Annotated in this window: 53 protein-coding genes and 1 riboswitch (2 of these 54 cut by a window edge); of the genes, 42 read left to right on the top strand and 11 right to left on the bottom strand. The window is 39.2% G+C overall.

Annotation, left to right across the window (positions count from 1 at the left end):
• From lpdA to BQ5321_RS08380, 7 genes are all read left to right on the top strand, one after another.
• Positions 1 to 1,351 carry the 3' portion of a dihydrolipoyl dehydrogenase gene (lpdA, locus tag BQ5321_RS08350; protein ID WP_315970095.1) on the top strand. 86 nt of this gene lie to the left of the window's left edge, so 1,351 of the gene's 1,437 nt are visible here — the last part of the coding sequence; its start codon lies beyond the left edge, outside the window; it ends in the stop codon at positions 1,349 to 1,351.
• 196 nt (positions 1,352 to 1,547) lie between these two features.
• Positions 1,548 to 2,096 (top strand): PocR ligand-binding domain-containing protein, encoded by a 549-nt coding sequence (locus BQ5321_RS08355; RefSeq protein WP_071394063.1) that lies wholly within the window; start codon positions 1,548 to 1,550, stop codon positions 2,094 to 2,096.
• Between the two features lie 241 nt (positions 2,097 to 2,337).
• Positions 2,338 to 2,745: a YugN-like family protein gene (locus BQ5321_RS08360; protein WP_071394064.1), complete on the top strand. Its 408-nt coding sequence runs from the start codon at positions 2,338 to 2,340 to the stop codon at positions 2,743 to 2,745.
• A 39-nt stretch (positions 2,746 to 2,784) separates the two neighbouring features.
• On the top strand, positions 2,785 to 3,210 hold the full coding sequence (locus BQ5321_RS08365; RefSeq protein ID WP_071394065.1) for a pyridoxamine 5'-phosphate oxidase family protein: 426 nt from the start codon (positions 2,785 to 2,787) through the stop codon (positions 3,208 to 3,210).
• 263 nt (positions 3,211 to 3,473) lie between these two features.
• The gene (locus tag BQ5321_RS08370; RefSeq protein ID WP_071394066.1) at positions 3,474 to 4,031 is read left to right on the top strand and encodes a copper resistance CopC family protein; all 558 of its coding nucleotides are present in this window, start codon (positions 3,474 to 3,476) and stop codon (positions 4,029 to 4,031) included.
• A 2-nt stretch (positions 4,032 to 4,033) separates the two neighbouring features.
• On the top strand, positions 4,034 to 5,125 hold the full coding sequence (locus tag BQ5321_RS08375) for a copper resistance D family protein (protein WP_071394067.1): 1,092 nt from the start codon (positions 4,034 to 4,036) through the stop codon (positions 5,123 to 5,125).
• A gap of 130 nt (positions 5,126 to 5,255) precedes the next feature.
• Positions 5,256 to 5,840 carry a cupin domain-containing protein gene (locus BQ5321_RS08380; protein WP_071396823.1) on the top strand — a complete coding sequence of 195 codons (585 nt, stop codon included), beginning with the start codon at positions 5,256 to 5,258 and terminating at the stop codon, positions 5,838 to 5,840.
• Positions 5,841 to 5,925: 85 nt separating this feature from the next.
• On the opposite strand, the gene BQ5321_RS08385 is transcribed toward BQ5321_RS08380, so the two are convergent.
• Complete coding sequence (locus BQ5321_RS08385) at positions 5,926 to 6,264, bottom strand: hypothetical protein (protein ID WP_071394068.1); 339 nt, start codon at positions 6,262 to 6,264, stop codon at positions 5,926 to 5,928.
• 155 nt (positions 6,265 to 6,419) lie between these two features.
• On the opposite strand from BQ5321_RS08385, the gene BQ5321_RS24410 reads away from it, so the two are divergent.
• On the top strand, positions 6,420 to 6,560 hold the full coding sequence (locus BQ5321_RS24410; RefSeq protein ID WP_187143729.1) for a hypothetical protein: 141 nt from the start codon (positions 6,420 to 6,422) through the stop codon (positions 6,558 to 6,560).
• 69 nt (positions 6,561 to 6,629) lie between these two features.
• Here the strand turns inward: BQ5321_RS24410 and BQ5321_RS08390 are convergent, their stop codons facing one another.
• A complete protein-coding gene (locus BQ5321_RS08390) occupies positions 6,630 to 6,941 on the bottom strand; it encodes a BC1872 family protein (RefSeq protein ID WP_071394069.1) in 312 nt (103 codons plus the stop codon).
• Positions 6,942 to 7,205: 264 nt separating this feature from the next.
• The gene (locus tag BQ5321_RS08395) at positions 7,206 to 7,676 is read right to left on the bottom strand and encodes an HAD family hydrolase (protein WP_071394070.1); all 471 of its coding nucleotides are present in this window, start codon (positions 7,674 to 7,676) and stop codon (positions 7,206 to 7,208) included.
• Between the two features lie 330 nt (positions 7,677 to 8,006).
• Here BQ5321_RS08395 and BQ5321_RS08400 point away from each other — a divergent pair, with 330 nt between their 5' ends.
• The 14 genes from BQ5321_RS08400 to ald all read left to right on the top strand — a co-directional run bounded on the left by BQ5321_RS08400 (position 8,007) and on the right by ald (position 27,990).
• Positions 8,007 to 10,613, top strand: coding sequence for an EAL domain-containing protein (locus BQ5321_RS08400; protein WP_159433409.1), 2,607 nt, complete (start codon positions 8,007 to 8,009; stop codon positions 10,611 to 10,613).
• A gap of 63 nt (positions 10,614 to 10,676) precedes the next feature.
• Entirely contained in the window at positions 10,677 to 11,654 is a 978-nt protein-coding gene (locus BQ5321_RS08405; RefSeq protein ID WP_071394072.1) for a 2-hydroxyacid dehydrogenase, read from the top strand.
• A gap of 309 nt (positions 11,655 to 11,963) precedes the next feature.
• Positions 11,964 to 13,064, top strand: coding sequence for a DUF6920 family protein (locus BQ5321_RS08410; RefSeq protein ID WP_071394073.1), 1,101 nt, complete (start codon positions 11,964 to 11,966; stop codon positions 13,062 to 13,064).
• A gap of 185 nt (positions 13,065 to 13,249) precedes the next feature.
• Entirely contained in the window at positions 13,250 to 14,845 is a 1,596-nt protein-coding gene (locus BQ5321_RS08415) for a spore germination protein (RefSeq protein ID WP_071394074.1), read from the top strand.
• Positions 14,832 to 15,938 carry a GerAB/ArcD/ProY family transporter gene (locus BQ5321_RS08420; RefSeq protein ID WP_071394075.1) on the top strand — a complete coding sequence of 369 codons (1,107 nt, stop codon included), beginning with the start codon at positions 14,832 to 14,834 and terminating at the stop codon, positions 15,936 to 15,938. Before BQ5321_RS08415 ends, BQ5321_RS08420 begins: the two co-directional genes overlap by 14 nt.
• The gene (locus tag BQ5321_RS08425) at positions 15,935 to 17,143 is read left to right on the top strand and encodes a Ger(x)C family spore germination protein (RefSeq protein WP_071394076.1); all 1,209 of its coding nucleotides are present in this window, start codon (positions 15,935 to 15,937) and stop codon (positions 17,141 to 17,143) included. The genes BQ5321_RS08420 and BQ5321_RS08425 overlap by 4 nt, the downstream gene beginning before the upstream one ends.
• Positions 17,144 to 17,310: 167 nt before the next feature.
• Positions 17,311 to 17,949 (top strand): GAF domain-containing protein, encoded by a 639-nt coding sequence (locus BQ5321_RS08430; RefSeq protein ID WP_071394077.1) that lies wholly within the window; start codon positions 17,311 to 17,313, stop codon positions 17,947 to 17,949.
• 32 nt (positions 17,950 to 17,981) lie between these two features.
• Positions 17,982 to 18,347, top strand: coding sequence for a helix-turn-helix domain-containing protein (locus tag BQ5321_RS08435; RefSeq protein ID WP_071394078.1), 366 nt, complete (start codon positions 17,982 to 17,984; stop codon positions 18,345 to 18,347).
• 192 nt (positions 18,348 to 18,539) lie between these two features.
• The gene (locus BQ5321_RS08440; RefSeq protein ID WP_071396824.1) at positions 18,540 to 18,896 is read left to right on the top strand and encodes a response regulator; all 357 of its coding nucleotides are present in this window, start codon (positions 18,540 to 18,542) and stop codon (positions 18,894 to 18,896) included.
• 146 nt (positions 18,897 to 19,042) lie between these two features.
• The gene (locus tag BQ5321_RS08445) at positions 19,043 to 21,163 is read left to right on the top strand and encodes an EAL domain-containing protein (RefSeq protein WP_071394079.1); all 2,121 of its coding nucleotides are present in this window, start codon (positions 19,043 to 19,045) and stop codon (positions 21,161 to 21,163) included.
• Positions 21,164 to 21,165: 2 nt separating this feature from the next.
• Positions 21,166 to 24,411, top strand: a complete 3,246-nt coding sequence (locus BQ5321_RS08450; protein ID WP_071394080.1) for a response regulator — start codon at positions 21,166 to 21,168, stop codon at positions 24,409 to 24,411.
• Positions 24,412 to 24,434: 23 nt separating this feature from the next.
• Complete coding sequence (locus BQ5321_RS08455) at positions 24,435 to 25,301, top strand: CheR family methyltransferase (RefSeq protein WP_234978371.1); 867 nt, start codon at positions 24,435 to 24,437, stop codon at positions 25,299 to 25,301.
• A gap of 57 nt (positions 25,302 to 25,358) precedes the next feature.
• A riboswitch (cobalamin riboswitch) is annotated at positions 25,359 to 25,537 on the top strand.
• 78 nt (positions 25,538 to 25,615) lie between these two features.
• Positions 25,616 to 26,665, top strand: coding sequence for a nicotinate-nucleotide--dimethylbenzimidazole phosphoribosyltransferase (cobT, locus tag BQ5321_RS08460; protein ID WP_071394081.1), 1,050 nt, complete (start codon positions 25,616 to 25,618; stop codon positions 26,663 to 26,665).
• Positions 26,666 to 26,862: 197 nt separating this feature from the next.
• On the top strand, positions 26,863 to 27,990 hold the full coding sequence (gene ald, locus BQ5321_RS08465) for an alanine dehydrogenase (RefSeq protein ID WP_071394082.1): 1,128 nt from the start codon (positions 26,863 to 26,865) through the stop codon (positions 27,988 to 27,990).
• A gap of 82 nt (positions 27,991 to 28,072) precedes the next feature.
• Here ald and BQ5321_RS08470 read toward each other — a convergent pair whose 3' ends face one another.
• Positions 28,073 to 28,534 carry a RidA family protein gene (locus tag BQ5321_RS08470; protein ID WP_071394083.1) on the bottom strand — a complete coding sequence of 154 codons (462 nt, stop codon included), beginning with the start codon at positions 28,532 to 28,534 and terminating at the stop codon, positions 28,073 to 28,075.
• A 200-nt stretch (positions 28,535 to 28,734) separates the two neighbouring features.
• Entirely contained in the window at positions 28,735 to 31,821 is a 3,087-nt protein-coding gene (locus BQ5321_RS08475) for an efflux RND transporter permease subunit (protein ID WP_071394084.1), read from the bottom strand.
• 94 nt (positions 31,822 to 31,915) lie between these two features.
• Here BQ5321_RS08475 and BQ5321_RS08480 point away from each other — a divergent pair, with 94 nt between their 5' ends.
• The 5 genes from BQ5321_RS08480 (at position 31,916) to BQ5321_RS08500 (ending at position 37,959) form a co-directional block, all read left to right on the top strand.
• Positions 31,916 to 32,740, top strand: a complete 825-nt coding sequence (locus BQ5321_RS08480; RefSeq protein ID WP_071394085.1) for a TetR/AcrR family transcriptional regulator — start codon at positions 31,916 to 31,918, stop codon at positions 32,738 to 32,740.
• Between the two features lie 292 nt (positions 32,741 to 33,032).
• Entirely contained in the window at positions 33,033 to 34,553 is a 1,521-nt protein-coding gene (locus BQ5321_RS08485) for a potassium/proton antiporter (RefSeq protein ID WP_139187770.1), read from the top strand.
• A gap of 160 nt (positions 34,554 to 34,713) precedes the next feature.
• Positions 34,714 to 35,424 (top strand): response regulator transcription factor, encoded by a 711-nt coding sequence (locus BQ5321_RS08490; RefSeq protein ID WP_390622148.1) that lies wholly within the window; start codon positions 34,714 to 34,716, stop codon positions 35,422 to 35,424.
• Complete coding sequence (locus BQ5321_RS08495; protein WP_071394087.1) at positions 35,421 to 36,899, top strand: HAMP domain-containing sensor histidine kinase; 1,479 nt, start codon at positions 35,421 to 35,423, stop codon at positions 36,897 to 36,899. Before BQ5321_RS08490 ends, BQ5321_RS08495 begins: the two co-directional genes overlap by 4 nt.
• The gene (locus tag BQ5321_RS08500) at positions 36,889 to 37,959 is read left to right on the top strand and encodes a LolA family protein (protein ID WP_071394088.1); all 1,071 of its coding nucleotides are present in this window, start codon (positions 36,889 to 36,891) and stop codon (positions 37,957 to 37,959) included. The genes BQ5321_RS08495 and BQ5321_RS08500 overlap by 11 nt, the downstream gene beginning before the upstream one ends.
• A 52-nt stretch (positions 37,960 to 38,011) precedes the next feature.
• Here the strand turns inward: BQ5321_RS08500 and BQ5321_RS08505 are convergent, their stop codons facing one another.
• Positions 38,012 to 38,578 (bottom strand): FAD-binding protein, encoded by a 567-nt coding sequence (locus BQ5321_RS08505; RefSeq protein ID WP_071394089.1) that lies wholly within the window; start codon positions 38,576 to 38,578, stop codon positions 38,012 to 38,014.
• A 334-nt stretch (positions 38,579 to 38,912) separates the two neighbouring features.
• On the opposite strand from BQ5321_RS08505, the gene BQ5321_RS08510 reads away from it, so the two are divergent.
• The 8 genes from BQ5321_RS08510 (at position 38,913) to tatA (ending at position 46,464) form a co-directional block, all read left to right on the top strand.
• A complete protein-coding gene (locus BQ5321_RS08510) occupies positions 38,913 to 39,158 on the top strand; it encodes a heavy-metal-associated domain-containing protein (RefSeq protein WP_071394090.1) in 246 nt (81 codons plus the stop codon).
• A 209-nt stretch (positions 39,159 to 39,367) separates the two neighbouring features.
• Positions 39,368 to 39,502: a protein YhfH gene (gene yhfH / locus BQ5321_RS23700; protein ID WP_084786696.1), complete on the top strand. Its 135-nt coding sequence runs from the start codon at positions 39,368 to 39,370 to the stop codon at positions 39,500 to 39,502.
• Between the two features lie 287 nt (positions 39,503 to 39,789).
• On the top strand, positions 39,790 to 40,500 hold the full coding sequence (locus tag BQ5321_RS08515; RefSeq protein ID WP_071394091.1) for a class I SAM-dependent methyltransferase: 711 nt from the start codon (positions 39,790 to 39,792) through the stop codon (positions 40,498 to 40,500).
• 154 nt (positions 40,501 to 40,654) lie between these two features.
• Entirely contained in the window at positions 40,655 to 41,878 is a 1,224-nt protein-coding gene (locus BQ5321_RS08520; RefSeq protein WP_071394092.1) for a serpin family protein, read from the top strand.
• 268 nt (positions 41,879 to 42,146) lie between these two features.
• The gene (treP, locus tag BQ5321_RS08525) at positions 42,147 to 43,574 is read left to right on the top strand and encodes a PTS system trehalose-specific EIIBC component (RefSeq protein WP_071394093.1); all 1,428 of its coding nucleotides are present in this window, start codon (positions 42,147 to 42,149) and stop codon (positions 43,572 to 43,574) included.
• A 121-nt stretch (positions 43,575 to 43,695) separates the two neighbouring features.
• Complete coding sequence (gene treC, locus BQ5321_RS08530; RefSeq protein WP_071394094.1) at positions 43,696 to 45,378, top strand: alpha,alpha-phosphotrehalase; 1,683 nt, start codon at positions 43,696 to 43,698, stop codon at positions 45,376 to 45,378.
• 15 nt (positions 45,379 to 45,393) lie between these two features.
• Positions 45,394 to 46,107: a trehalose operon repressor gene (treR, locus tag BQ5321_RS08535; RefSeq protein WP_071394095.1), complete on the top strand. Its 714-nt coding sequence runs from the start codon at positions 45,394 to 45,396 to the stop codon at positions 46,105 to 46,107.
• Positions 46,108 to 46,251: 144 nt separating this feature from the next.
• Positions 46,252 to 46,464 carry a twin-arginine translocase TatA/TatE family subunit gene (gene tatA / locus BQ5321_RS08540; RefSeq protein WP_071394096.1) on the top strand — a complete coding sequence of 71 codons (213 nt, stop codon included), beginning with the start codon at positions 46,252 to 46,254 and terminating at the stop codon, positions 46,462 to 46,464.
• Between the two features lie 94 nt (positions 46,465 to 46,558).
• Here tatA and BQ5321_RS08545 read toward each other — a convergent pair whose 3' ends face one another.
• Positions 46,559 to 47,356 carry a Cof-type HAD-IIB family hydrolase gene (locus BQ5321_RS08545; protein WP_071394097.1) on the bottom strand — a complete coding sequence of 266 codons (798 nt, stop codon included), beginning with the start codon at positions 47,354 to 47,356 and terminating at the stop codon, positions 46,559 to 46,561.
• A 555-nt stretch (positions 47,357 to 47,911) separates the two neighbouring features.
• On the opposite strand from BQ5321_RS08545, the gene yhfH (BQ5321_RS23705) reads away from it, so the two are divergent.
• Positions 47,912 to 48,046, top strand: a complete 135-nt coding sequence (yhfH, locus tag BQ5321_RS23705; RefSeq protein ID WP_084786697.1) for a protein YhfH — start codon at positions 47,912 to 47,914, stop codon at positions 48,044 to 48,046.
• A 432-nt stretch (positions 48,047 to 48,478) separates the two neighbouring features.
• A complete protein-coding gene (locus BQ5321_RS08555) occupies positions 48,479 to 49,153 on the top strand; it encodes a hypothetical protein (protein ID WP_071394099.1) in 675 nt (224 codons plus the stop codon).
• Between the two features lie 67 nt (positions 49,154 to 49,220).
• On the opposite strand, the gene BQ5321_RS08560 is transcribed toward BQ5321_RS08555, so the two are convergent.
• The gene (locus BQ5321_RS08560; RefSeq protein WP_071394100.1) at positions 49,221 to 49,916 is read right to left on the bottom strand and encodes a hypothetical protein; all 696 of its coding nucleotides are present in this window, start codon (positions 49,914 to 49,916) and stop codon (positions 49,221 to 49,223) included.
• A 321-nt stretch (positions 49,917 to 50,237) separates the two neighbouring features.
• Positions 50,238 to 50,975, bottom strand: coding sequence for a CsxC family protein (locus BQ5321_RS08565; protein ID WP_071394101.1), 738 nt, complete (start codon positions 50,973 to 50,975; stop codon positions 50,238 to 50,240).
• A gap of 221 nt (positions 50,976 to 51,196) precedes the next feature.
• On the opposite strand from BQ5321_RS08565, the gene yhfH (BQ5321_RS23710) reads away from it, so the two are divergent.
• Together yhfH (BQ5321_RS23710) and yppF are read left to right on the top strand one after the other, a co-directional pair.
• Positions 51,197 to 51,331, top strand: coding sequence for a protein YhfH (yhfH, locus tag BQ5321_RS23710; RefSeq protein ID WP_084786698.1), 135 nt, complete (start codon positions 51,197 to 51,199; stop codon positions 51,329 to 51,331).
• Positions 51,332 to 51,546: 215 nt separating this feature from the next.
• Positions 51,547 to 51,726, top strand: coding sequence for a YppF family protein (gene yppF, locus BQ5321_RS08570; RefSeq protein ID WP_071394102.1), 180 nt, complete (start codon positions 51,547 to 51,549; stop codon positions 51,724 to 51,726).
• Between the two features lie 266 nt (positions 51,727 to 51,992).
• Here the strand turns inward: yppF and BQ5321_RS08575 are convergent, their stop codons facing one another.
• Both BQ5321_RS08575 and BQ5321_RS08580 read right to left on the bottom strand, forming a co-directional pair.
• Positions 51,993 to 52,613: an RraA family protein gene (locus tag BQ5321_RS08575; protein WP_071394103.1), complete on the bottom strand. Its 621-nt coding sequence runs from the start codon at positions 52,611 to 52,613 to the stop codon at positions 51,993 to 51,995.
• A 244-nt stretch (positions 52,614 to 52,857) separates the two neighbouring features.
• On the bottom strand, positions 52,858 to 53,664 hold the full coding sequence (locus tag BQ5321_RS08580) for a histidinol-phosphatase (protein ID WP_071396827.1): 807 nt from the start codon (positions 53,662 to 53,664) through the stop codon (positions 52,858 to 52,860).
• A gap of 160 nt (positions 53,665 to 53,824) precedes the next feature.
• Here BQ5321_RS08580 and BQ5321_RS08585 point away from each other — a divergent pair, with 160 nt between their 5' ends.
• The 3 genes from BQ5321_RS08585 to BQ5321_RS08595 form a co-directional block, all read left to right on the top strand.
• A complete protein-coding gene (locus BQ5321_RS08585) occupies positions 53,825 to 54,175 on the top strand; it encodes a hypothetical protein (protein WP_071394104.1) in 351 nt (116 codons plus the stop codon).
• Positions 54,176 to 54,386: 211 nt separating this feature from the next.
• Entirely contained in the window at positions 54,387 to 56,627 is a 2,241-nt protein-coding gene (locus BQ5321_RS08590) for an EAL domain-containing protein (RefSeq protein ID WP_071394105.1), read from the top strand.
• 36 nt (positions 56,628 to 56,663) lie between these two features.
• Positions 56,664 to 57,671, top strand: partial view of a thiamine pyrophosphate-binding protein gene (locus tag BQ5321_RS08595; RefSeq protein ID WP_234978372.1) — the 5' portion only. It continues 684 nt past the right edge of the window; only the first 1,008 of its 1,692 coding nucleotides appear in the window; the start codon lies at positions 56,664 to 56,666; its stop codon lies beyond the right edge, outside the window.

Consider the following 57,671-nt stretch of genomic DNA (forward strand, 5'->3'; position numbering starts at 1 on the left):
TGTAGCGGCAATTAGGGCAGCCCAGAAGGGGGCAGATGTTACCCTGATTGAAAAGAAGCATATTGGTGGTACCTGTCTAAATGTCGGCTGTATTCCAACTAAAGTATTGTTACATACGGCCGAGCTATATCATACTCTGAAAGGTGATGCCGAACAGCTCGGTATTTTAGTTGGGACTCTAGGATTTGATTGGAGCAAAATTCAAGCAAGAAAAAAAGCTATCGTGCAGCAGTTGAGTGGCGGGGTAAAGAGCTTATTAGCGGCAAATGGTGTCAATGTCATCATGGGGGAAGCAGCCTTTTTAAGTGTAAATCAACTAGCCGTTCATTATCCTAGCGGGCAAAATGAAACCATTGATTTTGATCAGGCCATTATTGCGACAGGCTCAAAACCGTTTATGGCTCCAATAAAAGGGAATGAATTAGAAGGAGTTATGACAAGTGACGCCGCACTTTCCTTAGAAAGAATCCCCAAAACATTGTTGATTATCGGTGGTGGTGTGATCGGAAGTGAATTTGCTAGTATCTATAGCAGTCTGGGAACAAAAGTGACAATCGTAGAGGCCCTGCCTAATATAGTAGCCAATATGGATCAAGAGCTGACAGATTATCTTAAATATGAATTAGAGAAAGCGGCTGTTTCTATCTATACGAATACAAAAGTAGAGCACATCGAAAGGACTCTATCGGGGTTAAAGGTTCAGGTGTTCACAGAATCGGGACTGTCTTCCTTCGAAGTAGAAAAAGTCCTGTTAGCCGTTGGCAGAAAGCCGGCAACAAAGGCGCTTAATCTTGAAAAAGCTGGAATCAGGGTAAACGGTGATAAAATTGTAACCAATAACCATTTTCAAACGAATATCCCGAATATTTATGCGATTGGGGATTGCAGGGGCGAGGTACAGCTAGCACATGTTGCTTCAGCAGAAGGAATGGCTGCTGTTGAATTTATCATGGGTTCCCGTTCAAATATTGATTTTAATACAATACCGTATTGCGTATATACGAAGCCTGAGCTTGCTGCTGTCGGTCTGACAGAGGAAAAAGCAAAGGAACAGGGCTATAAGGTGAGAATTGGAAGGTTTCCATTACATGCAAATGGAAAATCGCTTATTATGGGTGAAACAAATGGGGTTGTGAAGTTTGTGGTTGATGCGAAGACAGATGAAATTCTTGGACTTCATCTAGCTGGACCGCGGGCAACAGAGCTTATCGTCGAGGGAGCACTCGCCTTAAGACTCGAAGCGACTGTTGCTGAAATTGTTACGACGATTCATGCACACCCAACTGTAGGTGAATCGCTTTATGAAGCAGCCCATGCAGTCCATAAACAAGCCATTCATCTACCTAATTAAATAGCAGGAAGAACTTTATCTCTGTAGGAAAGTGGGTCGGGATGAAGTTCTTTTTATTTTGGGAAAAGGATGAATCGTACAGAGGGTTTTTTATCTATTATATTGCGAATATTGAGATATTACTCACATCCATAATATGTAATTTATAGTAAAATAATAAATTAGGAAGGTTAATAGATGGAGGGGATATTTCAGTATGGAATATACATTGAATGACCTTGTTGAGACGAATAGAATTAAGGAATTAATCAATCTTTTTTACGAAGCAACAGGAATGGGGATAACTATTCTTGACCTTGAGGGAAATACTATAGTAGCTTCTGAATGGAAACCTTACTTTACGCGATTTCATCACCTTGATGTTAATTCTAAGAAGGTTTGTTTTGAGAAAAATACACTTGATATTAGCAACGTGTTAGTTGATGGTAAAAAAATAACTATTTATCAGCACTTGGATGGGTTAATTGATGCAACCACTCCGATTACCGTTCACGGGAAACCAATAGCTGTACTACTGATGAGTCAGCTGTATTTGGAAGAGCCCTTAGGAGAAAATCAAAAATTAACCTATATGTTAGCTTTCTTAAACGGCTTTACATCTTTGTTAGCTGAGATAGGACTGAAGGCATATAGACAAAAGAGAGCACAACAGGAATTACAATCAACAAAGGAAGAGCTTGGTATCTCGCAAAAAATACTAATGGCTGCCTTTGAAGAATTAAGGGAACAGTATGCTAGAGTGTAGAAATAGGGTATTTGCATTATTAACCTAATTATAGGCTGCGTAATGGTGAATAGTTAGGGGCGCGACAAACTATTGCACTAGTTGAGATTTTTCCGAAGTGCAAAAAGACAGTCACGATTTATTAATCATTCGTGGCTGTCTTTTTGTGTCTTCTGCGATAAGAGACTGATGGAAAATGATTGCTTTGATTATTAGAGGAAATTAAGGAAAAGCTAAGGAAAAGTTCGAAAGGAGTATGAAGATGATTGAGCTATCTTCTAGGTTAGAAGGTAAGGTGTTTGATATGTATGAGCTGGAGCTTGCATTAAAGCCTTATGGTTTTTCGGTTGGGGGCAATTGGGAGTATGATCATGGATATTTTGACTGTAAGATTGGTGAAAAGGCTGGCTATCAGTTTATAAGAGTACCCTTTAAGGCTATTGATGGACAATTAGATGCAAGGGGCTGCAGGGTTAAGATCGGCAGACCGTTTTTATTGTCGCATAAATATCAAATCGGAATGGATGATCACGCACATAATGGAAATGCATCGGCTGCCTTCAATCAATTCAGTGAGCCTGCTGATAAGGATGCTGAGCTTTCTGATCCTCCAATCGATTTAGGGATGACAATGATTCAAAAAATAGAATCAGTCTTGTTTAAGGATTAATAACTACAATTAGTGTTTACCTAAAAAGGAGTGACAATATTGAGCCAGGAAGAATTAAAAAGGCAGGCTATGGAGATTATATCCAGCCACCGAACAGGTATATTAGCGAATGTTGAGAATAATAGACCGCATGCAAGATATATGACTTTTTACAATAAAGATTTAAATCTGTATACTCCTACAAAATTAGATACTGAAAAAACAGATGAGATAGAAAAAAATCCCGCTGCTTCCGTTTTGTTAGGCTATGAGGATAAGGGGTTAAGCGATCGTTATATAGAAGTTTCGGGTACAAGTCGAATAAATCAATCACAGACGTTAAAGGAGGAGTTCTGGGATGATTCCTTTACTAAGTGGTTTACTGGACCGGATGATCCGAATTATGTGTTTCTAGAAATAGAGCCGGCGATTATTCGTATTTTAAATAATGAAGGCGGACCGCCACAGGAGTTTCAAGTATTCTAACTATTAGCTTCGGTATAGAAAAATAGAAAATGCTTGGTTAGAGAAGGGAAGCAGGCAACACTAATATATATGCTCACGAGAAAAAACAGACTAAAAATACACTAAAAGGGACGGTTGTGATGCTTTCAAATGGAGGAAGCATCACAACCGTCCCTCTGTTTTATTAGATGGGTAGATATAAAGTAAAGGCTTATATATTCTTTGAGCATAATAAACTCCTCTGCTACAATAGAATAATTAATAATATTTGGAGGTTATTTATAGTGAAAAAGATATCGATTTTGACATTCGTATTTTTTCTGTTATTTATTGAAAATGCTTTAGCACATACGGGGTTAGGCAGTTCCTTTCCTGAAGATGGTGCTGTAATAAAGGAGGAGCTGCAAACCATTACACTGACTTTTGAAACAAAAATTGAGCAAGGTAGTTTATTTAAGCTGGAAAACTCCGTAGGGGAGTCTTTGCCTGTTGAAAATATTACTTTATCAGAAAATCAACTTACTGGTAATCTATTGGATTCATTGGAAAATGGGGAATATCGAATAATCTGGAATATTATTGGTGCTGACGGTCACCCCGTTGATGGTGCCCTATCATTTTCAGTAGATAAAGTAGCGGAAGAGCCATCTGTGGACGATGATCCTGCAATCAGTGAGCAGACAGAAACAAAAACAGAGAAAGCTGAGTCTCAGGAGAAGGCTGAAGAGAGTAATGAAACTGAACAAAACGACGGTTCTTCCTATACGGTCCCTATCTTGGTTGGCGTACTAGCTGTGATTATTGCAGCATGTATTTTCTGGGTTGTGAAAAGGAAAAAATAAAAATGATTCTATTCGGTACTTTCACTCAAGCTCTTTTGTATTTATGTTTAGCCATTATGGTCGGTACATTTATCCTTTCATTAGTATCAAGTAGAAATAAACCAGCTCTTCATGTACCAAAATGGCTGTTGCTGTCGGCAATAGGTGGAGTCGGAATATTATCCTTTTACCCAGTATGGGAATTAATCTTATATTTAAAACAAAATATCGGTTTATCCATAACCCTTCTTCAGTCTGTATTATTCACATTTGAAGTGGGGAAGGCATGGGTAGTGACCTATCTGCTGTCAACTCTGTTATTTTTATGGGTGATATGGGTTGACTATCGAAGAAAAGCTGTCTATGCATCTTTTGGATTGGTTTTAGCTTTGTTTATTATTCTTGCCCTTGGCTGGACTAGCCATGCAAGTAGCTACGACAGGGTTATCGGTTTTATTAGTCATTCTTTACACCTAACGATGGTCAGTGTATGGGTGGGAATTCTGTTTATTGTTAGCTGGTGTTCAACCAACCATGAAAATTGGTCTCGTTTTCTGAAGTGGTTTACACCAGTAGCCATCCTTTGCTTTGCTAGCACCATCCTAAGTGGTCTGATTCTTATGACGTTTGCGATTGACCCTAATCAATATCTAAATTCCTGGATGCTTCCATATGGTCAGACATTATTGATTAAACATTTATTGATCATTCCTTTGTTTGGATATGCCATTATTAATAGTATCTTTGTAAAAAAGAGACTGCGAAGCGATGATCAATATAATCCAAAACCATGGACAAAATTAGAAAGTGTTATTATTTTACTTATTTTTTCGGCAACCGCTGCTATGGGCCAGCAGGCTCCGCCTCATGAAACGATTGTTACGGCTGAAGGTGCATCAACACTTTTTACGTTATTTTATCAAGACTTTCAACCAAGCATGACTGTACAGCTTGGTATGAATCCGATCAGTCTTTTGTTCCTTGGCTTTGCCCTCCTATTTTTAGTTCTGTTTATCCTGGCTTATTGGAAAAAGGCATCTAGTATTGTTTCATTTCTAATGAGTGGTTTATTGTTTGTTTGTGTTTATTTAACTGTCATTTTTAGTGTGCAATAAGAGATATTTCTATAATCAAATTCGCCCTTTCGGTACAAAAAGCATTTGCTGAATGAAGTTAAATTTAAGTACTTTCTTTGTAGTGAAACCATAGGATAACATGACAATTGATGAGGGGATTGATGAAAACATGTACTATGGTCCTTATATATATCCGTATCAATATCCATATGATGCGAATGCTTTTATGTATTACTACGGAAGACAGCTTCCTTATTGGCCTTATCCAAACGAGATAGAGGCTGGAAACCGATTTGATTCCTTTCGTTCCTACAATGGGAATGATAGAAATTCTCGGGAAGACTACGGCCCAAAGCCATTTACAATCAATATTAATCAAGCAACGAAGCAAAACAATACGTTCCGTACCGCATTATGGACTGGAACACAACTTCAAATTACTTTAATGAGTCTTAAGAGAGGTGAAGATATCGGTTTAGAGATGCATCCTGATGTTGATCAATTCCTACGGGTTGAGCAAGGTCAGGGGTTGGTTCAAATGGGGAAGAGCAGGGATCAGTTAACCTTTAGAAGGAGAGTCTATGATGATTCGGCTATTGTGATACCTGCTGGTACATGGCATAATTTAATAAATACAGGAAATGGACCGCTTAAGCTTTACTCGATATATGCACCGCCAAATCATCCATTTGGCACGGTTCATGAAACGAAGTCAGAAGCAGAGGCGGCAGAAGAAGGTCATCATTCTAGCTAAAGAAATAAAGCTATAATGATGGATTTTGATGAAAAAGCTTGAAAAGGGATTGTCTTAATGGGCAATCTCTCTTTTTCATAATAACTCAATGGTTTTTTCCTATGACCTGCTCGCGAATGTTTTCCAGTTCTTCTAGCGACAAATCACCAAGTGATTTCTTGATCTCATCCTCAAGCTGCTTTCTGTTTCTTTCTCGATATTGATTCCACCATTCTCGAAGACCCTCAGTATTTTCTAAAAGATATTCAATATCAATTTCTTCGACTTCATCATCGGAAAGATATTGCAGCACTGCACCTAGCATACGATTTAGACCTTCGATTTCATCTTCATTCTTTTTATTATTTTTCACCTCTTCATGCTCTTCCTGCACAGCTTTATCGTCAATGTTCTCTAAGCTATTAGTATTGGGCTTACGTGGCATTATGAAACACCCTCCATTCCAAGTCTTTCATTATGAATGATAGTATTCCCATTAAAAAGCTACTGAATAACATTTACTCAGCAGAATAAAAATGTCTATTTAGCAAATACTTTGGTTATGACCCTCAGGGTTTGATCTTAAAAAAGGTGATGAACATGAAAAAAAAGGACCAATACGAATTTGCTAACCTGTCTAATAAAGAGCTAAAACAAGTCAATTCCCTTCAAAAAGAACTCAGCAAGGAATCGGGGGAAGAGGTTGTCTTAATTGCCTATGAGGAACAGAATAAAGAATAGGTTTTGTAGGGATTCATCCCTAAAAGCACACATAGCGCTGCCATGTGTGCTTTTGGAGATTAGTTATGATTATAGCCAGTTGTCATCAATGGAATGAACCTCTGCAATGGAGTAGGCTGCATTGGTAATGGCCTGCGGCAGTGATTCACCAGATGAACAAATGTCATTAAAACAAATCTGATTAGTACTAGAGTCTTTCACTTGATAGGTAAATCCAAGTTGCTTTAGTCGTTCTACAATCATCATTGCGTGTTCTAAATTTTGCTCTGGTATAAATTCGTGATTATGAATGAAGACGCCCCTTTCAAAATCATACCAGCGGTCCCACCGATTCAATTTCCATCCCATAATTCTCCGCGCGATAATATCAATTTTATTCATTACCTGTTGCTCTCCTATATCTTAATTTTTATTATTTTACCATTTTAAAGAATGTCAGCCTATTAATTTGATTAGGATTTGCGATAGGTATAAATATAAGGTAATAGTAGTCAGCATCATTAGTATATAACAAGCCTATTTGCTTCGAGATACTTCATAAAATGGGTGTACGGTGAATCCACTTCTACAAAATAATGCTAAAAGAACTATCCAAACATGATACCTCTTTTAGCATTTGTGGCTTCTTCAACCTATTTATGTTTGTTAATATCGAAGTGTTGCCTTCAATCGATTAGGGTATAGAAATAATTCAAGTGCATGTTGAATATGATGGACAGCAACGTCAGCGCTTTGCAGGGCCTTTAATGAGCACCCCTCCTGACCAATAATCCCTATTCCAATTCTCGATTCCTTCAGCATCCATTCATCATTACTGCCATTTCCAATGGAAGCTGTTTCATAGGAGCCTAATTCTTTGATTAGCGTTAGCTTGCTGTATCTCTCATCCTCTCGGTCAATTGTAGTTATTTTTACAGGGAGATCTTTCATTTCAACAGCGACGCTGCCAAAGGTATCGGCCGTTATCACGTAAATCTCGACTACTTCAGCCAGTTTGACAAGTAAATCAGAGACGCCTGTAAGCAGTGTGCCATCCTTTGCCAACGTCCCATTATAATCCAAAACGAGATATTTAATATTCAAATCTCCAAATCCGGGAATCGCAACCTCTATCATATATACCTCCGTCAAGTAAACTCTTTCACATATATTATAGCAGAGGGCCGTTCCTCATGCTCTCGAATGGAATGAATCCTTCTGTAAAATATTTTTTCAAAAAAGTAAACTAGTATATTATATACATCTATATGTAAATCACTAGTTATGGTCTTATCGAGGAATGCTAAATCCTTGTATGGACATAATAATCATTACAATTTGGCTGTTACGGGACAGGAGGCGATTGCTATAAGTCGGGTAAGGTCGTGGGCTCCTTTTTTTATTTTGGGGTATCTTATCTTACATTATCTCTGGATTTATTTTTGGAGAAATCAAGGTGAAAGAGATTTGCTTGTTTGGGGAAGCAATCTTTTTCAGTTGCTTGCTCCACTCATTGCTTTTATCATTTTACTTAACCGTACTTCTCAGAAAGTAAAAACGGCTCAATACTTCTGGTTATTATTATCAATCGGTTGTCTATGTTTCACTATTGGACAATGCATTTGGAATTATTATGAGTTAATCCTAAAAATGGATCATCCTGTTCCGGGCTACGCTGACCTTTTTTGGCTGTTAAAGGATGTGACTTTTTTCTTCGCTTTTTTGTTGGGGTTATATTCCATAAGACATGCGTTTTCAAAAGTGCAGTTTTTTCTCGACATTCTGGTCATTATGGTGGTGGCAATTTCATTTAGCGCAGAATTCATCATTGAACCCATATTGCGCACAGAAAAAACAGAGTCGTTGCTGCTCACTCTTGCCTATATTGCTAATCCATTGGCTGATTATGGAATCTTGTTTGCAGCTTTAAGTATTTTTATGATACGTGACAGCAGAGTATCAAGAAAAGCGTTTTATCCGATCATTTTAGGATTTAGTATCAATTTAATTGCAAATACAGCCTATAGCTATCTTGTGATTCATAAAAGCTATGAAACAGGAAGCTTTCTGGATCCACTATGGCCATTTTCATTTCTGCTGATTGGGTTAGCCGGGTTGTATGCTAGTGAAGTTATAAATGATGAAACAAAACCGATTATACCTGTTAATCTATTCAAGTATCGCTACTTATTTCCTTATTTTGCTTTTATCGTTTTATTGGCTGTAGCTTTTTATAGAATGATGCCATTTTTGAATATTCTGACATGTGGAGTAAGTATTGCGATGGTTTTAGTTATCACAAGACTTTATATGACATTAATCATGAACGAGAACCTTTTACTTAATAGTAAAAGGTTGACGGCAGATTTAGCGAAGAAAAATCTCGAACTAAAGACAACGAATCAAACCTTATTTGAAAAAGAGCAGCATCTACAGGATATCTTCAATAATTTGAATGCCGTCATTTGGTCGGTTGATTATCAGACAAATAAGATTATGATTTCCTCGGGTGTAGAAGAAATCTTTGGGTATCAACGGAAAGATATATTAGAAAATCCCTCGTTATGGAAAACGGCTGTTCACCCGGAGGATCAAGAAATCATTGCAGAATTTGACCCGAAGGCAACAAATATCAATCCTTTAGTGGAGTTTCGTATCCTTCAGCCTAATGGGGAACAAAGATGGATTCAAGTGGTGAGAACGAGAATCTATAATGAGCGAAAGCAATTATTGAAAACACATTCGGTGATTACGGATATTACGGAGCATAAGGAAGCAGAGGAAAAAATAGAATACATGGCCTTCCATGACGAACTTACCGGGTTAGCGAACCGGAGTTTATTTTATAGAAGCTTGAAGCTGGAAATGGAAAAGGCTGTTACAGGTCACAAGCAAGTAGCTGTAATGTTCATTGACCTAGACCGGTTCAAATCCATTAATGATACATTAGGACATTATATTGGGGACCAGCTGATTAAGCATGTAGCAATACGCTTGAGAGATTGTGTAATGGAAATGGGAACAGTCTGCAGGCTTGGCGGTGACGAATTCACTATCATTCTTCCTTCGGAGTCAAAGGAGGATAGCGAAATACTTGCTAAAAGAATTATGATGCTTCTTGGTGAAGCCTATTCCATACAAGGAAACGAGCTTTTTATCACGCCTACTATTGGCATCAGTCTATATCCAGATCACGGAGAAACAGAGGAAGAGCTGATTAAAAAAGCCGATATGGCCATGTACCATGCAAAAGAGCGCGGTAAGAATAATTATTATGTCTATACCTCTGATTTAGAAAAGAAGAATGCAAGAAAAATGAAGCTGGAAAATGCGTTAAGAAAAGCCATTGATCATAACGAGCTAGCTCTTCATTACCAGCCAAAGGTAGAGCTAGCTACGGAACTAATTGTTGGAGCAGAGGCACTGTTGCGATGGAAAAACCCGGAGCTTGGGAATATTTCACCGGTGGAGTTTATTCCGGTAGCGGAGGAAACCGGTCTCATTCACAGAATTGGTGAATGGGTATTACAAACTGCCTGTAGACAGCATCTACAATGGCAGGAAAGGGGAGTGCCACCGCTAACGATATCGATCAATGTTTCGGCAGAGCAACTCCGCAAGGATTTCATCCAAAGGGTGTCTGAAATTATAGAAACAACGAAGGTAGACCCTAGTAAAATCGAACTAGAAATTACGGAAAGTGTGATGCAAAATATGGAAGAGACATCGATTATTTTGCATGAGCTAAAGAAATTGGGCGTTCATCTTGCAATCGATGATTTTGGTAAAGGCTACTCCTCCTTAAGCTACTTGAAAAATCTTCCGGTTGATTGTGTGAAAATTGATAAATCGTTCATTGATGATATAGGCGAAACCTCGAATGGCGGTGAAATGGTAAAGACCATCATCGATATGGGTAGAAATCTTAATTTCAATGTTGTAGCAGAAGGTATTGAAACAGAGCACCAAAAGGATTTCCTCCGACAGCATCACTGTGCATTAGGGCAAGGATATTTATTCTGTCCTCCTTTGCCGCCAGACCAGATGATTCCGTTATTGAAGAAAAAGAAATAGCAATCTAGAACATTCGGCTGTTACACTTGAATGGTGTGGAAATTACAGGCAGGGGGCTGAATAATGAAAGCAAGGATATACATAACGAGAAAACTTCCGGATGAAGTGGTTCGAGGCTTGCAGGAGCAATTCCATGTTACCATGTGGGAAAAAGTGGATATACCCGTCCCATATGAGATATTGGAAAAAGAAATACAACATGTCGATGGTTTATTTTCCATGTTAACCGAAACCATTGATGAAAAGCTCCTACAAAAGGCGAAAAAACTGAAAGTTATCAGTACGATGGCGGTAGGCTATAACAATATTGATATAGCAGCTGCATCAAAGCAAAGGATCATGGTTACGCATACACCGGGCGTATTAACAGAAACAACGGCGGATTTAACATTTGCTTTGCTAATGGCAGCTGCAAGACGGGTAATCGAGGCTTCAGACTATGTACGTAAGGGCTCTTGGAAGACGTGGTCACCGATGCTGTTGACTGGGCAGGATATATATGGCTCGACCTTAGGGATTATTGGCTTTGGCCAAATTGGTCAGGCATTGGCAAGAAGAGCAGCGGGCTTTAATATGAAGGTGCTGTATTATAGCCGGAGTCGCAAGGAACATGCTGAAAAGGAGACAGGTGCGATTTACACAGATTTGGAATCCTTATTAAAGGAGTCCGATTTTGTAAGTGTTTTAACGCCATTAACCGCTGAAACAAAACATATCATTGATGAGAAGGAATTAGCTCTCATGAAGAAAACGGCCATCCTTATTAACACGGCTCGGGGTGAAGTAGTGAATGAGACGGCACTCTATCAGGCCTTGCAAAATGGAGAGATTTTGGCAGCGGGTTTAGATGTTTTTCAGGAAGAGCCGATTTCAATGGATCATCCTTTACTGACACTTCCAAACGTTGTGGCCTTACCGCATATTGGAAGCGCCAGTGTAAAGACAAGATTAGCAATGGCCCACCTCGCTGCACAGCAGCTCATCGATGGGCTACATGGGAAAAGACCAGAAAATACGGTTAATCCCATCGTATTTGAATAATGAATCTATTAAAACGCATTTCTTCACAAGAATTGCGTTTTTTTGTAAGTCTCTTTAAAACTCGATTATTGAGGTATAAAATGGAAGTAGATATTATGTTGCTTTTAACTTCATTCAGCAGAAGTCCTCCACTTCTATAAGTGGGGGATGAATGCAAGTGGTCCTTCGATTCAGCGTGGGTACAAACCCAAGCTGAATGAAGTTAAGCCTCCGGCGAGTCTTGCGATTTTTTAAAGGTAGTTTACCCGAGCGAGCTCAGGTAATCCGGACGCAAATTCGACGGGCGAATTTGATAAGGGGTGAGAGTTTATGAGATTTGTATTTTTTCTTGTCCTTATTGTTCATGGATTTATCCATTCGATTGGGTTTATAAAGGCATTTCAGCTTGCGGAAATGAATGTGCTGAAAACACCGATTTCGAAGTCTGTTGGGCTGCTTTGGTTTGTAACGGCCTGTTTGTTTATTATCGGTGCGTTGCTTTTCATCTTCAATCAAATGTGGTGGTGGATGCCGTCGTTGATAGCTGTTCTGCTTTCTCAAACGGTCATTATCCTCTCCTGGCAGGACGCTAAATTTGGCACGATCCTTAACATCCTTATTCTAATCTTCTCCATTGTTGGAGCGGGAATGTGGCAATTTAGTATGCAGGCCAATAAAGATATTCAGCAGTTTTTGTCAGAGGTTCATACAAAAGAAACGAGGAGAATTTCTGAGGCTAGTCTGGACACGCTGCCTATTGTCGTTCAAAAATGGCTAAAACAGACGGGTGTAGTAGGACAAGAAGAGATCAAAACCGTTTTTTTTAAGCAAAAGGGTAGGATGAAATTAAAGCCAGACCAGAAGGATTGGTACCATGCCGACGCAGAACAGTTTGTCAGAATAGCAGAACCGGGCTTTATTTGGAAAGTTGATATGAAGATGATGCCTTTTGTTCATGTTGCAGGAAGGGACTCCTTTCAGGATGGAAGGGCAAAAATGATGATGAAAATTAGCTCTATCATTCCGGTTGTTGATGAAGCTGGTAATAGGAAAGTGGATGAATCCTCCTTACAGCGTTATTTGCTTGAATTGCCTTTATATCCATCTGCAGCCCTCCAACCCTATATCGTCTGGGAGGAGATCGATGAAACGACAGCTAAAGCGACGATGTCATATAAAGGAACCTCCGGCTCAGTTTTATTTTATTTTAATGAAAAAGCTGAATTATCCAAAGTAAGTGCAATGCGATACAAGGACTCTGACGAAAAGGCTGAACGGATTGAATGCATTGGTGAAATAAAAAACTCTAAGATAATGGAAGGTGTCAAGATTCCAGAAAGAATTGATATTTCTTGGATGCTGAAGGAAGGGAAGTTTACTTGGTATACGCTGGAGATATATGATTATCAATCAAATGATTTAACTATTTGATACCGAATAACATACCGGATTCTCTCGAGAAACTTATAGATACATCTATGCAGCGTTTCTATTATGAGGAAGGAAAGATACCTTTTAAGGGTATCTTTTTTTTGTTTGGTACGAATGTAAAAAATGGTATTTGAGATACTAACATTATTGTACGCTTTCCGTGAACTTGAAAGGAGGAGGATGAGATGTCGTTTTGGAAAAAAGGAAAGAAATATGTTCAAAAAGAAGGTCCAATGAGTGAAGCGAAGCAGAGAATAAAAGCAAGTCTTGAGGAAAATATCCATTACGCGAAAAAGGTGTTTAAAAGCGACTTTGATTTTTCCATAAGAAGTTTTCATGTTGGGAGAGTTAGAACAGCAGCGGCCATTTATATCAACAGTTTGATTGATCAAGAGATGATTAATCAGGATATCATCCGCCCCTTGCAGGAGCTAGACAAAATAAATGACAGCAGGTTGGAACAGAAAAAACTGCAATGGTTGCTTCAAGATGTTTTATACCATTGCAGCGGAGAAATCGTGGATGATTGGAATAAACTCCTTGAAGGGCTTCTACATGGAAAAACAGTCATTATGTTAGAAGGCGGAATGGAGGCTCTGCTTCTTGATACCTATAAGCCTGAAAAGCGAGGGATTCAGCAGCCAGAGACTGAAAGGGTAATTCGTGGACCGAGAGATGGGTTCATTGAACAGCTGTCAGTTAATATATCACTTTTACGTTACCGCCTCCCAGTCCCCGAATTCCGAATAGAACCAATGGAAGTGGGAGAACGAACGAAAACGAAAATTGCCCTCTGTTATTTAGAAAATATAGCCAATGAACAGCTTATAGGGGAGGTAAAAAGAAGAATTAAAAACATCAAGATTGATCGAATATTAGATGCCGGTTATATTGAACAGTTTATCGAGGATAATCCCCGTTCTCCTTTTCCACAGGTGCAAAATACAGAACGACCTGATAAAGCAGCAGGGAATATTTTAGAGGGAAGGATTACTATTTTAGTAGATGGCTCACCATCTAGTTTAATTGTACCATCGATTTTTAATCAATTTTATCATACGAGTGAAGATTATAATGAACGCTGGCTGATTACTTCCATTACACGTGTCATTCGTTTTATGGCCCTTGTTTTTTCATTAACATTTTCGTCTTTTTATATAACGGTTCTTTCGTATCATCCGGAAATGATACCAGCAAAGTTTGTGGTAGCAGCCTCAAGTGGCAGGGCAGGAGTTCCTTTTCCTGTTGTGATAGAGGTATTCATAATGGAAGTGGCGATGGAGATATTACGTGAAGCTACGGTTCGAATGCCGCAACAGGTTGGCGGGGCTTTGTCCATTGTTGGAGTATTAGTCATCGGGCAGGCTGCAGTTATGGCTGGTTTTGTCAGTCCAATCACAGTTGTTATTATCGCTTTATCCACGATTGGATCCTTTGTTACCCCTTCCTATAATGCTGCCACTTCATTTCGTATGCTGCGATTTCCATTGATTATCCTATCAGGGGCTTTCGGATTACTAGGTCTTGCCACAGGACTGATGTTGATCATTAACCATATGCTGTCACTACGCTCCTTTGGTGTACCCTATTTAGCACCTGTAACGCCTTGGAATTATCAAGGGTTTAAAGATTCCCTCATCAGGGCACCGCTGCGCTGGTTAATGCATCGCCCCGCTCAACTGCATACTCAAAATGCTGTGAGGGCTAAAACTAGCATGAAGATGGAGAAGACAAACGCTTTACAAGGCGATAAAGGAGAAAATCCAAATGAACAAACATAGGGAATTTAGCATAACTCCTGTTCAATTAGCAACGATTGTGATTAGCTCCACTTTGGGGGTGGAAATCCTAGCACTTCCCCGTTTTGTTGTAAAAGGGGCGGGGCTAGGCGCTCCTATTGCAAGTATAGTCGGAGTAACGATTGCCTTTTTCGGTTTGCTTGCAGTTGTTCTGTTGGGTAGAAAATTCCCAAGGCAAACATTTATTGGGTACAGTGAAGATATTATAGGTAAGCCATTAGGAAGTTTTGTCAGTGCCTTGATGATTATTTTTTTTGTCATCATGACTGGATTGGAAACGAGACAATATGCCGAAATCGTGGCAGGTTCCTTATTACCTAATACACCGGTTCATATCGCGATCTTTTTAATGCTTTTATTATGTGCAACAATAGGATTTCAACATGTGGCAACGTTTGCCTATATTCATTTTTTCTATATGCCACTCATTCTGTTTCCTATCATTATGGTATTAATCCCAGGCTTTCAAGATATTGAAATTTATCATCTTACACCTATATTGGGAAACGATCCTACCTTCAAGGGGTTTTTGAGCGGAGGGATAGTTGTGACACAATCAGTGCTTAATTTTTTTGTTATTGCCATGGTCATTCCATTTATGAAGGAGCCGAATAAATGTGTTAAAAGCGGAATATGGGGATTTTGGATTGCATGTTTTTTCGTGGTATTTATTATTTCAATGTCGTTAGCTGTTTTTGGAGAAGAGGAAATACAGCAATCATTTTGGCCCGTCTTGGTGCTTGGAAGAATGATTCATATTCCTTCACAAATATTATCACGTATTGATGCAGTCTTGCTTATATCATGGATATATGGAACTTTCACAACATTGTTGTCCTTTTACTTTGTCGTGGTCCGAGGGATGAGCGAATTAATTCACTCTGAGCGGTATCGCCTCATTTCATTCATCGGCTTCCCGATCATGTTCTTTATTGCTTTGCTACCACAGAATATTTATCAAATGTACAACTATATTCTACATGTGACTCGGTACGGCATCGTCATAACCATCATGTATCCTATTCTCCTATTATTTATTGCCTTTCTGCGAAAAAAAGGCGGTGAATCGGTATGAGGAGAGTATTATCAATCATGGGGGCAATTGGATTTACGATTCTTTTAACAGGCTGCTGGGACCGCTATGAACTTGAGGACAGGGCAAATATATTAGGGATTGCAGTAGACCTGGCAGAAGAAAAGGATTTAAGTAATGAACCTGAGGTCACCCATCGTATAGGTCATTTTCCAATTAAAAAAAGAGAGACCTTATATAAAGTCACAGCCCAAATTGCTGTTCCGGGAAAAATTAAGCTTGGTCCTGAAGGTGGTGGAGGACAGGGTTCTGAAAAAACAGCTTGGATCCTTGAAACATCTGGACATACGATGAAGGATGCCATGGCCAATTTACAGCAGCAATTAGCGGAAAAACTCTATTTAGGTCATTTACAGATTGTCGTCGTTTCAGATGAAATTGCTAAAAGAGGCTTGTCAGAAATAAATGATTTTTTAAGGCGTGATTATGAGGTGAGAAGGACCGCCTGGATGATTGTAAATGAAAAAGACGCATCGAAGGTGATTAAAACAGCTCCGCCGCTTGAAACCGTTCCATCGCTTTATCTATCAGATACATTAAATCATGCTGTACAATTTGGAAAATTACCAAGAGAATATCTAGGGAAATTCTGGGTGGATATATCGGATGATGGTGTGAACGCGATTCTCCCAGCAGTAAAGGTTATTGAAAAGGATCGTATACTTGTAGACGGCTTGGCATTTTTTCAAAATGCTAAAATGGTTGGACGTACGACATCGGTTGAAATTGGTGCCTTTATGGGTATGAAAGAAAAAAGTAATGGAGGGTATTCAATTGCTGTTTCTATGAAGGATGATAACGGAGTGTATTTTATTCGATCCTTAAAACGGAAGCCGAAATTGGATGTGAGTGTGAAAAATGGAAAACCAAGTGCGAAGATCCATATACAGGTGGATGCGGTGATAGATGAAGAAGTAAATGTCAATCAATTAAATGGAAGAAGTTTAAAACAGCTCGAAAAGGCAGCAAATAAAAAGCGTGAAGAAATATGTTATGAACTACTAAAGAAGATTCAGAAAGAGGGTTCTGATATCTTAGGGCTTGGAGCAAGAATCAGAGCGAAGCATAGAGAGTATTGGAATCGTGAAATAAAAACTGAAGAAAAATGGTGTGAGGTCTATAAGGAAATGGATATCAAGGTAACCGTTGATTATCGTATTCTTAGGGCGGGAATGGAGTGGAATTAGTTAAGCTATCAATAACCAAATATTCAAGTGTAATAGGACAGGGTGAGAGCCTGTTCCTTTTTGATTCGCGGGTAATTTTTCATATGAATTACCTGCTTAGTCGTATGTGTCTGATTCTTTATGCCTATAATGGATGGTGCAGATGCTGAACTTTTAGGAGGGATCCTATGCATAAAAAGGATATGGTTGTGGAATTAAGACAATATGCAGCGAATAAGCGAATTAAAAATCTGCTACAGAAAATTAACCCTATGTTGACTAAGAAGGACGAAAATATTCGTATCCATTTAGAAGCACTTGCTAACGATGTGATTACGAAAAAAGAGTATCAGGTTATTCGAACAAAGATGGAATTAGGAAAGTTTTGTCTAGATTTAGAGCATGCTATTCCAGATAGCCATGTGACGATGTTGTTTTACTGTAAGAATCAAAACAAAATCTATCATGGTGCAGCTCCCAATTTTCCAGTTGAGTTTTTTGATTTTTTTTATGAAATCAACGATACGGGGGCATTTGGAGAAAACTGTGGATCATGCGGAGCAGCCGTACATAATCGAAAGGTTGTCGTGACGGATATTCAAACTAGTCCTCTATGGGAGCCATTTCGTGAGCATTTTACGCAGTACGGTCTTTATACTGGATGGTCAATTCCATTTTTTAAGGAAAATGATGTAATGGGAACCTTTGCGATTTATCATTCCTATCCAAAGGAGGTCACAAAGGAAGAAATACTGCTTGGTCAACAAAAAGTTAAAGAGTATCAAAATTCTATCAATCAGATGGTTAACCGACTAATAGCCAATTAAGCAATCAATCAGAAAGGAAAACAGTATAAAACATGTTTCATAATCGATTAAGGCAATTAAGGTTGGAAAGAGGCTATACAATGGAGGAAGTGGGAAGGAAAATCGGAATCAAAAAATCCAGCTATGCTTCCTATGAATCACACTACCGTCAGCCACCGCTAGAGAAGTTAAAAAGCCTTTCAAAATTATACGGTGTGTCGGTCGATTACATCCTCGGATTATCAGATGAACGCAACACCGAAGAATCCATCCAAATCCGGTTAAGAGAATATTGCGGCAAAAGAGGGCTTCATTGGGATGGAATGGAAATCCCTGATGAGGTATTATCCTTGCTTGAGAAGGTATTGGAGGAGGCGGTTAAAAAGGTGTCAGAGCATCCATATCGAAAAGAAAGTTAAAAGATACTTAAATAGGGTATCTTTTTTTGTTTTTACTATAAAGAAATTAGTAATAGGAATAACCTCCTATCTAGAATAAGAATACAAGGTGATATACTTTCTATTCTATTTGAAAGAAAATAAAGACAAGCCTTACAATTGGGGAGTTTATTATTAAAAGAGAAAATTGTTAACGAGAAAGGAATGATGATGATGCCCAAAACAGTATTAATAGCAGATGATTCTGCATTTATGAGAAGGTGGCTGAAGGATATGCTCCAGGAAAGCAGATATAACGTGATTAGTGAAGCAAAGGACGGCTATGAAGCTGTACAAAAATATAAACAGCATCTTCCAGATATTGTTATCATGGATCTTGTCATGCCAAAGCTAGACGGAATTGGAGCATTGAAGGAAATCAAAGCGTTTCATCCATCAGCGGTTGTTATTATGTGCACAGCTACGGGTCAGAAAGCAACGATTGTGGAAGCGATACAAAACGGTGCAAGTGAATTTATCATCAAACCTAATTTTCAACACTTAATACCTATTCTGCAAAAGGTAGGTTAAATGCGATTGTTTTATAGAAATAATTTATAAATAATGCGTTTAACTATTGCAAACCCCATAAATTAACTCTGACCAATGGACTATAATATGCTATCCTAATATATAGTTATGACTATATACGTAGTAGGGAATGGGGTAATTATGTAATGAAAATAGATGAACCTATTAATATACTCCTAGTAGATGATCGTCCTGAAAACTTATTGGCCTTGGAAGCTATTATCGAAAAAGAGGAATATAACTTAATCAAGGCTTATTCCGGAGAGGAAGCCTTAAAATATTTATTAAAATATGATTTTGCGGCCATTCTATTAGACGTGCAAATGCCGGGAATGGATGGCTTTGGAACGGCTAAAATTATCAAGACAAGGGAAAAAACCAAAAATATTCCAATACTCTTTATAACGGCTAATCATATGGATTCCGAGCATATTTTTATGGGCTACTCAGTAGGAGCGATTGACTATCTTCTAAAACCATTTGATCCATTTATATTAAAATCTAAGGTTGAAGGCTTTGTTGAACTCTACAAAATGAAGCGGAAATTAATCCAGCAGGCCCAGGCACTCGAAGAAAAGAATATCATGATTGAGCATATGGCCTATCATGATGTGCTGACAGACCTTCCTAATAGACGAAAGTTCAATGAGCAATTAATTCACCATATTACAGACGCTCGAAGAAAGAATCAGTCCTTAGGAATTTTATACCTCGATATGGACCGATTCAAGTTTGTAAACGATTCCCTTGGTCATATCATTGGGGATAGACTGCTACAGGAAATTGCGAAACGGTTAACAGAGTTGCTAAGACCTGGTGATGTTTTGGCACGTGTCGATGGGGATGAATTTAACATGATCCTGCCGGACATAGACCGAGAGAATTCACTAGTGGTGGCGGAATCGGTTATTGAAGCATTTAAAGAGCCCTTTTATATCGATCAATACGAGCTATTTATCACCACATCCATTGGATTATGTGTTTTTCCTTATGATGGAGAGGATTCGCTTTCGTTAATAAAAAATGCAGATGCAGCCTTACGGCGTGCAAAGGAGCAAGGCAAGAATAAATATAAGGTCTTTCATTCGGGGTTAAACTTTAATTCTTATCGAAGCTTTCAAATGCGAAATGATTTACGAAAAGCCATTGATAGAAAAGAACTTGAATTAGTTTATCAGCCTAGAAAAGCGATTGATTCAGGAATCATACAGGGTGCAGAGGCTATAATGCGCTGGAATCATCCAAGCTGGGGAACGATTAATGCCGAGGAGATCATCCCTATTGCAGAAGAGAATGGACAAATTTTTGAAATTAGTGATTGGGTACTGAAGGAGGTTTGCAATCAGTTTGCCATCTGGGAACAAAAGGGTATAATTCCAATACGAATTGCGTTCAAGGTGACTCCCCATGCATTTCTACAAAACCATTTAACGGAGCATATCCAGAGTGTTTTATATGAAAAAAATGTAAATCCCAAGCTAATAGAAGTGGAAATTACAGAAGCGGTTATTTTGAAAAATGAAAATGCAATCATAAAAAAGCTTCAGCAGCTCCGAAAAATGGGAGTGCGCATTATCCTTGATGACTTTGGGACCGGTTATTCTTCATTAAATTATGTAAGGCGTTTTCCTGTCGATATGGTTAAGGTTGACAAATCCTTTATTGCAGACCTTTCCACTAATCAACATCATAGTAAGGTTATTATGGAATCCATTTCTTCCTTGGCAAAAAACTTTCAATTGGCTGTGATGGCAGAAGGAGTAGATACTCTTGAACAATTGAATTTACTGCGGAATTATCATTGCCAGCAGTATCAAGGTAATTTATGCAGTCCTCCTCTATTATCAACGGACCTTGAGGAATTTTTGGTTGCTGATCATCAATATATGAAACAAGAACTAGAAACTCAGCATGAAGCAACAAGGCAAGAGACAAGTTCAAATCCCCTCTACTCTAACCAGGATAAAGATTTTAAACAAGAAATCATTGAGGCTGCTGTTCTGCAAATGAAGGATCGCTATCAAATTTCCTTACGGGAAATGGATGTCTTTAAATGTATCATCAGTGGTCAAAGCAATAAGGAAATTTCCGAGCAGTTGTATATCAGTGAACATACAGTTAAAAATCATATTACAAAAATCCTCCAAAAGCTTCATGTAGCGGATCGAGTGCAGGCTATCTCAATGGTTTATGAAACCTGCATCAAAGAAGGAGAGAGTCTCTATTCTAGAATGAATCAAGCAAATGGAACTTCAGAAAGGGCATAGGGATGAAAATCAAAACAAAGCTATTACTAGTATTATGTACTTTACCAGCTCTCCTTTTTATTCTGATCGGTATAGGTTGGGTTCAACAGGCAGATCTGAATTCTACGAGTCGTGCATTACAAACAAACTACCAGTTATCTTCAGTGGCCGGGCAAATTCATACAGACGTGAAGGACGTGGGTATTCGTCTCAGGAACCTGGTGATCTTTACGGATGAAACTGCGTTGCAAAAGGAATTACTGACGATAGAATCGATTCGGGATAATATAAAGCAAAATATCAGCTTTCTAGAGTCGAATACGATGACGGAAGAACAAAGGGAGCTAATTGTTAGCTTAAAACAGACTAACCAGGAATTTAATCTATATCAGGATGAGGTGCTTGCAGCTATTTCTCAGGGTAAGAAAGAGGATGCACTCGTCTTAATAGATGAAAGCTCTGTTTCAATCCATGAGGATTTTTTTACGGTCATATCAACGATCACCTCAACCCTTCATACGAATGTTGAAGCTTCCATGTCAACGATGTTAAAGGATTTTCAACACGAAATACTAATCGGCGGAGTGGTCTTAGCGATTGGCATTCTTTTGATTATCGTTCTGCTTTACAGAAACATCCAATCGATTACGGTCCGCATGAATTCGATGTCGGAAATTATGAGCGATGTAGCAAACGGAAAGGCAGAGCTAAGTACAAAGGTTGAGATCCGCTCGAATGATGAAATGGATGAAATGGCAATTTCTTTTAATCAAATGACGGAATCACTAGAAATACAAAAGACAAAAGAACAAGAATTAACCTGGATTAAATCAAATATGGCAGATATTACAACCAGCTTGAATGGATCACAGGATGTGAAAGACTTGGGAAATATATTGCTGTCAAAGGTGGTACCATTGCTGGAATCCTGTCATGCAGTCTTATATGTAAAGGAGGCTGAGGAGGAAGCAAAGCAAGAGCCGGTCTACCGGCTTGTTTCTTCCTATGCTTTCAAGGAAAGGAAGCAGGTTTCGAACACGATACGATTAGGTGAAGGTCTGGCTGGTCAAGTGGTTTTGGAAAAAACTCCGATTATTTTGACGGATGTGCCAGCAGATTATGTGCGGATTTCGTCAGGACTGGGACATGCGACTCCCCTCCAATTATATGTACTGCCAATCTTATTTGAGGGAGACGTGAAAGCAGTTCTGGAAATGGCTTCCTTTAAGTCCTATAGCGAAACACAGCAAAGCTTTCTGGAGGAGCTAATAAACGGAGTTGGAATTATTCTAGATAGTGTGATGGGGAGAATTCAATTAGCTCAATCACTCGAAAAGTCGCAGCAGCTAATGGAAGAGATTCAGGCACAGTCTGAGGAACTGCAAAGCCAGCAAGAGGAATTAAGAGCAACAAATGAAGAGCTCGAGGAACAAACGCAGGCATTGCGTCAGTCAGAGGAAAAGCTTCAGCTGCAGCAGGAGGAGCTTGAACAAACGAATACTGATTTAGAAGAAAAGGCGAAAAGCCTGGAAGAACAGAACACAAGGTTTGAACGAACGAATCGGGAAGTCGAAAAGGCAAGGGCAGAGCTGGAAATGAAAGCCCAGGAACTGGCCTTGAGCTCGAAATATAAAACAGAGTTTCTAGCAAATATGTCACATGAGCTTCGTACACCATTAAATAGTTTATTAATTCTATCAAAGCTACTAGCGGACAACTCTGAAGGAAATCTTACAGCGAAACAGGTCGAATTTTCTAAAACAATCTATTCCTCTGGTAATGATTTATTAATCCTGATTAATGATATTTTGGACTTGGCTAAAATTGAATCAGGAAAAACCCAGCTTCAATTGAGTGATGTAAAGCTGACAGATATTGTGAGTTTTGTAGAATCTAGTTTTAGACCGATTGCTAATGATAAGAATTTAAATTTTTCTATTTTCATTCAGGAAGGACTGCCGGACTCCATCTATAGCGACGGAGTCCGAATTCAACAGGTTCTTAAAAACCTGCTGTCAAATGCTTTTAAGTTTACTATGGAAGGCGAAATAAAGCTCGACATTATGGCAGATAGAAGCACGGGTAAACAAAATAAGCTGATTTTCTCTGTTAGTGATACAGGAATTGGGATTTCAAAGGATAAGCAGGACTTAATATTTGAAGCCTTTCAGCAGGCGGATGGTACAACGAGCCGTAAATATGGCGGAACAGGCTTAGGTTTGTCGATTAGCAGAGAGCTCGCAGCACTCTTAGGCGGGAAGATTGCAGTAGAAAGTGAAGAGGGGAAAGGCAGTAGCTTTATGCTCTATATGGGTGACTACGATGGGAATGAAGCTGAGGCTCAAGCACAAATAGTTAGGCAGGAAGTGGCGGCAGCTGTAATCGAAGAGAATGATTCCGTGGATACGGGAGTAGGTAGTGGAACGGTAGATACAGTGGTCGATCTGATAGAAAGAGAAGATAACCAAATAAAAAGACTTTTGATTGTTGATGATGATATGAATCAACGCAGCAGCTTAATGGAGCTGATTGGAGAAATGAATTTTATCATCAAGGCTGTTTCTTCAGGCAGTGAGGCAATGGAAGAACTAAAGGTGAATGGCTTTGATTGTGTGATTCTTGATTTAGGGTTAGGTGATACAAGCGGGTTTGAGTTATTGGAAAAAATAAAGGAGAATGACCAATCGAATAAAGTAAAAGTCATCATTTATACTGGACGTGATGTCACCTCAAAGGAAGAAATACAATTAAGTAAATACGCCTACAGTATTATTATTAAAAACGAGCTATCACCACAGCGCTTAAAGGAAGAGCTGGCATTGTTTCTACAGGAAAGCGACCAACATAATATCAGTCAGGAAGTAGCTGTAAGTAAAGCTATTAGTATTCCTTCCGGTCTACAAGGGAAAAAAATTCTCCTTGTCGATGATGATGTTCGAAATGTATTTGCACTCTCTAGTATTCTTGAATTGAACGGGATGCATGTCAGCTTTGCTGAAAATGGTATCGAGGGTCTAGAAATGATAGAGAGAATCCCGGAAATTGATTTAGTATTAATGGATATTATGATGCCTGAGATGGATGGTTATGAGGCGATTGGTAGAATCCGACAGATACAGCGATTTCAGGAGCTGCCGATTATTGCGCTGACAGCGAAGGCAATGAAAAATGACCGGGAGAAGTGCTTGGAAGCCGGGGCCTCGGATTATATTGTAAAGCCAATTGACCCTGAGAAGCTTATTTCCTTGATAAAGGTCTGGCTATATTAAAGAAGAAGGGATACTGTATGTGAATGATCAATTCAATGGATACTAGTATATTATCAATTGATGAGGGTTCCGAAGGTGAATTAGAAAAAATCGAAATTGAATTGTTATTAAAGGGTGTCTATGATTGGTGCGGATATGATTTCCGTGATTATGCCTATCCTTCGATTCGAAGGAGAGTCTGGCATCGGGTTCATGCTGAAAAATTGACCAGTATCACAGGGCTGCTTGAAAAGATCCTTCATGATGCTGCCTGTTTACAACGATTTATTGCTGATTTTTCCATCAATGTCACAGAGATGTTTCGAGACCCTCTCTTTTTTAGAGCATTTAGAGAAAAGGTTGTACCATTATTACGCACGTATCCATCGATTAGAATTTGGCATGCAGGCTGTTCGACAGGGGAAGAAGTGTATTCAATGGCCATGTTGCTGCATGAGGAAGGTCTCTATGAAAATGCCAAGCTTTATGCAACTGATATCAATCCGAACGTACTGAAAACTGCTAAGAGTGGATTATTTCCAATCGAAAATATGAAGAAATATACGAATAATTATATCCAGGCTGGAGGCAAGCAAGCCTTCTCAGATTATTACTGTGTAACAACGAATGGGGTAAAATTTGATCCGTTTTTAACCAAAAATGTCGTATTCGCTCAGCATAATCTTGTCTCAGACCGGTCCTTTAATACCTTTCATGTGATTCTGTGCAGGAATGTCCTAATTTATTTTAATAAAGGCTTGCAAAAAAAAGTGCATAAGCTTTTTTACGAAAGCCTAGGCATGTTTGGTATTCTTGGTCTTGGTGATAAGGAATCACTCTACTATTTGGAAATAAGTGATTCATATGAAGAGCTAAGTGTAAGTCAGAAGCTGTATAAAAAAATTAAATAGACCAGTTCATCTGCATCTTGACGATAGCAGAAATCCTTGTTATGTTATTGGATGAAAAAGTGCATAAAAGCATTGGGTGCCCTTTTAGGGAGAATAGGGAATGGAGTGAGAGTCTCCAGCGGTCCCGCCACTGTAATGGGGAGTTTCATTGGAAATGCCACTGGAGTATACCTCTGGGAAGGGCTGATGAAGTGATGATCCTAAGCCAGGAGACCTGCCTGTTTGCTTTGATGGATATAGATGATGGAAAAGTCTGTAGTTTATTTGGTATTCAAATAAGCTGCAGGCTTTTTTATTTAAGGAGGATGAAGAGAATGTCATTATTACAGAAAACACTTGAGAAGATTGAGTGCTTGGACCATGGAATCACAACCTTAGCGAGGGAAAGAGTAGATAATCTGATTAAGCCGGCGAAGAGCTTAGGGAAGCTGGAGGATTTGGCCGTGCAGCTAGCGGGTATTACAAAAAATTTGGAACCCTCATTTGACGAGAAGGCAATTATTGTTATGGCGGGTGACCATGGGGTTTATGAGGAAGGCGTAACGAATAATCCGCAGGAGGTTACCGTTGCACAGACTCTAAATTTTGCCAAGGGACTTACAGGTGTTTGTGTCATTGGACAGGTATCAGGTGCGCGCATTGTCCCGGTTGATATAGGTATAAAAAGTGAGCTGCCGCCTGATGTGGGGATTATTCTGAGAAAGGTAAAAAACGGGACAGAGAATATGGCAAAAGGCCCTGCCATGACAAGGGAAGAGGCAGTAAAAGCGATTGAAGTAGGCATTGAAATCGCCAATGACGAAATGGCTAAAGGTGCTCAAATCCTTGGAACAGGTGAAATGGGGATTGCTAACACGACACCAAGTACGGCGATATTGTCTGTATTACTAAATTGTGATCCAATAGGGATCACTGGGAGAGGGGCAGGATTAGGCAAGGGGGGGATTGAGCACAAAGCGGAGGTAATTAGGAGAGCTATACTTATTAACGAGCCAAACCCCCATGATGCTATTGATGTATTAGCAAAGGTGGGTGGTTTGGAAATTGGCGGTATGGCAGGTGTGATGCTAGGAGCGGCCGCTAACCGTGTTCCTGTTGTAGTCGATGGCTATATTTCCACAATCGCAGCTATCATTGCTACAGGGATTGAACCACGGGTAAAGGACTATTTAATTGCTTCACATGCTTCACAGGAGCCAGGAGCTAAAAGGGCCAGTGAACTATTAGGAGTGAAACCAATGCTAGCAATGGATATGTGCTTAGGTGAAGGGTCCGGAGCTGCATTAGCCTTTCCGATTATAGAAGCTGCCTGTCAGATGCTGAAAAGGATGCCGACCTTTGCAGAAATTGGTATGGATATCTGATGGGTACGTTTAGAATTCTCCATAAATTTGGAGAATTCTAGTGCTTTCGCCCTTGTGAAAACGTTAACATTTTGTGTGATTGAACAAAAAACTCTATCTATCTTTTCTTTTTAAAACAATGAAAAAAACTATCAATTAGATTATGATTACCTTGTAAGCAAAATAACAATACATCAACGACTCAAGGAGGCATTACAATGATTATTGGAGTACCTAAGGAAATTAAGAATAACGAAAACCGTGTAGCATTAACACCTGCTGGGGTTGTATCTTATATAAATGCCGGACATAAGGTTATAATCGAAACTAACGCTGGAATTGGAAGCCTTTTCACCGATGAAGATTACAAAAATGCAGGGGCAGAAATCATTGATAATGCTGCAGACGTTTGGGCACAATCAGAAATGATTATGAAAGTTAAGGAGCCTCTTGAAAGCGAATACAAATACTTCCGTCAAGGCTTAATCCTATTCACATATTTACATCTTGCAGCAGAGGCTCCATTAGCAAAAGCGCTTAAGGAGTCTGGCGTAACAGCTATTGCATATGAATCAGTAGAATTAAATCGTACTCTTCCACTATTAGCACCAATGAGTGAAGTAGCAGGAAGAATGGCAACACAAATCGGTGCACAGTTCCTACAAAAAACAAACGGCGGTATGGGCATCCTATTAGCTGGTGTACCAGGAGTAGCTCGTGGAAAGGTGACAATCATCGGCGGTGGTGTTGTTGGAACAAACGCTGCGAAAATGGCCATTGGACTTGGTGCAGATGTAACAATTCTTGATATGAGCGCAGAACGTCTTCGTCAATTAGATGATATTTTCGGAAATTCTATTAAAACATTAATGTCAAATCCATTTAATATTGCTGAAGCAGTTCGTGAAGCAGATTTATTAATCGGTGCGGTATTAATTCCAGGTGCAAAAGCTCCTAAACTAGTAACAGAAGAAATGGTTCAATCAATGAAGCCTGGTTCTGTTATCGTTGACGTTGCGATTGACCAAGGCGGTATCGTAGCAACAAATGATCGCGTAACAACTCATGATAATCCTACATTTGTTAAGCACGGTGTTGTACATTATGCAGTTGCTAACATGCCGGGAGCCGTTCCAAGAACTTCAACAATCGCTCTTACAAACGTAACCGTTCCTTACGGATTACAAATTGCTAATAAAGGTGTTCGTCGTGCAATCGAGGAAAATCCTAGCTTAAAACTTGGTGTAAACGTTGTGAATGGTGAGATTACTTCCTTACCAGTAGCAAAAGATCTTGGCTATGAGTATGTACCAGTTGATAAAGCGGTTGAAAAGGCATTAGTTTAATCCTTTGATCATAGGATATTGATAAGAATAAAGATGCACCCTTTCAATTATGGAAGGGTGCATTTTTGTGTACCTTAAATATTTAATCTTCAACCTCAACAATAATTTCAAGCTCAACGGCGGCGCTTTTAGGAAGCTGTGCAAACCCAACTGCTGAGCGGGCGTGTATTCCCTTTTCACCGAATACTTCTACAAATAGGTCAGAGGCACCGTTGATCACCTTTGGATGATCAGTAAAATCTAGGGCAGAATGGACCATTCCAAATACTTTTACAACTCGTTTTACCCGCGATAATTCACCTAGTTCACTTTTCAATATGCGTAAAACGTTAAGACCCGCTTGACGAGCAGCTTGGTAGCCATCTTCTATCGTTAAGTCCTGTCCTAATGTTCCGATGTGTTGGTCTGAGATCTGTCCGGAAGTAAAAATGAGATTACCAGTACGAACACAGCCGATATAATTGCCTAACGGTTGTCGTGCTGGCTCTAGAGTAATCCCTAATTCTGATAAAGCTTCTTCTGGAGTCTTAATTTGATTTGTCATGTCGCAATCCCTCTTTTTTAATAATTTTACTACAATGAAAATAGAGTTTTCGATTCCTTTAGATAAACAATTCGACATAAAACTCGAATTTCCTTTTTTGGTACACCAAATATTATATTTTTTCAGACAATTTTTTATTAGTGGCAGATTACATAAGAAAAAAAGTCGGGTATCTGCTTAATAGTAGATACCCAACTTTTCTAGTTCTCTTCAATCTCTTTTCGATTTTTCTTGAATAGCTTTGAAAGGACTTCATATACGATTGGTACGATGATTAAGGTTAACAAGGTTGAGCTTGTTAACCCACCGATGACGGTGATGCCCAGTCCTTTGGAAATAAGACCGCCGCCACCTGTACCAATCGCTAATGGGATTAAGGCACCGATTGTTGCAATGGCTGTCATCAGGATAGGGCGAAGTCGTGTTGATCCAGCTTCGAGAATCGCTTCACGCATACCCATTCCATCACGCTCCATATGAATGATTCGGTCTACCAGTACGATAGCGTTTGTTACAACGATACCGATTAACATCAAGAGACCCATCATAACAGATACAGAGATAGTTTCGCCTGCAATCAATAAGCCGACAAATGAACCGATAACAGCAAAAGGCAGGGAGAACAGGATAGCAAATGGCGCAAGTCCTTCTCCGAATGTTACCACTAGGATAAAGTAAACAATCGCAATCGCTGCTAGCATGGCCACACCAAGCTGCGTGAAGGTTTCGTTCATATCGGCCTGCACTCCTGCAACGCCCATTGTAACACCCTTTGGCAGGTCTAATTCATCAATCTCTTTATCTACAGCAGATGTTGCTTTGGACAAATCTTTACCAATGACGGTTCCGGATATGGATGCGTAATACTCACCTTGGCTACGCGCTAATGTATTAAGTGTTGTACCCTCTTTGACGGTTACAAGCTCTGAAAGAGGCATGGTCGTACCAAGTGCTGTCGGTACTTGTTTAGCTAATAGCTCATCGATTGTTTTAGGGTCTTTCGTTTGTTCTTGTTGAACAATCACTTCAAGGTTATTGCCGTCTTTTTCAATCGTTGTTAGAACATCCTTCGTTTCCATAGGGTTTAACATCATGATAATTTGACCAGCAGTTAACCCGTATTGCAGTAATTCATCCTGCTCCACATGGAAGGTATATTCAACGTATGGATTTTCTGCACTTGACGTAACATCTTCTAAGCGGTCACTTTTCTTCATAACACCTTCAACCATCTCAACTGCTTTGTATAATTTATCTAAATCCTCACTATAGAAGGTGTAGCTGACTTCATTTGTAGCCATGGATGACATAGAAGAGAAGTTTTGGCTCTTCCATTCACCGGATTGACTGATATTAAAGATATATTCTTCGATTTCTTCACGAGCTTCAGGGAAGTTTTCCATTTCTGGGTCGAAGATAAGGTACATAAGGGCACCATCACTTCCGCCTCCCATCATAGCCGCCATTGGATCGCCGCTTTCCGTTACCGAGACTTGAACAATATCAATATCACTGCGTTTTAACAGCTTTTCTTCTACTACATGGACATTTTTTAATGTATCCTCTTTTAATTCACCTGTCCCAGGGGTGTACGTTAAGTACATGACTTTTTCTTCCTCACTACCCATGAAGCTGAAGCCGATTAATGGCGTCAACGCTAAGCTTCCAGCTAATAAAGCTACGGCAAGCAAAGAGGTAATAATTTTGTGGTTCAATGCTTTATTAAGAACACCCTTGTACCAATTAGCTAATTTACCTGCCTCTTTATGAATGCTTTCTGTTTTTATGTCATATAGCTTCTTTTTAAATAAGAAGTGTGAAAGGGCAGGGACTATCGTAATGGCGACTAGTAACGAGGCACCAAGCGCAAATGTCATCGTTAAAGCAAACGGAGTGAATAGCTCTCCTACCATACCACCGACGAAGATAAGTGGTGCAAATACTGCGACAGTAACTAATGTCGAGGATAAAATGGGTTTGAACATTTCAATTGTCGCTTCACGAATAAGGGCTCGACCGGTTAATTTTTCTTCTCTTAGATGAAGACGACGATAAATATTTTCTACCACAACAATGGAGTCATCGATCACTCGACCGATGGCAACTGTAATGGCTCCTAATGTCATGATATTCAATGTAATATCGAGCCAGTGTAGGAGCAGAAGTGCCATAAAAATCGACACTGGAATCGAAACGATTGAAATAATCGTTGATTTCACATCACGAAGGAACAGCAGGATTATTAAAACAGCAATTAATCCACCAAATACCGCCTTCTCAACCATTGTGGTGACAGATTCTTCAATAGGGGCACCTTGGTCAAGAGATACGTCAATGACAAGACCTTCGATTTTTTCTTCCTGTTCTTTAATTAAATCCTTCACCCCGTTTACAACGTGAACGGTGTTAGCTGTTTGTTCCTTGACGATTTGAATGGTAATGGAATTCTTACCATTTGTCCGTGACACGGATTGTTCTTTCCCAATCAGTTCTACCTTTGCAATATTACTAAGCTTTACAAATGGAGAAGGCTGAGCAGCAGATGGGGTAACAGGAATCAGCATTTCCTTTAAGTCATCAACCGTCATGAATTTGCCGTCCACTGAAATGGCTTGTTCGCCTTCTTCAAATTCAAATAGTCCTAATGAAACAGCCAAGTCGCTGGCTTGTATCATTTCCTTTACCTTTTCTTCTGTTAAGCCAAGTTCAGCCATGTTTGCTTGATCGTATGTAAGCTGTACTTCTTCGATGTGTTGACCGGCAATTGATACAGACGCTACACCCTCGACTTTTTCAATCTTTGGAACCAGGATTTCTTCAACAGTTGTCGTTAATTCAACAATATCCTCTGATTTACTGCTGACACTTAAGGCCACAACGGGCATCATGTTCATGCTGATCGCAGTGACCGTCGGATCTTGTGCCCCTTCCGGCAGGTTAACATTATCTAACGCAGCCTCTAATGCCCGTTTGGCCTCATCCATATCGACTCCATATTCATATTCCACCTGAAGATTGGCCATATTGGAATAGGAATTAGAAAAGACATTTTTCACATCCTCGAGTCCTTCAACGGCCTGCTCAAGGGGAATGGAAACATCCTTCATCACTTGTTCGGGCGTGGCTCCCGGATATACATCCATAACCATTAGGTATGGTATGGAGATATCAGGTATTGTTTCCATTTTCATTCTGGCTGCTGAATAAATACCGGAAACGGTAATAATAATCGTTAGAAGCCATACTGCCAATTTATTTCTAATCACAAAATTTACTAAGCCCTTCACTTTTTCACCTACCCTAAATTGACTTGCTAAGCTCAAGTATTTATACTAATGACTAGTCGGTCATTTGTCAATGATTAGGGGAGTTGAAATCAATATGGTAAAGAAGCAATTAATAATGGAAAAGGCCCTAGAACTTTTTGCTAAACAGGGCTTTGAGGCTACTTCAATTAAGCAAATTACGGATTATTGTGGGATTTCGAAAGGGGCTTTTTACTTATCATTCAAATCAAAGGATGAGTTAATACTAACATTGATTGACTATTTTATGATCCAAATTATTTCAGATATTGACTACATAGTCAAAAATACAAACACAAATGATAACTTACTATATGGATTCTATTACACGATATTTCATACGTTTCAGAAGCATTCTGATTTTGCCAAAATCCTGATAAAGGAGCAATCACACACGTTAAACGAGGAATTAATTGGTAAAATGCATTCCTATGATCAATTAATAGAATCATTAATTCTTTCCATGATTGAACGACTGTATGGGGATGTAGTTCGGGAAATAAAATATGATTTGATGTATTGTGTTAAAAGCTTTATGAGTATTTACTCAAAATTGCTATTGTTTCAGGATACTCCACTTGATTTAAAGCAGTTGTCGATGTCGCTTGTGGAAAAAACTATGATTCTTGCGAAGCATACTACCATTTCGTTTCTATCTGGAGAGCTGATTCAAATAATGAAGCAGCCGTCACATGACCGCTTCACAAAGGAACAAATTATTGAATTAATGGAGCAAAAAATAACTGAAATGGAGGATTCAATCGAGAAAGAATCATTGATCCTGCTAAAACAGCATGTCCTTGAATCGAATCTCAATCCTGCGATTGTCAAAGGTCTGCTTGAAAATATACGTCATCATCCACATTGTAAATGGATTGCTTATTTACTGCGTAATCATTGAACGGCATGGCTTGAACTTCATTCAGTAGATGTCCTCCACTTCTACAAGAGGGGGATGAATGCTAATGGTTCTTCGATTCAAGAAATGCTAGTGGTAAATGATTAGGAGACCCATTTTTTAAATGAGTGAGCGAGAAAAACAATTCGAATCTAAATTCGATGGATGACATTGCTAACCTAGCTGAAGGAATGATGAAATCTCAGTAGTTTACGTTATATATTGAACATATTTGTATGATAATATATTAATGATAGAAAAAATATATAACTTTGGAAAGAAGGTGAACATATCATTGGATGCATATGTTTGGAATACGGATGCGATTATTCTGCTTATCTCCGTTTTACTTCTAGCGGGTGTTATCACGACCAAATTATCGGCACGTCTTGGCGTACCGTCCCTCGTTCTATTTATTCTTGTTGGGATGCTGCTGGGGAATTTTGTTTATTTTGATAGTGCCCATGTTGCCCAAATGATTGGTGTACTAGCTCTTATAATTATTCTTTTTGAGGGCGGCCTCCAGACGAATATGAATACCATTCGTTCCGTCATCACCCCCTCCATCTCTCTCGCTACTATCGGTGTTTTCATCACCACAGCACTCGTTGCCATTCCAGTCAAGTTTATCATGGGCGTAGATTGGCTGACCGCCTTTTTATTAGGCTCTATTATTGGATCAACCGATGCAGCTGCCGTTTTTGCTGTCTTAAAGGGACAGAATATTAAACCGAAAATCGGCGCTACCTTGGAAGCAGAATCAGGGTCTAATGATCCGATGGCTGTTTTTTTAACATTGGCCATTATTCAACTGATAACGGTTCCTGACTCTAATTTCTTCACGTTGATGGGATCGTTCCTTTTACAAATGGGCTTAGGTGCATTGCTAGGGGTATTATTTGGAAAGCTGGCGATTTGGGGTCTTAACCGAATACGTTTAGATTCCAGTGGACTTTATCCTGTCTTTGCTTCAGCGTTCGTCATTCTAACCTATGGAATTACGGCATCCTTAAAAGGCAGCGGCTTGCTTGCCGTCTATATTGCGGGGATATTAATTGGAAATGCTGATATTACCTATAAACATTCTATTGTAAGGTTTTCCGAAGGTTTTGCCTGGATGATGCAAATTTCTATGTTTGTAATTTTGGGACTTTTGGTCTTTCCGGCAGAGGTATTTACAGGAGAAATTATGTTGAAAGGGGTTATTATTTCCGCAATTCTCATGCTGGTGGCAAGACCTGTAGCTGTTTACCTTTCAACGCTAAAGATGGGATTCACTCATAATGAGAAGCTCTTTTTATCATGGGCTGGGTTAAAGGGAGCTGTACCAATTGTACTGGCGACCTATCCTCTTTTAGCAAATGTTGACGGGGGTCAGGAAATATTTAATATTGTATTTTTTGTTGTCCTGATTAGCTGTCTTGTCCAGGGTTCAACCATTACTCCGTTAGCACATAGATTAAAGCTTATCGGACCTCAAAAAGCAACACCTATCTATTCTATCGAGTTGCTTTCATTAGGAAAAGCAGATGCAGAGATGCTTGCTTATGAAATGGAGGGGAATGCTGAGATTCTTGGCCAAAATTTAAATCAGATTCCATTCCCTAAGGGTGCACTGGTTAATGCGGTGATTCGTGACGACAAACTAATAACACCAAGTGGAAATACAGTTTTAAAAGAAGGTGACTTTCTCTATATCTTAACAAAAAGAAAAGACCTTCAAAAGGTAAAGCAATTGTTGAAAAAGGAAAAGCAGCCCACTGAAGAAAAGATTCCAGCGAGCGAAGAAGATATTCTAAAAAAGGCGATTGAGTAGAAATATGAAGGATGCATGGGTACGGTTCTCCTGCTTTCGAATTCGGAAGCGAGAGAACCGTACCCATGCTTGTTTGTGTTATCATTTATTAAGTATTTATAAATTTATAAGAATCAGAAATGTTAGTGTTTATAATAGATCTTGTGAAAGGGTTCTGGTGATGGTTGTGAATGAACGTATTTTGCTTGTAGAGGATGATCGTGAGATTGCGAGAATTGTATGTGACTTCCTGCGGAAGGCAGGGTATTTTGTGACTTGGGCCTCGACCGGGAAGGAGGGCTGGGAGGATTTCAGGCAGGAGGAGTACGATTTGGTGCTGGTGGATTTAATGTTGCCGGAGATGGATGGATTCACACTTTGCAAAAGGATTCGTCTCGAAAGTGAGATACCTGTTCTGATTATTAGTGCGAGAAATGAACAGGAGAGTCTTGTTCACGGCTTAGATATTGGGGCTGATGATTATGTAACAAAGCCGTTTCGTCTTGAGGAGCTTCAGGCCAGGATCAGTTCACATTTGCGTAGATACCGCCGCTATTTAAAGAAAGACCAAGAGGAGAATCAAACCAGCTATCTTGATGGTTTAAAAATTGATTTTGTAAAAGAAGCGGTTTACCACTACGATGAGCCGTTGTTATTAACAGCGAAGGAAAAGGATTTGCTTTTTCTTTTAGCTAAAAATCCCTTTCAAACGTTCTCTAAAGCCGAGCTTTTTCAGCATCTTTGGCAGCAGGATGACCAGAACGGGAATCATACGGTAACCGTTCATATCAAAAGCCTTCGAACAAAGCTGAAGGATGAAATGAAGTCAGCTAAATATATCCAAACCGTATGGGGTGTCGGCTATCGTTTTATAGGTGAACCCAATCCATGAAAATCAAATATTGGTTAATGCTGAGTTATTTTATCGTTATGCTTCTTCCGGTAGCGGCCCTCTTTACGTTATACTTCATGATTAGCGAATATGATAAAAAGCAGGATTTAATTGAGTTCATGGAGGTTAGAAATACACTGACAGGCCTAGAACCAATATTAGAGGATATTCAGCTCTATGAAATTCAAAATGAGGAGTCCTACGAGCATATAGAGAAACAGGTAAATGAGTCCATAAAAATTTCCTTGTACCGCCAAGATGGTGTGACGTTATATTCATCCATTCAAGAGCCATTTTCAGATTTATTTTACCAAACGAACCTCGAGAAGCTCTATGAAAATTTAAATGAAGTGCAAAAGAATTTACGCACCTATTCATATAAAAAGCCCGTTTTTGATAAAGGCGTGCTCGTTGGTATTTATGAAGTGACGATTGGCCGAGAGAAATGGATTGAAATGGTGCAGAAGCGCTCCCTAGTTCTTGGGATCCTTTTTCTGATCTTTTTCACGATAACCTACACTGTAGTTGTTATTCTCCTGAATCGTAAGCTGAATCGACCGCTGCAGCAGCTACGCACACAAATGACAGCCTTCGCAAATGGACAAACAATACAGGAGCCCGTCCGTCATAGCAAGGATGAAATTGGAGAGGTCTTGCAGCATTTTTATCAAATGAAGGATCAAATTGAACAAGCACGTAAAGAACTAGCTAATCAGCAGAAGGAAAAGGAATTTATTGTCGCTTCCTTAACGCATGATTTGAAAACTCCGCTAACGGTCATTCAAGCCTATGCTGAGGCATTAGAAAATCAAGAACAACTGTCAGCACAGGAGAGACAGGAGTATCAAACGATCCTTTTTGAAAAGCTATCTTATATGAAGCAAATGCTCGATGACTTAGGCGTCTATACGGCGCTTCAATCTTCAAGAGAAGAGGTGGAGCTGGTTATAGTAGACGGGGATGAGTTTTTTGATATGCTATTGGCTGGCTATGAGGAGCCCTGTCGTAGAAAAGGTATTGTTTTACAGGTTGAACAGGCTGTAGAGTCTTATTATGAAGTGAGTGTCAAACACATGGTACGAATTGTGGATAATTTGATGACAAATGGAATCCGTCATACAAAGGAAGGCAGGCATATTTGGCTTGGAGCTATTTCAAGTTCAGAGACTTTGCCTAATTGGATATTTCCTCCCTTTTATCAGGAAGTGGAAGGATGGCGACAGGATGGGACACTTATCATCATTCAAAATGAAGGAATCGGAATCCCTAAAGACCTGCAGGATAGAATGTTTCAGCCTTTTGTTCAAGGAGAGGATGCCAGGGGACAAGGCGGTAGCTCTGGTCTCGGTCTAAGTGTGGCGAAAATTCTGATTGAAAAACATAGCGGGAAAATAAAACTATGGTCAGCAGAGGGATATGGAACATTGGTTGCCTGCTGGCTGCAAGAAAGAGAGTCGTTGATGAATGAAAATTAAAAAACTAATATATGGAGTACTTGTCAGTATGACCTTATTAGCGGGGTGTTCAGGGGAAATGGCAGCTTCTTCTGAGGATATTATTGCAAATGTGTTGGATAGCGAGAATAAATTTGAAGCTTATTATGGGAAGGCCGTCATGAAGCATTATGAGGGTAAGGAATTAATGGGTGAAATGGAATTGGAGGAGTTTGCCGGAAAGGATGGAAAACGAAAGATTATTACAACTGACAAGCTAAAGGGTGATGCGACTGCCTATTCGGTCAATGATGGAAAGGAAATCCTGTCATACGAGGAAGGCAGTGATGTTGCACATAGATTGGATTTAGTTATGGATGAAAATACAGCAACGATGACACAAAAGGAACAATTAACGATGTTGTTTGATGGAATCAAGGAAACTCATACCATTGAAATAGCGGAAGAGAAAAAAATTCTGGATTTTGATACGTATCATTTAAAGGCAACAGCAAAATCAAAGGATGCTATTTTAGGAGATATGGAGTTTTGGGTCGACCAAAAAACTTGGTTTGTCCTGAAGTCGATCACGATTGCAGGGGATATCCGTTCGGAAATAGAATATACCGAAATACAATTTTCGCCTAATTTTACAGAAGAAACCTTTACTTTGGACCTTCCTGAAAACGTTGAAGTAAAAGATTTGGAGTCCGAATTCCAATCGCAGACTGGGTCTGTGGAGGAGGCAGCAAAGGCACTGGGTGAACCCTTTCTCCTTTTTCATGACAGTGCTGCTGAGCTTGAGAGTGTAGAATGGTATGAACTAAAGGGAGAAATCAATCGAACCGAAGTAAATATTCTATATAAAAAGGAAAATATCCCGTCCTTTATGTTAACGGTGTTCCCAACTCCAGAAGAACCTGGTATGGAAATTCAAGAGGGTGACTATAAAGTTCGCGGACAAAATGCAGAATATATGAAGGAAATCAAATCAATCAGTTGGGATGAAAACGGCTTACGGTACTCCATTATGATTCAGCATCCTGACCTGACAATAGAAGAGGTTGTTCAATTAGCAGAAAACATGGAATTAAGTAAGTAATAGTAGATGAAAAGAAAGTGGCCCTTGGGCTTACTTTCTTTTCATTGTTTGATTATTGATCGTGCCACATGTATTTGTCACCAGTAGCCTTCTGGGCTATTTGAATACCGACTGCTGCGCCTTGACCGGCTGCAACCATGACTTGACTAGGAATTCCGGCTAGTAACCCGGCAATGTAAAGATTCGGAATATGGGTGGTGCCGTCTTGAGTCACTCCGACAATTTTTTTAATTTTTCCGCTCTTAATGTTTTCATTTACACCGATGTCAAAGTTGAGGGCTTCCAATAGACTTGTATCTAGGTTTGTTGCCACCACAACATAGTCACAGTCATAGGCTTCTCCGTCAGCTATTAAAGAAAATCCAGACTCATCTTGCTTCAATGTTTCTACGGCAATGTGCTTGATTTCGGCAAAATCGATTAACTGACTTTGATAGATCGACAATAAATCATCCCCTGATAGCCCCGGTGCTCCAAGGTTATTTCTGATGGAGGATACCTTTTTAATCTGGGATTGGCCGCTATCAAACACTACCGTTCTTAAACCAGCATGTCCTGTAAAAAGAGCGGCAGCAAGCCCGCTAATCCCGCCACCGATAACCGCAACATCATACTTCACTACAACCACTCCTATTCTACTAAAATAATCTCCAGTTTCAGTATATACCACCAATTCTAAGTAAACCGACCAAATATTTACAACCTTGTGAATTGTTAGGTGGAAGAAAGAGGTGCTTCAAGTGTTGATCTATTAATCTAGTTATTCACCTCTTATAGTGGTTAGAAGGATTGCGAATAAAAATATAAAAATTGATCTTAATCAATTAATAATGAGAATCATTATCATATAATGACATTAGAAGAACAGTAAGCTACATGTTTTAAAACATACATGACAGATTGTAACAGTGCTTTTAAAAATACAAATCATTAACAATGGAAGAGGGATAAAGATGACACAGTTAACTTTATATGTACAAGGAATCAGTTATGTTGATCATTTACATGCGATTGAACAGTGCATCCAAAATTTGCGCGGAATCGAGTCAGTAAAGGGGACGCTGCCAAAAGGAAAGATTACGGTGAAATTCAAGCAAAGCTTTGTTAGCACAAGGGATATCGTAGGCAGAATTGAAGCGCATGGCTTTGAAGTTGTAAAAAAAATACAAAGGGAACATCGTTTTAGTGCTTTTAATTAAGGCTCTGTTAAACGTGACATGATGAGTGTTGATTTTCGTTCCGTCCACTTCGCGCACCTTAAGGCGTCTTAATAAAAATACATCTTTTTTTGGTTGATTTTAATTTTCTAAGGAATTCATCCACATCCTTTGGAGTAATCTGCATATGCTGTATTATAACAGTTTGAACTGATGTGTTCTGTGTATAACAAAAAAGGGGGGACAGTTAGATGTTACAAAATCCGATTGAATTTTTTAGAGAATTACCGAATAAAACTTGTGCCGAGTGTGGACAGCCGATTGAGGAACAGGCAGAATCCTATTTGATGGAATGTGACCGCTGCTTGTCAAAGAGGATGGAATAATCATAACAAATCGATACTGATATGATCGTTTTAACCTCCTTGTAATTGGAGGTTTTTTGCGTTGAAGCCGCTTGCTTGAAAATGTAACATGGAGGAGTGAAGAACGCGTCTATTCTCTCTAGTTTAGGGCGATGTATGGAAATAAACTAGCTATATTTTCCTTATCGTTCACCATTCAGTTTGGTTCTTACATATGGTTATGAATTGATGGTAGTTTTTTGGAGAAAAATAAACAGGAAGAAGCAATCGAAATATCTCGACGCTTCTAGTTGAAAGGAGTTATTCTGATGGCGTTTTACAAGAGCTTGGCACCATTTTATGATGAGATTTTCCCTGTAAATGAGACCGCTTGTTCCTTTTTATTGTCCTATTTTGAACAGGCTGATGCCGTATTAGATGTTGGGGCTGGTACGGGAAATATGGCAGTGGCGCTCACTGAAAGGGGGCTACAGGTTATTGCGGCAGAGCCTGATGAAACAATGGCAGATTATATTGGTCAAAAGGCGGCTAAAAATAATGTATCCGTCCCTGTTCATATCAAATCTATGCTGGAAATCAATCAAATACAAGATAAGGTGGAAGGAATCTATTGTATTGGCAATACTGTTCCACATCTACAGAATCAAGAGGAACTGAAGCTATTTATACAGAAATGCTACGATAGCCTGAAGAGCGATGAGAGATTTATTCTTCAGCTTGTTAATTATGAAAAAGTATTGGCTTCCGTTGAAGAATTTTCATTTCCGGTTATTCAAAAGGATTCCTTAATCTTCAAGAGGGTTTATGAAAAAGTGGACGATAAAATCATGTTTACGACTCATTTAACCGTAAATGATGATACGTTCTCTAACTCAATTCCATTGATTCCTGTTACGGCACAGCTGTTATTACCCGTTCTTGAAGAGATTGGTTTTACAGTGGAACAGGTATACGGAAATTTTGCTCGACAGGAATATTCAAAGCATTCGCCTGCTCTTGTTGTAGTAGCGAGAAAATAGAATATACAGAAAACGATTAATGATTCCTATTTAGCTGCTAGATACTCATATTGCTAGCAAACCAATTCCATTCATTTTTCATAAAAAACCTATTATTTTGTAACCTTTCCTCGGATAGCTAGTCTAATATAGTAAAGAGGAAAGAGTGGTGAGTATGGTGAAAAAAATGGTACTGGGATTCATATTCATATTCATGATTGTGGCAGCAGGCTGTTCTAGTAAGAATCAGGTAGTGTTTAGCAAGGATGATTATAAAAAAATAGCACCTGCTAATAATCAATTAGGTTTTACACTGCTGTCCGAGATTGAAAAAGATGAAGCAGGCAATACCTTTATATCACCAACTAGTTTATTTATGGCTTTGTCAATGATTTATAACGGTACAAATGGGGAAACAAGGGAGGAGTTGGCGAAGCTCTTACAGGCAGAAGGAATCAGTGATGATGAGCTGAATCAAGCCAATGCATCTTTGATGTCAATTCTTCAAAAGGATTCAAAGAGTATGGAAGTGAATATAGCCAATTCTATCTGGTTAAATGAGAGATTTCACTTTCAAGAAGATTTTTCTAATGCTACGTTTGATTATTATCATGCTGCGACAGAAGCAATGGATCTAACGGATAGCCGTTCAGCAGACAAAATTAATAAATGGGTGAAGGAAAAGACGAAAGGTACGATTGAAAAAATGGTACAAAAGCCTTTGAAGTCTGATTTAGTAGCGATTCTTATTAACGCTATTTACTTTAAGGGAAATTGGAAAAATGAATTTGATCCAAAGCTAACAGAGGAACGACCTTTTTATCTGGAGGATGGAACAGTAAAGGATTGGCCACTTATGACAATCAGTGAAAATATGGCATATACAGAAAATGATTCTTTTCAGGCAGTTTCCCTTCCTTACGGGGAGGGTGAAATGAGTATGAAGATATTTCTGCCAAAGGCAGGCTCTAGTTTAGCCGAATTTGAGTCAATGCTTTCGAGTGCTAATTGGGGTAAGTGGAATCAGGAATTTCATCATCAGGAGGGAACCATCTGGCTGCCGAAGTTTCAGCTAGAATACGAGGTATCGTTAAATGAGTCCTTAAAGACGCTTGGTATGACTACTGCCTTTGATAAAGGGGCAAATTTCACAAAAATGATTCAGGAGGATAATCCTGTTTGGATAAGTCAGGTGAAACAAAAAACCTTTATTGATGTCAATGAGGAAGGGACTGAAGCATCTGCTGCAACCTCTGTTGAAATGAAAACAACCTCTGCACCTGCAGACGGTCCATTCTATATGGAAATAAACCGGCCGTTTTTCTTTGTCATTACGGATGATTCAAACACCATTCTATTTATGGGAGCTATGAAGAATCCACAAATGGAAAGTAAATGAGACCATGATTATGAAAAAAGAGTATGAAATAGTCTAGTTGATAGACTCTCATACTCTTTTTGTGTTGTATAGCCTTTTTCACGACAGTTTAAGATTATATTAATATACTTAAAAAGGTGATTGACAGATATGTATATACAAGTTACAATGAAAACGTTCACAAGAAACTTGTATATACATGTTAGATGAGGATGAAGGCGGATTCATAATCCATTGTTGTTCATGAAACACTATTATAGAATTCTTCGATTGAAGAGGAGGAAATAGGATGAGTAACTTTACTCAAACAGCAAAAGAACTGCTAGAGTATGTTGGAGGCAGTGATAATATTTCAGTTGTCACACACTGTGCAACAAGAATGCGGTTTGTGTTAAATGATCCGAAAAAGGCGGATGTTGAAAAAATAGAGGCTCTTAAGCTTGTAAAAGGTACATTTACCCAAGCGGGGCAATTCCAGGTCATTATTGGAAACGAAGTGGCTTCTTTCTATAATGAATTTATCAAGATTGCTGGTGTAGGTGATACCTCAAAGGATGAGGTGAAGCAGGCAGCCAAGCAGAATATGAATGTTTTACAACGAATGATTGCCCATCTTGCGGACATCTTTACACCATTAATTCCAGCGATTGTTGTTGGGGGTCTTATCCTCGGTTTCCGTAATATTATTGGAGACATTAAAATGTTTGAGGATGGAACAAAAACATTAGTAGAGATATCACAGTTCTGGGCCGGAACGCATGCGTTTCTTTGGCTGATAGGGGAAGCGATATTCCACTTCTTACCTGTTGGAATCACATGGGCAGTAGCAAGGAAAATGGGAGCTACTCCGATTTTAGGAATTGTTCTTGGGATTACACTTGTATCGCCACAGCTCCTTAATGCGTATGGAGTTGCCGGTGCAACAGACATTCCATTCTGGGATTTTGGTTTTGCGAAGATTGAAATGATTGGTTATCAGGCACAGGTGATTCCGGCTATTCTTGCAGGTCTCTTACTATCTTGGCTTGAACTGAGATTACGGAAGATTGTCCCAAATGCGATTTCGATGATTGTGGTTCCATTCTTTGCATTAGTTCCGACCGTTTTAATTGCGCATACTGTTTTAGGACCACTAGGTTGGCAAATCGGTTCATTTATCTCTGATGTTGTTTACTCTGGATTAACATCTGCGTTCGGCTGGTTATTTGCAGCAATCTTTGGTTTCGCTTATGCACCACTAGTAATTACTGGTTTACATCATATGACAAATGCCATCGACTTACAGCTGATGAGTGAGCTAGGTGGAACAAACCTATGGCCAATGATTGCTCTTTCAAATATTGCTCAAGGATCCGCTGTTTTAGCGATGATTTATATTAACAGAAAGAACGAAGAAGAAAAGCAGGTTTCGATTCCAGCAGCTATCTCTTGTTACCTTGGTGTAACGGAGCCGGCGATGTTCGGTATTAACTTAAAATATGGCTTCCCGTTCTTAGCAGCGATGATTGGCTCACTAGTTGCAGCGGTTATTTCAGTTGGTAGTAATGTAATGGCAAACTCGATTGGTGTCGGCGGTCTGCCAGGAATCCTATCGATTCAGCCACAGCATATGCTGACTTTTGCACTAGCAATGACTGTTGCAGTAGTAATTCCGTTCATTCTTACGGTTATTTTCGCTAAGACTGGCATGGCAAAGGTTAATTTTAAAAGAAAATAAAATACAAATACGAGGGGAACATTAAGTTGTTCCTCTTTTTCCTACTATTCTGTTTAGTAATAGGGAAAATCAGCAAGCTAAAAATAATGAAAATAATATATAAAAGGATTGGTGTTAGAATATGAGTCAGCCTTGGTGGAGAAAAGCGGTCGTCTATCAAATTTACCCGAAAAGCTTCAATGATACGACAGGAAATGGTCTAGGTGATATAAGGGGCATCATTGATAAGCTCGATTATTTGGCAAAGCTTGGAGTGGATGTGTTGTGGTTAACACCGGTTTACCAGTCACCACAGCGTGATAATGGTTATGACATTAGTGATTACTTTCGTATCTATGAACCATACGGAACGATGGAGGATTTTGAGCTTCTTTTATCGGAGGCGCATAAGCGCCATATTAAAATTATTATGGATATTGTCGTGAATCATACCTCAACTGAGCATCAATGGTTTATTGAATCAAAATCCTCTAAGAATAGCCCATACCGGGATTATTATATTTGGAAGGATGGAAAAAACGGCGAGCCGCCGACCAATTGGGAATCTAAATTTGGTGGCAATGCCTGGCAATATGATGAAGCAACAGGCCAGTATTTTCTACATCTGTTTGATGTAACACAGGCGGATTTAAATTGGGAAAATGAACAGGTTCGTACAGAGGTCTATGAGATGATGAAGTTTTGGCTTGATAAGGGGGTTGACGGCTTTCGCCTTGATGTTATAAACCTGATTTCGAAGGATCAGCGTTTTCTAGATGATGACGGTTCAACGCCACCAGGAGATGGACGTAAGTATTACACAGATGGTCCTAAAATCCATGACTATCTCCATGAAATGAATCAAGCGGTGTTTTCTAAGTATGACATGATGACGGTCGGTGAAATGTCCTCAACTTCGATTGATAATTGTATCAAGTATACAAATCCCAATCGTCAGGAGCTCGATATGACCTTCAGCTTCCATCATTTAAAAGTAGATTATCCAAATGGGGAGAAATGGACAAAGGCCGATTTTGACTTTCTACAGTTAAAGCAAATTCTATCTCAATGGCAGGTGGAGATGAACAGGGGCGGTGGCTGGAATGCCTTGTTTTGGTGTAATCACGATCAGCCCCGTGTGGTGTCACGGTTCGGAAATGATGGGAAATATCATCGTGAGTCGGCGAAAATGCTGGGCACTGCGATTCATATGATGCAGGGGACGCCTTATATTTATCAGGGTGAGGAGTTTGGCATGACAAACCCTAACTTCAACAGTATTGATGATTATCGTGATGTAGAATCGTTAAATATGTATAAAATTCTGCTGGAAAAAGGAATATCAGAGAAAGAAGTGCTCGATATCTTAAAGCAAAAGTCCCGTGATAATTCACGAACACCCGTTCAGTGGAATGACAGTGAGAATGCCGGCTTTACCACTGGAAATCCTTGGATACAGCCCGCAGCAAATTACAAGGAGATTAATGCAGAAACAGCACTGGCTGACCAGAACTCTATTTTTTACCATTATCAAAAGCTCATACAGTTGCGGAAAGATTACGATATTGTTACAGAAGGAAATTATCAGTTGCTATTAGAGGACCATGATGCTATTTTTGCTTATGTGAGAACAAATAGTGATGAGAAGCTCTTGGTTGTGAATAATTTTTATGAAAATGAAGTAGAATTCCAGCTGCCGGATCATATTGATATTACGGGCTTCAACAGCAGGGTTCTCCTATCTAACTATGATGATGCCTCCAAAAGTCTGCAACAATTCATTTTAAGACCATATGAGTCTGTTGTTTTTTATCTAAAAAAGTAAACCGAGGTTTTGACTATGACAAATAAGTATTTAATGATCCATAATGAAATCGCTAGACAAATTGATAAAGGAGATTTTCCGACTCATTCCCTTTTACCATCTGAGCATGAGCTATGTGATCGTTACAATACGTCTCGGGAAACCATTCGTAAGGCCTTAAATTTACTGTCACAGAACGGTTATATTCAAAAGGTCCGTGGGAAGGGCTCGATTGTCATAAAAAGCACGAAAATCGATTTTCCGGTTTCCGGCTTGACAAGCTTTAAGGAGCTCGCCGATAAAATGGGGGAGAAGCCCCGTACATTTGTTGAGGAGCTGTCACTTGTGAAGCCTGAAACCTATATTCAAAAGCAGCTAAACCTGTCGAGCAAGGATCAGGTTTGGCGGGTTTTCCGTGTGAGAGAATTGGGCGGGGAAAAGGTTATTCTTGATAAGGATTATTTGAATAAGAAATATGTTCCAGAGCTTACGAAGGAGGTTTGTGAAACCTCAATCTACGAATATCTGGAAAAAGAGCTAGGGTTATCCATAAGCTTTGCGAAAAAAGAAATCATTGTCGAAGACCCGTCCGAAGAAGACAAGCGATTACTCGATTTTGATGGTTTTCACTCGATTGTTATTATAAAAAATTATGTCTATCTGGACGATGCCAGTCTCTTTCAATATACCGAATCAAGACATAGACCCGATAAATTCCGCTTTGTTGACTTTGCAAGAAGAGCACATTAGAAGCAGGTGGTAAGTTATTTGTTTCATGAAAATGGGCATCTTTGTGAAGGTTGTATGAAGGTTTTTGTTTTTTGATAACAAATGATATATAAAGTTTTATAATAGTAATATAATATCTAATTACAGATAAAGGAGGACTTCTAGATGCTTAATAATATTGGTATTCCAGGATTAATATTAATTATTGTCTTGGCGCTTATCATTTTCGGACCAAAGAAGCTTCCTGAATTAGGCCGAGCTGTCGGTCAAACTCTAGGCGAATTTAAAAAGTCAGCTCGTGCATTATCGAGTGAAGTAGTAGATGAACTAGATGAGGACAAGAAAGAAGATAAAAAAGAAGACAAAAAAGAGGTGTGAGATAATTCTCGCATCTCTTTTTTGTTCTAAATGGATAAAGGACGGGTTTGGCTGCTCCAAGTGTTTGCGGAGAACCAAGCAATCCAATGAATGATCAGAGCTTGATTAATTGTTTGACTGCGTAAGCAAATCCGTTTTCATTGTTTGTTTTGGTAATGATGTCTGCTTCCTGCTGGACAGCAGCAGGGGCATTCCCCATGGCAATGGAGGTTGTTGCGACCTTGAATTGGGAAACATCATTGCCGCCATCTCCAAATGCATATATTTCACTAAAGGACTGCTTCGTTAATTGCTGGTAGCGAAGGAGTGCACTTCCTTTATTGGCTTCCACAGAGGTAAACTCTACGTTATTTGGAAAGGAGGACGCGTAGGAAATCTCTAAATTTCCTTCAATTGCTTTTTTAGCCTGATCGATTTTTTCAAGCTCTTCAGGTCGCGTTACAGCCATCACCTTATAGATTTTTAGACCTTGTTTTTCTAAAATTTTCTCATAATCATAATCCTGGAAAATCGGTGCAATTTCTTCTGGTCGTTTATCCTGAATATCCGGATTTCGGCATGGAAAGCCTCCCTGATTGGTATAGACCATAATCCATAGTCCTAAATTTTGTAAAATAGGAAACAATTCCTTATAGGTTGCGGTGGGCAAGGCTGCTTCAAATAGGGTTTCCCTTTTTTCAGTGTAGATGATGTTGCCATTAATACTGATAATGGGCGTCTCAAGTCCTTGGATGGCATCTATTTTTAAGACATCCTCAACGGCCCGACCCGTATTAATAATCACATGGTGACCCTGCTTTTTTAGGTCTTGCAGCACCTGATAATTTTCATCTGATAACATATGCTTTGAATCTAATAATGTACCGTCTAAATCAATCGAGAAACATTTCATCTTGTTGCTTCCTTTCTAATTGTGTCACCTTACTATAGCAAATATTGAGGGAAGAAAAAACCATGTAGAACCTTGATTGGTATTTGTGAATAAGTTTTCTTCTGACGTAAATTCTAAAACGGTAAGACATTTTACGAATGGAAGAGGGGTTATGATGGTTAATTACAACTTTGAGAAGTTTAGGAAGATACAGAGTCAGCACAAAAGTGAGTATGGTGGAGCAAGAAGTCGAGCTGGCAATAAGAATGCTTATAACACACAGGAAAACACGGACAAATCACCAGGGGCAACTGGTAGGGATTTTTAGAAAATAAAAAACAGATTATCTGCGTTAACGCGATGCATGTTCTCGATTCATTGCATCGCGTTTTTTATTGAAGACAAACAGATGTTGAAAACTGCTTTTCTTTTGTAGAAAGACCAATAAGAATAAGTGAAAATTTCTTGCGCTTTTTTCATACAAATGTACATAGTACAAGGATAAATACATATACTGTATCATAACAAGGGTTAAATTAAATAATTTGTAGTAATACAAAATGGAGGCGAGCTAAGATGTTACAAAATCCAGTTGAATTTTTTAAACAATTACCGCAAAAGGAATGTGCGGAGTGCGGGCAGGTTATTGAAGAGCAGGCTGAGTCCTATTTAATGGAATGTGATCATTGTTTAGCCAAGCGTGACGAATAGAAATCATGAATAACGAACTCTTTGTAGGATTTAACTTCATTCAGCAAATGCTTTTTGTACCGAAAGCTTGCGACAGGTACAGAAGTCCTCCACTACTATAAGTGGGGATGAATGTAAATGGTTCTTCGATTCAGTGGGGGTACAAACCCCGGCTGAATGAAGTTAAGCCTCCGGCGGATGTCACGGATTTTTTAAAGGTAGTTTATCAAGCGAGCTCGATAAAAATCCGGACGCAAATTCGACGGGCGAATTTGATTCTTATGAAGGTTTTTTTTTTTGTCCGTCAAACCTTATTTTAATTCGTAGATTTCACCAATCTTTTTGGACTTAAATCATTTCCTTGCTGCCAATAATTAACTACTCGATAAAGAGAAAGGAATCCTCCTCAAGGGTCATACTAAGCTTGTATTGGTAATGAAAGGGGAGACGGGTATGAATTTGGAATGGTTTGACCGAGTGTGCGGAGAGTTGCAGGATAGTCTTGATTCCATCTGCAGCAAATATGATGAAAATGGCGGAATGTCTATAGAGCGTGGAGCAAAGCATCCGAGAATTGATTTTTTCATCGAAAACGGAGAGATGGATAGAGATTATTTTTGTACCATTTATTTTGACGCGAGGAATGAGGAATTCTATCTCGAATCCTTTGATCCTGAGCTTGGCTATGAAAGTAAAGTGGTCCTAGCGGACATTGAGGATATAGTGGATGCTGTACATGAGAGCTTTCATCTATATATGGATGAAGACGTTGATGTGGAAGAGGATATATTTCATGAGGATATCGAATATGGCGAAAATGACCATGTAATAGAATTTGCGGAAGAAGCGGTTGATTCAGATATGATCTTAGAAGAAGTGGATGTAGAATGGGAGACACCAGAAGTAACTGCTTATTATTTGGAAAATGAAGTGGAGGTTAGCTACCAGTTTGGGATTGTTCAGGAGACGGGAGATGGTGTGTTACGCCGGGTTAACCGTATATGGACAGAGGACAACGATTTGCTAAAGGACGAAACCAACTTCATTTTTAGCAAAGAAGAAGCTAGTACGATTATTGCGATGATTGCCAGTCATATGGATTCATTGAGTCCGATGGATTCCTATTAACGGAAATGTATGTTCAACCTATCGTAATGGGGGGTTCCTTGTTAGGTAACAAGAAACGCCCCTTATCTTATGATATTGAGTAGGTTTGGTTTTGGATCACTCGAACGGCGAGTCTGATGGCCATAAGAGTTTCGGTTTCAGTGAAAAGGTCTTCTGTGCTGAAAATGGTTGATTGGCGATTGAGTCCTTTGTCAGTCGGGACATTGGTTTCGGTAATCGAACTTTGAATGATTTCGCAGCTTGGCTGTTCATTAGAATAGAGAGTGGAATATTGCTGGATATGGGTAGGATGATGAGACTGCCATTCTTCTGTGTTAATACTACTATTCGGCAATGGCTGTGAAGTAAATTCATCACTAATGTGAAGGATGTTTTTTTTCGGTTGGACAGGCTCTGTTAAATAGCTGGTCAGCTGTAAGAACCTTTCGAATGGAACGTGCTCAATAAGTGAGTACATATTCAAGCCATCATGGTAAGAAATATGTCGTCGAATGTAGCCATTGAATAATAATTGGTCAGTCGGCAGCAGGAGACGGCACTTAGTGATGACGACCTGATTCTTCACCTCGGCAATTTCCAGGACAGGGTTTGGGAAAACAGACCGAAATGATAAATCCACATCTAAGGGAACGAGAGCAAGCACCATCGCTGCGGTTGTTTCAGTGCTTCTACTAGGTTTTTTGTGTTCTTGAACTGGCTCCTTTTCTTCGCAGAAAAAATCAAATTCCTCATTATCCTCATTATTTAGGTAATCTCTGGACATTTTATACCTCCTATTGGGGCAAATAATAGGTATTTTATGCGGTACAAAAGACTATGTATAGGAGAATGCCTAAAAGACAGACCTCCTCAATGTTTAACTATCCAAAAAAATAACGAGCTTTAATATCGGGGCTCTGCTCCTGATAGAATCATGCCGAAACAATGGTTTGTGAGGGAGATGGTAGGTTGACCATCCCTCACATGTAAAATGCAATGTATCGGTATGGGAGTTAAGAGTTGATGTAAGTGTGTAGAACTACTTTATACATAATGAGGAATATCTGGTTCTGACAATACTATGATTTTGTAAGCCTATTTTTCATCAATATTCACAATCATATTCATCGTCATTGGTTGTTGAAGATACATACATCTGTTGATTTTGGAGGATTTTAATGGTGAAATCAATGACCAGTTTATCCTCGGTTTCTTTAAAGGTTCCTTCATTAAAAAATTCAGCTGCATCTAGAGGACATCTGTCCACTGCTTCTACCCATTCAATGATTTTGCTAGAAACCAATTCACAATAGGGCAGTTCATTATAATATTCTGAACTAGCTTGATGGAATTGAGAAAGGTCGCTTGATAGCATCTCATCTTTTTCTGGATAACCAGAAGGTAATGGACTTGAGACGAGAAAATCAAATTCATGACGGTCGTTTCTTTTTGGCATGATGGGCTTAGTGATGAAATCATTAATCTCAGTAATAAGATCGAAAGGAATATGCTCGGTATGTGAATGTAAATCACTTGAAACGGTTGTTACACCTGGATTTAGCTCTGTCAATGCGGCATACTGGATGTTTTTTCGCACATAGCCTTTAATAAATAATTTATTTGTGGGTAGTAATAGTCTGCATTGGGTAAGAATCAGTGTTTTTTTCACATCTTTAATTTCAAGTACATCCTCTGGAAAACATGTTTTATGAATAGTGTGAACCTGTAAGCTAGGCTCTGCTAACACAACCGGTACCTTTGTGAGTACCTTCCCAAGTGTTATTTGTGGACGATAATGCTTTTGTCCATAATCATCATGCTTCTGTTTTTTATTATCTGACATGTTAATCCTCCTACTGGGAACAGAATAATGTATTCTATGCTGGGCATTTAACCATGTATAGGTAAACGCCCAGGGACAAGAAAGAAACGAAAGAAAATTTTGAGTCAGAAGGCTAGTAACTTTTTAATAAAAAATAATCATCATTTTACGGGAGTTACATATACTGTACTATAACAAACGAAGAACGTTTGAATCTGTATTATAAAAAAGGAGAGGTTATCATGATGCGTAGTACAGTTGATCAGGTAAAACAATTGCCGAAAAAGGTATGTGCGGAATGTGGTCAAATCATTGATGAGCAGGTTGAATCCTTCCTAATGGAATGTGACTACTGCTTATCAAAGAAAGAAGAATAATAGAAAAATAACCTTAAGGTGCCAGGCACCACAAAAAGACAAAGTACTCGATATTGTCTATTTGTGGTGGCTGGCACCGTATCTTTTGTTTTGTTTTTGTAGAAAAATGTCGGTAGTTTGAATTTTATAAAAATAAGTGTAATTTAAATCACATGTTATAATAAATTTGTCGATAATCGTAAGTAAAAAAATGTAAATGAAAGAGTGGGATTACTATGTTACTAGAAGGATTAATTAACCGCTTTAAATTAGAAAGAGAACGTAACCCATCACATGTAAATGAACTACTTGATTATGTCCAAAAAAATTATCTTTATGGCGAATTATCCATAAAGGAATACAAAAACCTATATTTTGAATTAGACAAACAAAACGCAGTAAAACCAAGTTTCTAATAAAAATGATCAGAGGATGATTCTGTTCCTTCCAACGGGAGTGATAGAATCATCCTCTTGTATCTATTCGGATAATAGTTGAAAGACATCTGCATATGCGCTTCAAAAAAATAACCGCATGTAAAATGCGGTCCAAATGCTGGTTTATTATTGACTAATACCCAATATAGAGTATGCAAAGATAGTCAAATGTGAATATAAAATGAAATAATTTTTTATCAGCTTTTTAAACGGAATGATAGCGAAGGACAAGTATCATAAAGCGCTTACCTTTCTCCAATTACAGATTGTAAATATTGTAAAGCAGACTCTTTGCTTCCTGTATATTTTTCTTGTCGTGATTGGTCTTTTTTTATTTTGTCAATCGCTGCTTGAAGGATTTCCGTTTCTTTTCTGGCGGGTACAACAATCACTCCATCTGCATCTCCAACAATCATGTCACCAGGGTTAACGCTGACCCCACCGCAGGATATGGGAACCTGCAATTCACCTGGTGCTGCTTTTGCACTCGCTGAAATAGTGGAAGCACGGCAGAAGACAGGAAAATCGAGGTCTTTAATGCCCTGAATATCACGAATCGCTCCATCTATAATGATTCCCTGCAGTCCCATCACCTGGGCTAAGCTAATGACAAAATCACCGGCAACTGCTCGCTCCGTATAGCCTTTACCATCCACTACCAGCACATCGCCTGGCTTGGCATCCCGTATGCCGCGTAAAATACCCGTATTATCTCCGGCAGGAATATTAACTGTAAAGGCTCTTCCGGCAACTTTGTAGGCTTCCTTTAACGGTTTTATCGCTGTGTTCATATGGTTAAATCCTTTTAGTGCATCAGAAATAGCGGTAGTAGGTAAACCAAGAAAACGTTCTTCCAGTGACGTCATGAGACTTCCTCCTTTTTAGTCGTTGATTTTATTATGTATAAGCTAGGCTAGTTGAAGTTATGACAGCACAAGGATGGATGAGTATGGTTCAGTTACTCTATGAATCTAAGTTTAGTACAGGAGTTGAAGGATACGCCAGATTGAATAGGAGTATATTTGAGAATTCAGGTTTCAGTCGAATGACCTATAAGCGGTGGTGATGATCGAAGCAGTTATCAACTCCACCGCCTTTAGCAGTCCTTTTTTATAATGAGACAGAATACCTTTTCTTTTCTTTAAAATAACACCAATCCTGAAAGCCGATTTCTTTAAGCTTTTGTCTAACTAACTCAAAATCATCACCAACTCTTTCAGGATCATGTGCATCGGACCCGAAGGTAACCTTTACCCCAAAATAAAGCGCTCTCTCTAGTATCTCATAGGAAGGGTACCAGCCTCCAACGTCCTTTGTTTTTCCTGAGGTATTCACCTCGATGGCAACATCCTGCTCTGCGATAATCTGCAGGGTTTTATCGACTGCGTTGGTTTGGATGGTGGAAAAAGCAGGATAAAAGCCTTTCATGGCATCAATATGGCCAAGAATTTCATACATTCCGCTCCTGGCTGATTTTTCAATCAAATCGTAATAGGCATTTTTTGTTTTTACTTTCTGCTCAGCTGAAAGACCCTCCCAACGGGTTTTATGAAAGATACTTTCACCATCCACATGATGAACCGAGCCGATAATGTAATCAAACGGATAGGGCTGAAAGCAACGGCGATAGATGTCAACACTTTCCGGGAAAAAGTCTGCTTCAATGCCAAGCAATACGTCAATTTTTCCTTCATACTCCTTTTTTAGCTGCTGTACTTCTTTTATGTAATGAGGGAATTCACTTTTTGCCATCGTGATATGTGGATAGGGCTGGTCTTCCTCCATTCCAAAATAAGGAGAATGGTCTGCAATACCAATCATCGAAAGCCCGCAATCAAGTGCTGCTTCAATATAATCACGAATACTTCCCCTGGCATGACCACACCGGTCATGATGGGTGTGAAAATCAAATTTCAAATCTGAATCCAACATATACCTCATCCTTTACATGCGATTTCATTATATTTTGCCTTTACATGAAGTAAATGAACCGTCGATTTGCTACTTTGTTCCCCTCATTTTAACCTCTAATCATAGTTTATGAAAATGTTCATACAATTTACTGAGGTGGTGGAAAGTGGACTTCGACAGAGAAAAGGCAAAACTGTTGGCCGTGAATATAGAGGGTTTTTCTCTTTTCGTTCGGAAAAGCTATCAAAATAATAACAGCTATCTTTCCAATCCAGAAAAGTTATATAGACTAAAATCATTAGTGGATGAATTTCAATTTCAAATCATCGCCGATGAATTATCACGCATAAATCGGTTTATTTATGATGAAAAATACACAAGGTTATTGGTTAATCGCTTTAGAAAAGCACTCCATATAATCGGAGACTATATCGATCAAAATTCCCAGGATTTGTTTATTTTCACTGCCAGGCTTTATACCTTACGCTCCATCTGCCGTTCGTTTACCAATATTTAATGCATGAGGTGCTACAGCCTCATGCTTATTTCTATTCATTTATTCTTTAATAAGGCTGGATGCTTGGCACCTTTCGTTTTCACCGGTTTTTCCCAGTGTGTTAGTTAATCGGTTATTGTAAAATAGATATATATATAAATAGCAAAAATGTCGTTTTTTATCGAAGTATGTTATATTAATTGTGATAATTTAGTAGAAAAGGAAGGATCGAATGCTTCAAATTGTAGACAAAACCTCGATTGTTCGTGCCTCTAAACAGTTATGTAAGCAGTCTGGTCTTGATCCGACAGTGATTCCGAAATCCAAATGTATACCTGATTATGTGCTTGAAGAAAAACTGAAAAGCTATGAGGAAATATTATCTGTTGCCCGCTTTTTCATGGACCAGTTCTTAGATTCCATTAAAGGGAAGGGCATCCCGTTATTAATTTCTGTCAGCAATGATGAAGGTGTGATTCTACAGATAGACGGGGATCAATCAATCAGAGAAATCATGAATAATTCCGGCTTTAGAGTTGGAGTACAGTTTATTGAAGAAATGTCCGGAACCAATGTTGTCAATCTGGCCTTAAAATATCGAAGGCCCATTGAAATTATTGGAGATGAGCATTATCATCATTATTTTTATCAAGCTGCTTGCTATTCTGTTCCATTTACCTATCAGGAACAGGGCACTTTGCTCGGTACGATTTCTATTATGACCTCGATCGAATATAATCATCCGTTTTTCTTAGCGATGCTTCAAACCATGGTGGATTCGATTGAGCGTGAATTACAGCTGCGGAAGCAGAATGGCCGATTAGAGGTGTTGAATCATATTCTCATTGATACAACACGCAATGGAGTTGTGGCAACAGATACAAATGGCATCGTTCTTGAATATAATCTTATCGCTGAAAAAATAATAAAGAGTCGTAAAAAGGATGTTATCGGGAAGTCAATAAGCCTCCTTACAAATATAAACAGCTATATCGATCAAGTGTTAAAAGAGGAAAAGAAATTTGAAGACATTCAATTAAGCTTCATTGATATGGAAACCAATAAAAATATTGTCTGTCTGTTTGATGCTTTGCCGATTTATGATCAAAAGGAGAACCTGATAGGTGCCCTAGGACAGTTTCGTGATATAACGGAAAGATTTGAAACGGAACAAAAAATTCAATATATGGCACATCATGATGAATTAACCGGTTTGGCAAATCGTCGTTTGTTTAAGCATCAATATCTGAAAGAAATCAAGCTTGCCCATGATTCGGGTGAAAAGCTAGCAATCGTTTTCATCGATCTTGACCGGTTCAAATATGTGAACGACACCTTCGGCCATAGTGAAGGGGACATTCTATTGCAGCAGGTATCCCACCGACTGAAAGAATGCTTAGTAACGGAGCGGGATTTAGTGGCCCGCATGGGTGGAGATGAGTTTATTTTTATTTTGCCGGAAAAGGAGAATTCTGAGTCGATCCAGTCACATGCAGAGAGGATCCTATCCTGTTTCGATCAACCATTCATGGTCAGTGGGTTTGATATACACATTTCTGCCAGTCTGGGAATTGCTATTTTCCCAGATAACGGTAAAGAGTTTGATAGCTTGATGATTTGTGCAGATAGTGCTATGTACCAGGCGAAGGCAAAGGGCGGAAATAATTTTCAAATTTTTGAACATAAAATGTATACCAATTCCCATAAACGATTATTCATGGAAAATGCATTGCGAAAGGCGATTGAGAAGAATGAGTTATATTTGGAATACCAGCCACAGATGGATGCTAAGAACGGTCGTCTCCTAGGTGTGGAGGCATTGGTAAGATGGAACCATCCTCAGCTGGGGTTCGTGTCGCCAACTGAATTTATCCCATTAAGCGAGGAAACGGGCATTATTATCCCATTAGGGGAATGGGTATTAAGAGAGGCTTGTAAGCAGAATAAACGTTGGCAGACGACAGGATATCCGCCAATTATAGTCTCTGTCAACCTATCTGGCAAGCAGTTTTCACAACATGGCTTGGTCAATGACATCAGTCAAATTTTGAATGAGACGGGACTGGAGCCAGAATATCTTGATATTGAAATAACTGAAAGCATGATGATGGATGTGAACCACTCGATTCATATCCTAGAAGAATTGTGCAGGTTAGGAGTACAAATTTCAATTGATGACTTTGGTACAGGATATAGCTCATTAAATTACTTAACACGTTTTTCTCTTGACCGTTTAAAAATTGACCGGTCATTTGTTCAGAACATCACGAATAGTGTTAGCGATGCCAGCATTGTAGAAACGATTATTGTGATGGCACATAATTTAGGGCTGAGGGTCATCGCTGAAGGGGTGGAATCTGTAAAACAGCTAGAGTTTTTAACAGAAAAGAATTGCGATGAATTCCAGGGTTATTTCTTTAGTAAACCTCTTTCAGCTGAGAAATTAGAACAGGAATTTTTACAAGGTAATTAATGGATGGCTAATCATGAAAATAAGGTGGTTTGAAGGATGGTTATTGCAGCTAAGATGAGGGATCAAATGGAGGGAGTGCTACTAAAGGATAAAACAAAGCCTGTGACAGTTGCCTCTGCGCTTTCTTCACACTTGAAAGAATTAGGTGCTACCCATATATTTGGCGTCCCGGGAAAGGCTGTAACTCCTTTAATTGCTGAAATGGACCGCCAAGGACTTTTGTTTGTGTTAAGTAAATTTGAAGGCGGGGCCGGATATGAAGCGGCCGGATTTGCTCTTGCTTCTCATACGATAGGTGTAGCGCTCGGTACGTCAGGACCAGGTGGGACTAATATGATTACATCTGCTGCCCAGGCGAAGGCATCGAATGCACCGGTATTATTTATCACCGGTCATGCTTCTTGTCTAGCAACAGGAAGAGCTCTTGGACAGGATGCATCAAGCTTTGGAACGGATATTGTTCGTTTATTCGAGTCGGTGACGAAATTTAGCCGCTCGGTGGATCGAGGTGATTTGTTTCCAGGCTATTTTCGACATGCCATTGAACAAGCCTTTACAGGGATAAAGGGTCCGGTCCATTTAAATATCCCGTTAGATGTGTTGATGGAAGAAATCGAGCCTTTTGAAATTCCTTCCCGAGATTTTGTCCAGCCTATGGTCTCCTCCAATATAGATGAAGTTATTCATGTGTTGAACAAAGCCCAAAAGCCTGTTTTGTTTCTTGGAAAAGGGGTTCATTCTGCTGCTGCCTATGAGGAAGTTCAGCAGTTTGCCGAGCGTTGGAATATGCCTGTTATGACCACACCTAGTGGGAAAGGAGCATTTATGACAACACATCCATTGTCGCTTGGAGGCTTCGGGCTTGGCGGGGCCATTGAGGCTGACCTTTATTTGCAGCAGGGTGTAGACCTTATGGTAGTAGTCGGGACCCGGTTATCTGATATGAGTCTTGCCGGTATGACGGAAGACATGTATCCGGAAAAAATAGTCCAGTTCGATTTAGATGTTACTTTTCTTGGAAAAAGTATTCCAGTACCAACGATT

The organism is Bacillus tuaregi (assembly GCF_900104575.1).
GTDB classification, from domain to species: Bacteria; Bacillota; Bacilli; order Bacillales; family Cytobacillaceae; genus Bacillus_BD; species Bacillus_BD tuaregi.

Excerpts from the sequence above, each read along its gene's own strand:
- BQ5321_RS08355 (WP_071394063.1), top strand. The coding sequence starts at position 1,548 with ATGGAATATACATTGAATGACCTTGTTGAGACGAATAGAATTAAGGAA.
- BQ5321_RS08360 (WP_071394064.1), top strand. The coding sequence starts at position 2,338 with ATGATTGAGCTATCTTCTAGGTTAGAAGGTAAGGTGTTTGATATGTAT.
- BQ5321_RS08375 (WP_071394067.1), top strand. The coding sequence starts at position 4,034 with ATGATTCTATTCGGTACTTTCACTCAAGCTCTTTTGTATTTATGTTTA.
- BQ5321_RS08380 (WP_071396823.1), top strand. The coding sequence starts at position 5,256 with ATGTACTATGGTCCTTATATATATCCGTATCAATATCCATATGATGCG.
- BQ5321_RS08385 (WP_071394068.1), bottom strand. The coding sequence starts at position 6,264 with ATGCCACGTAAGCCCAATACTAATAGCTTAGAGAACATTGACGATAAA.
- BQ5321_RS24410 (WP_187143729.1), top strand. The coding sequence starts at position 6,420 with ATGAAAAAAAAGGACCAATACGAATTTGCTAACCTGTCTAATAAAGAG.
- BQ5321_RS08390 (WP_071394069.1), bottom strand. The coding sequence starts at position 6,941 with ATGAATAAAATTGATATTATCGCGCGGAGAATTATGGGATGGAAATTG.
- BQ5321_RS08395 (WP_071394070.1), bottom strand. The coding sequence starts at position 7,676 with ATGATAGAGGTTGCGATTCCCGGATTTGGAGATTTGAATATTAAATAT.
- BQ5321_RS08405 (WP_071394072.1), top strand. The coding sequence starts at position 10,677 with ATGAAAGCAAGGATATACATAACGAGAAAACTTCCGGATGAAGTGGTT.
- BQ5321_RS08410 (WP_071394073.1), top strand. The coding sequence starts at position 11,964 with ATGAGATTTGTATTTTTTCTTGTCCTTATTGTTCATGGATTTATCCAT.
- BQ5321_RS08415 (WP_071394074.1), top strand. The coding sequence starts at position 13,250 with ATGTCGTTTTGGAAAAAAGGAAAGAAATATGTTCAAAAAGAAGGTCCA.
- BQ5321_RS08420 (WP_071394075.1), top strand. The coding sequence starts at position 14,832 with ATGAACAAACATAGGGAATTTAGCATAACTCCTGTTCAATTAGCAACG.
- BQ5321_RS08425 (WP_071394076.1), top strand. The coding sequence starts at position 15,935 with ATGAGGAGAGTATTATCAATCATGGGGGCAATTGGATTTACGATTCTT.
- BQ5321_RS08430 (WP_071394077.1), top strand. The coding sequence starts at position 17,311 with ATGCATAAAAAGGATATGGTTGTGGAATTAAGACAATATGCAGCGAAT.
- BQ5321_RS08435 (WP_071394078.1), top strand. The coding sequence starts at position 17,982 with ATGTTTCATAATCGATTAAGGCAATTAAGGTTGGAAAGAGGCTATACA.
- BQ5321_RS08440 (WP_071396824.1), top strand. The coding sequence starts at position 18,540 with ATGCCCAAAACAGTATTAATAGCAGATGATTCTGCATTTATGAGAAGG.
- BQ5321_RS08445 (WP_071394079.1), top strand. The coding sequence starts at position 19,043 with ATGAAAATAGATGAACCTATTAATATACTCCTAGTAGATGATCGTCCT.
- BQ5321_RS08450 (WP_071394080.1), top strand. The coding sequence starts at position 21,166 with ATGAAAATCAAAACAAAGCTATTACTAGTATTATGTACTTTACCAGCT.
- BQ5321_RS08455 (WP_234978371.1), top strand. The coding sequence starts at position 24,435 with ATGATCAATTCAATGGATACTAGTATATTATCAATTGATGAGGGTTCC.
- cobT (WP_071394081.1), top strand. The coding sequence starts at position 25,616 with ATGTCATTATTACAGAAAACACTTGAGAAGATTGAGTGCTTGGACCAT.
- ald (WP_071394082.1), top strand. The coding sequence starts at position 26,863 with ATGATTATTGGAGTACCTAAGGAAATTAAGAATAACGAAAACCGTGTA.
- BQ5321_RS08470 (WP_071394083.1), bottom strand. The coding sequence starts at position 28,534 with ATGACAAATCAAATTAAGACTCCAGAAGAAGCTTTATCAGAATTAGGG.
- BQ5321_RS08480 (WP_071394085.1), top strand. The coding sequence starts at position 31,916 with ATGGTAAAGAAGCAATTAATAATGGAAAAGGCCCTAGAACTTTTTGCT.
- BQ5321_RS08490 (WP_390622148.1), top strand. The coding sequence starts at position 34,714 with ATGGTTGTGAATGAACGTATTTTGCTTGTAGAGGATGATCGTGAGATT.
- BQ5321_RS08495 (WP_071394087.1), top strand. The coding sequence starts at position 35,421 with ATGAAAATCAAATATTGGTTAATGCTGAGTTATTTTATCGTTATGCTT.
- BQ5321_RS08500 (WP_071394088.1), top strand. The coding sequence starts at position 36,889 with ATGAAAATTAAAAAACTAATATATGGAGTACTTGTCAGTATGACCTTA.
- BQ5321_RS08510 (WP_071394090.1), top strand. The coding sequence starts at position 38,913 with ATGACACAGTTAACTTTATATGTACAAGGAATCAGTTATGTTGATCAT.
- yhfH (WP_084786696.1), top strand. The coding sequence starts at position 39,368 with ATGTTACAAAATCCGATTGAATTTTTTAGAGAATTACCGAATAAAACT.
- BQ5321_RS08515 (WP_071394091.1), top strand. The coding sequence starts at position 39,790 with ATGGCGTTTTACAAGAGCTTGGCACCATTTTATGATGAGATTTTCCCT.
- BQ5321_RS08520 (WP_071394092.1), top strand. The coding sequence starts at position 40,655 with ATGGTGAAAAAAATGGTACTGGGATTCATATTCATATTCATGATTGTG.
- treP (WP_071394093.1), top strand. The coding sequence starts at position 42,147 with ATGAGTAACTTTACTCAAACAGCAAAAGAACTGCTAGAGTATGTTGGA.
- treC (WP_071394094.1), top strand. The coding sequence starts at position 43,696 with ATGAGTCAGCCTTGGTGGAGAAAAGCGGTCGTCTATCAAATTTACCCG.
- treR (WP_071394095.1), top strand. The coding sequence starts at position 45,394 with ATGACAAATAAGTATTTAATGATCCATAATGAAATCGCTAGACAAATT.
- tatA (WP_071394096.1), top strand. The coding sequence starts at position 46,252 with ATGCTTAATAATATTGGTATTCCAGGATTAATATTAATTATTGTCTTG.
- BQ5321_RS08545 (WP_071394097.1), bottom strand. The coding sequence starts at position 47,356 with ATGAAATGTTTCTCGATTGATTTAGACGGTACATTATTAGATTCAAAG.
- yhfH (WP_084786697.1), top strand. The coding sequence starts at position 47,912 with ATGTTACAAAATCCAGTTGAATTTTTTAAACAATTACCGCAAAAGGAA.
- BQ5321_RS08555 (WP_071394099.1), top strand. The coding sequence starts at position 48,479 with ATGAATTTGGAATGGTTTGACCGAGTGTGCGGAGAGTTGCAGGATAGT.
- BQ5321_RS08560 (WP_071394100.1), bottom strand. The coding sequence starts at position 49,916 with ATGTCCAGAGATTACCTAAATAATGAGGATAATGAGGAATTTGATTTT.
- BQ5321_RS08565 (WP_071394101.1), bottom strand. The coding sequence starts at position 50,975 with ATGTCAGATAATAAAAAACAGAAGCATGATGATTATGGACAAAAGCAT.
- yhfH (WP_084786698.1), top strand. The coding sequence starts at position 51,197 with ATGATGCGTAGTACAGTTGATCAGGTAAAACAATTGCCGAAAAAGGTA.
- yppF (WP_071394102.1), top strand. The coding sequence starts at position 51,547 with ATGTTACTAGAAGGATTAATTAACCGCTTTAAATTAGAAAGAGAACGT.
- BQ5321_RS08575 (WP_071394103.1), bottom strand. The coding sequence starts at position 52,613 with ATGACGTCACTGGAAGAACGTTTTCTTGGTTTACCTACTACCGCTATT.
- BQ5321_RS08590 (WP_071394105.1), top strand. The coding sequence starts at position 54,387 with ATGCTTCAAATTGTAGACAAAACCTCGATTGTTCGTGCCTCTAAACAG.